This window comes from Bacteroides sp. DH3716P (assembly GCF_025914115.1).
GTDB classification, from domain to species: domain Bacteria; phylum Bacteroidota; class Bacteroidia; order Bacteroidales; family Bacteroidaceae; genus Bacteroides; species Bacteroides ovatus.
Window position 1 is genome coordinate 5,480,774 of sequence record NZ_CP083673.1, and the last position, 57,671, is coordinate 5,538,444.

At 40.8% G+C, this 57,671-nt stretch carries 55 protein-coding genes and 1 pseudogene (1 of these 56 cut by a window edge); 11 read left to right on the forward strand and 45 right to left on the reverse strand.

What is annotated here, in order from left to right:
- Positions 1 to 99: 99 nt before the first annotated feature.
- A complete protein-coding gene (ispE, locus tag KQP79_RS20855) occupies positions 100 to 930 on the forward strand; it encodes a 4-(cytidine 5'-diphospho)-2-C-methyl-D-erythritol kinase (RefSeq protein WP_234120815.1) in 831 nt (276 codons plus the stop codon).
- 32 nt (positions 931 to 962) lie between these two features.
- On the opposite strand, the gene KQP79_RS20860 is transcribed toward ispE, so the two are convergent.
- The 13 genes and pseudogenes from KQP79_RS20860 to KQP79_RS20920 all read right to left on the reverse strand — a co-directional run bounded on the left by KQP79_RS20860 (position 963) and on the right by KQP79_RS20920 (position 10,752).
- Complete coding sequence (locus KQP79_RS20860) at positions 963 to 1,325, reverse strand: helix-turn-helix domain-containing protein (RefSeq protein ID WP_004295590.1); 363 nt, start codon at positions 1,323 to 1,325, stop codon at positions 963 to 965.
- A 10-nt stretch (positions 1,326 to 1,335) separates the two neighbouring features.
- Complete coding sequence (locus tag KQP79_RS20865) at positions 1,336 to 1,635, reverse strand: type II toxin-antitoxin system HigB family toxin (protein ID WP_004295589.1); 300 nt, start codon at positions 1,633 to 1,635, stop codon at positions 1,336 to 1,338.
- Between the two features lie 324 nt (positions 1,636 to 1,959).
- Positions 1,960 to 2,994 (reverse strand): UDP-glucose 4-epimerase GalE, encoded by a 1,035-nt coding sequence (gene galE, locus KQP79_RS20870; RefSeq protein ID WP_074909197.1) that lies wholly within the window; start codon positions 2,992 to 2,994, stop codon positions 1,960 to 1,962.
- 223 nt (positions 2,995 to 3,217) lie between these two features.
- A complete protein-coding gene (gene rsxA / locus KQP79_RS20875; RefSeq protein WP_004303570.1) occupies positions 3,218 to 3,790 on the reverse strand; it encodes an electron transport complex subunit RsxA in 573 nt (190 codons plus the stop codon).
- Positions 3,791 to 3,812: 22 nt separating this feature from the next.
- A complete protein-coding gene (gene rsxE / locus KQP79_RS20880) occupies positions 3,813 to 4,397 on the reverse strand; it encodes an electron transport complex subunit RsxE (RefSeq protein ID WP_004295586.1) in 585 nt (194 codons plus the stop codon).
- A gap of 14 nt (positions 4,398 to 4,411) precedes the next feature.
- Positions 4,412 to 5,149, reverse strand: a complete 738-nt coding sequence (locus KQP79_RS20885) for an RnfABCDGE type electron transport complex subunit G (protein WP_009039486.1) — start codon at positions 5,147 to 5,149, stop codon at positions 4,412 to 4,414.
- The gene (locus KQP79_RS20890) at positions 5,146 to 6,153 is read right to left on the reverse strand and encodes an RnfABCDGE type electron transport complex subunit D (protein ID WP_008022713.1); all 1,008 of its coding nucleotides are present in this window, start codon (positions 6,151 to 6,153) and stop codon (positions 5,146 to 5,148) included. Before KQP79_RS20890 ends, KQP79_RS20885 begins: the two co-directional genes overlap by 4 nt.
- A gap of 5 nt (positions 6,154 to 6,158) precedes the next feature.
- Positions 6,159 to 7,496 (reverse strand): electron transport complex subunit RsxC, encoded by a 1,338-nt coding sequence (gene rsxC / locus KQP79_RS20895; RefSeq protein WP_004309220.1) that lies wholly within the window; start codon positions 7,494 to 7,496, stop codon positions 6,159 to 6,161.
- A 24-nt stretch (positions 7,497 to 7,520) separates the two neighbouring features.
- Positions 7,521 to 8,435, reverse strand: a complete 915-nt coding sequence (locus KQP79_RS20900) for a Fe-S cluster domain-containing protein (RefSeq protein ID WP_234120818.1) — start codon at positions 8,433 to 8,435, stop codon at positions 7,521 to 7,523.
- Positions 8,436 to 8,442: 7 nt separating this feature from the next.
- The gene (locus tag KQP79_RS20905) at positions 8,443 to 8,868 is read right to left on the reverse strand and encodes a SoxR reducing system RseC family protein (protein ID WP_061448273.1); all 426 of its coding nucleotides are present in this window, start codon (positions 8,866 to 8,868) and stop codon (positions 8,443 to 8,445) included.
- 287 nt (positions 8,869 to 9,155) lie between these two features.
- Positions 9,156 to 10,319 (reverse strand): annotated as a pseudogene (locus KQP79_RS20910) (AAA family ATPase); the annotation flags it as partial.
- A gap of 61 nt (positions 10,320 to 10,380) precedes the next feature.
- A complete protein-coding gene (locus KQP79_RS20915) occupies positions 10,381 to 10,566 on the reverse strand; it encodes a hypothetical protein (RefSeq protein WP_138343718.1) in 186 nt (61 codons plus the stop codon).
- A gap of 33 nt (positions 10,567 to 10,599) precedes the next feature.
- A complete protein-coding gene (locus KQP79_RS20920; RefSeq protein WP_004317950.1) occupies positions 10,600 to 10,752 on the reverse strand; it encodes a hypothetical protein in 153 nt (50 codons plus the stop codon).
- A 166-nt stretch (positions 10,753 to 10,918) separates the two neighbouring features.
- Between KQP79_RS20920 and KQP79_RS20925 the strand changes: the two genes are divergently transcribed.
- Complete coding sequence (locus KQP79_RS20925; protein WP_004303574.1) at positions 10,919 to 11,542, forward strand: BT4734/BF3469 family protein; 624 nt, start codon at positions 10,919 to 10,921, stop codon at positions 11,540 to 11,542.
- Positions 11,543 to 11,580: 38 nt separating this feature from the next.
- Positions 11,581 to 13,422 (forward strand): DUF3987 domain-containing protein, encoded by a 1,842-nt coding sequence (locus tag KQP79_RS20930; RefSeq protein WP_118299446.1) that lies wholly within the window; start codon positions 11,581 to 11,583, stop codon positions 13,420 to 13,422.
- Between the two features lie 181 nt (positions 13,423 to 13,603).
- On the opposite strand, the gene KQP79_RS20935 is transcribed toward KQP79_RS20930, so the two are convergent.
- Positions 13,604 to 13,822, reverse strand: a complete 219-nt coding sequence (locus KQP79_RS20935; RefSeq protein WP_004295574.1) for a DUF4248 domain-containing protein — start codon at positions 13,820 to 13,822, stop codon at positions 13,604 to 13,606.
- A gap of 219 nt (positions 13,823 to 14,041) precedes the next feature.
- Between KQP79_RS20935 and KQP79_RS20940 the strand changes: the two genes are divergently transcribed.
- The 3 genes from KQP79_RS20940 to KQP79_RS20950 all read left to right on the forward strand — a co-directional run bounded on the left by KQP79_RS20940 (position 14,042) and on the right by KQP79_RS20950 (position 15,247).
- Positions 14,042 to 14,530, forward strand: coding sequence for a DNA-binding protein (locus tag KQP79_RS20940; protein WP_074705283.1), 489 nt, complete (start codon positions 14,042 to 14,044; stop codon positions 14,528 to 14,530).
- Positions 14,531 to 14,706: 176 nt separating this feature from the next.
- Entirely contained in the window at positions 14,707 to 14,814 is a 108-nt protein-coding gene (locus tag KQP79_RS20945) for a smalltalk protein (protein WP_004303578.1), read from the forward strand.
- A 4-nt stretch (positions 14,815 to 14,818) separates the two neighbouring features.
- Positions 14,819 to 15,247, forward strand: a complete 429-nt coding sequence (locus KQP79_RS20950; RefSeq protein ID WP_138343716.1) for an N-acetylmuramoyl-L-alanine amidase — start codon at positions 14,819 to 14,821, stop codon at positions 15,245 to 15,247.
- A 284-nt stretch (positions 15,248 to 15,531) separates the two neighbouring features.
- On the opposite strand, the gene KQP79_RS20955 is transcribed toward KQP79_RS20950, so the two are convergent.
- From KQP79_RS20955 to KQP79_RS21070, 24 genes are all read right to left on the reverse strand, one after another.
- Positions 15,532 to 15,969 (reverse strand): WbuC family cupin fold metalloprotein, encoded by a 438-nt coding sequence (locus tag KQP79_RS20955; protein WP_117809192.1) that lies wholly within the window; start codon positions 15,967 to 15,969, stop codon positions 15,532 to 15,534.
- 5 nt (positions 15,970 to 15,974) lie between these two features.
- Positions 15,975 to 16,973, reverse strand: a complete 999-nt coding sequence (locus KQP79_RS20960) for an MraY family glycosyltransferase (protein ID WP_117809205.1) — start codon at positions 16,971 to 16,973, stop codon at positions 15,975 to 15,977.
- 7 nt (positions 16,974 to 16,980) lie between these two features.
- Positions 16,981 to 17,970 (reverse strand): NAD-dependent epimerase/dehydratase family protein, encoded by a 990-nt coding sequence (locus tag KQP79_RS20965; protein WP_117809191.1) that lies wholly within the window; start codon positions 17,968 to 17,970, stop codon positions 16,981 to 16,983.
- 121 nt (positions 17,971 to 18,091) lie between these two features.
- Positions 18,092 to 18,595, reverse strand: coding sequence for a glycosyltransferase (locus tag KQP79_RS20970; protein WP_007752474.1), 504 nt, complete (start codon positions 18,593 to 18,595; stop codon positions 18,092 to 18,094).
- Between the two features lie 13 nt (positions 18,596 to 18,608).
- Positions 18,609 to 19,133, reverse strand: a complete 525-nt coding sequence (pssD, locus tag KQP79_RS20975) for a PssD/Cps14F family polysaccharide biosynthesis glycosyltransferase (RefSeq protein WP_004303584.1) — start codon at positions 19,131 to 19,133, stop codon at positions 18,609 to 18,611.
- Between the two features lie 14 nt (positions 19,134 to 19,147).
- A complete protein-coding gene (locus KQP79_RS20980; RefSeq protein WP_225483511.1) occupies positions 19,148 to 20,689 on the reverse strand; it encodes a hypothetical protein in 1,542 nt (513 codons plus the stop codon).
- 93 nt (positions 20,690 to 20,782) lie between these two features.
- Positions 20,783 to 21,706: an ATP-grasp fold amidoligase family protein gene (locus KQP79_RS20985; RefSeq protein WP_117809189.1), complete on the reverse strand. Its 924-nt coding sequence runs from the start codon at positions 21,704 to 21,706 to the stop codon at positions 20,783 to 20,785.
- 113 nt (positions 21,707 to 21,819) lie between these two features.
- The gene (locus KQP79_RS20990) at positions 21,820 to 22,890 is read right to left on the reverse strand and encodes a glycosyltransferase (protein ID WP_117809188.1); all 1,071 of its coding nucleotides are present in this window, start codon (positions 22,888 to 22,890) and stop codon (positions 21,820 to 21,822) included.
- A 5-nt stretch (positions 22,891 to 22,895) separates the two neighbouring features.
- Positions 22,896 to 23,999 (reverse strand): glycosyltransferase, encoded by a 1,104-nt coding sequence (locus tag KQP79_RS20995; RefSeq protein WP_117809187.1) that lies wholly within the window; start codon positions 23,997 to 23,999, stop codon positions 22,896 to 22,898.
- Positions 23,999 to 24,232 carry an acyltransferase gene (locus KQP79_RS21000; protein ID WP_117809186.1) on the reverse strand — a complete coding sequence of 78 codons (234 nt, stop codon included), beginning with the start codon at positions 24,230 to 24,232 and terminating at the stop codon, positions 23,999 to 24,001. The genes KQP79_RS20995 and KQP79_RS21000 overlap by 1 nt, the downstream gene beginning before the upstream one ends.
- A gap of 66 nt (positions 24,233 to 24,298) precedes the next feature.
- Positions 24,299 to 24,910 carry a transferase gene (locus KQP79_RS21005; protein ID WP_117809185.1) on the reverse strand — a complete coding sequence of 204 codons (612 nt, stop codon included), beginning with the start codon at positions 24,908 to 24,910 and terminating at the stop codon, positions 24,299 to 24,301.
- A gap of 6 nt (positions 24,911 to 24,916) precedes the next feature.
- Positions 24,917 to 25,816, reverse strand: a complete 900-nt coding sequence (locus KQP79_RS21010; protein WP_117809184.1) for a hypothetical protein — start codon at positions 25,814 to 25,816, stop codon at positions 24,917 to 24,919.
- Positions 25,817 to 25,828: 12 nt separating this feature from the next.
- Positions 25,829 to 26,971: an ATP-grasp domain-containing protein gene (locus KQP79_RS21015; RefSeq protein ID WP_138343714.1), complete on the reverse strand. Its 1,143-nt coding sequence runs from the start codon at positions 26,969 to 26,971 to the stop codon at positions 25,829 to 25,831.
- Between the two features lie 6 nt (positions 26,972 to 26,977).
- A complete protein-coding gene (locus KQP79_RS21020; RefSeq protein WP_117809182.1) occupies positions 26,978 to 28,123 on the reverse strand; it encodes a glycosyltransferase family 4 protein in 1,146 nt (381 codons plus the stop codon).
- A gap of 2 nt (positions 28,124 to 28,125) precedes the next feature.
- Entirely contained in the window at positions 28,126 to 29,361 is a 1,236-nt protein-coding gene (locus KQP79_RS21025) for a hypothetical protein (protein ID WP_117809181.1), read from the reverse strand.
- Positions 29,362 to 29,363: 2 nt separating this feature from the next.
- Positions 29,364 to 30,587, reverse strand: a complete 1,224-nt coding sequence (locus KQP79_RS21030; protein WP_117809180.1) for a polysaccharide pyruvyl transferase family protein — start codon at positions 30,585 to 30,587, stop codon at positions 29,364 to 29,366.
- 1 nt (position 30,588) lies between these two features.
- A complete protein-coding gene (locus tag KQP79_RS21035) occupies positions 30,589 to 32,109 on the reverse strand; it encodes a lipopolysaccharide biosynthesis protein (RefSeq protein ID WP_004303595.1) in 1,521 nt (506 codons plus the stop codon).
- A gap of 5 nt (positions 32,110 to 32,114) precedes the next feature.
- Positions 32,115 to 32,690, reverse strand: coding sequence for an acyltransferase (locus KQP79_RS21040; RefSeq protein ID WP_117809179.1), 576 nt, complete (start codon positions 32,688 to 32,690; stop codon positions 32,115 to 32,117).
- Positions 32,691 to 32,988: 298 nt separating this feature from the next.
- A complete protein-coding gene (locus KQP79_RS21045) occupies positions 32,989 to 34,311 on the reverse strand; it encodes a UDP binding domain-containing protein (RefSeq protein ID WP_117809178.1) in 1,323 nt (440 codons plus the stop codon).
- Positions 34,312 to 34,343: 32 nt separating this feature from the next.
- Entirely contained in the window at positions 34,344 to 36,770 is a 2,427-nt protein-coding gene (locus tag KQP79_RS21050) for a GumC family protein (RefSeq protein WP_138343713.1), read from the reverse strand.
- A 10-nt stretch (positions 36,771 to 36,780) separates the two neighbouring features.
- On the reverse strand, positions 36,781 to 37,614 hold the full coding sequence (locus tag KQP79_RS21055; RefSeq protein WP_117809176.1) for a polysaccharide biosynthesis/export family protein: 834 nt from the start codon (positions 37,612 to 37,614) through the stop codon (positions 36,781 to 36,783).
- A 47-nt stretch (positions 37,615 to 37,661) separates the two neighbouring features.
- Entirely contained in the window at positions 37,662 to 39,677 is a 2,016-nt protein-coding gene (locus tag KQP79_RS21060; protein ID WP_264386646.1) for a polysaccharide biosynthesis protein, read from the reverse strand.
- A 493-nt stretch (positions 39,678 to 40,170) separates the two neighbouring features.
- Positions 40,171 to 40,761, reverse strand: coding sequence for a UpxY family transcription antiterminator (locus tag KQP79_RS21065; RefSeq protein WP_138343882.1), 591 nt, complete (start codon positions 40,759 to 40,761; stop codon positions 40,171 to 40,173).
- A gap of 259 nt (positions 40,762 to 41,020) precedes the next feature.
- Positions 41,021 to 42,529: a DUF3078 domain-containing protein gene (locus KQP79_RS21070; RefSeq protein ID WP_004299972.1), complete on the reverse strand. Its 1,509-nt coding sequence runs from the start codon at positions 42,527 to 42,529 to the stop codon at positions 41,021 to 41,023.
- Positions 42,530 to 42,718: 189 nt separating this feature from the next.
- Here KQP79_RS21070 and KQP79_RS21075 point away from each other — a divergent pair, with 189 nt between their 5' ends.
- From KQP79_RS21075 to KQP79_RS21090, 4 genes are all read left to right on the forward strand, one after another.
- Positions 42,719 to 44,344, forward strand: coding sequence for a CTP synthase (locus tag KQP79_RS21075; RefSeq protein ID WP_004299973.1), 1,626 nt, complete (start codon positions 42,719 to 42,721; stop codon positions 44,342 to 44,344).
- 58 nt (positions 44,345 to 44,402) lie between these two features.
- Entirely contained in the window at positions 44,403 to 46,256 is a 1,854-nt protein-coding gene (gene yidC / locus KQP79_RS21080) for a membrane protein insertase YidC (RefSeq protein ID WP_009040517.1), read from the forward strand.
- Positions 46,257 to 46,340: 84 nt separating this feature from the next.
- On the forward strand, positions 46,341 to 47,672 hold the full coding sequence (gene bexA / locus KQP79_RS21085) for a multidrug efflux MATE transporter BexA (RefSeq protein ID WP_008022784.1): 1,332 nt from the start codon (positions 46,341 to 46,343) through the stop codon (positions 47,670 to 47,672).
- Between the two features lie 48 nt (positions 47,673 to 47,720).
- Entirely contained in the window at positions 47,721 to 49,823 is a 2,103-nt protein-coding gene (locus tag KQP79_RS21090; protein WP_138343880.1) for an alpha/beta hydrolase family protein, read from the forward strand.
- A 133-nt stretch (positions 49,824 to 49,956) separates the two neighbouring features.
- Here the strand turns inward: KQP79_RS21090 and KQP79_RS21095 are convergent, their stop codons facing one another.
- The 4 genes from KQP79_RS21095 to KQP79_RS21110 form a co-directional block, all read right to left on the reverse strand.
- Positions 49,957 to 50,463, reverse strand: coding sequence for a flavin reductase family protein (locus KQP79_RS21095; RefSeq protein ID WP_117513136.1), 507 nt, complete (start codon positions 50,461 to 50,463; stop codon positions 49,957 to 49,959).
- Between the two features lie 159 nt (positions 50,464 to 50,622).
- The gene (locus tag KQP79_RS21100; protein ID WP_004309258.1) at positions 50,623 to 51,621 is read right to left on the reverse strand and encodes an MBL fold metallo-hydrolase; all 999 of its coding nucleotides are present in this window, start codon (positions 51,619 to 51,621) and stop codon (positions 50,623 to 50,625) included.
- A gap of 154 nt (positions 51,622 to 51,775) precedes the next feature.
- A complete protein-coding gene (locus KQP79_RS21105) occupies positions 51,776 to 52,873 on the reverse strand; it encodes a PspC domain-containing protein (protein ID WP_004299979.1) in 1,098 nt (365 codons plus the stop codon).
- A gap of 21 nt (positions 52,874 to 52,894) precedes the next feature.
- Entirely contained in the window at positions 52,895 to 53,221 is a 327-nt protein-coding gene (locus KQP79_RS21110; RefSeq protein WP_004299980.1) for a PadR family transcriptional regulator, read from the reverse strand.
- 164 nt (positions 53,222 to 53,385) lie between these two features.
- On the opposite strand from KQP79_RS21110, the gene KQP79_RS21115 reads away from it, so the two are divergent.
- Positions 53,386 to 53,883: a GNAT family N-acetyltransferase gene (locus tag KQP79_RS21115; RefSeq protein WP_004309259.1), complete on the forward strand. Its 498-nt coding sequence runs from the start codon at positions 53,386 to 53,388 to the stop codon at positions 53,881 to 53,883.
- 76 nt (positions 53,884 to 53,959) lie between these two features.
- Here KQP79_RS21115 and KQP79_RS21120 read toward each other — a convergent pair whose 3' ends face one another.
- From KQP79_RS21120 to uvrA, 3 genes are all read right to left on the reverse strand, one after another.
- Positions 53,960 to 55,474 (reverse strand): peptide MFS transporter, encoded by a 1,515-nt coding sequence (locus KQP79_RS21120; protein WP_004299982.1) that lies wholly within the window; start codon positions 55,472 to 55,474, stop codon positions 53,960 to 53,962.
- A 98-nt stretch (positions 55,475 to 55,572) separates the two neighbouring features.
- Positions 55,573 to 56,052, reverse strand: a complete 480-nt coding sequence (ybaK, locus tag KQP79_RS21125) for a Cys-tRNA(Pro) deacylase (RefSeq protein ID WP_004309260.1) — start codon at positions 56,050 to 56,052, stop codon at positions 55,573 to 55,575.
- Positions 56,053 to 56,156: 104 nt separating this feature from the next.
- A protein-coding gene (uvrA, locus tag KQP79_RS21130) for an excinuclease ABC subunit UvrA (RefSeq protein ID WP_004303626.1) crosses the window boundary here: on the reverse strand, positions 56,157 to 57,671 show its 3' portion. It continues 1,311 nt past the right edge of the window; only the last 1,515 of its 2,826 coding nucleotides appear in the window; its start codon lies beyond the right edge, outside the window; the stop codon is at positions 56,157 to 56,159.

Here is a 57,671-nt window from a genome sequence, read left to right on the forward strand (position 1 = left end):
TGCTAACTCGTTACCACTGTTTCTCAAATACTCAGTTAAATGTTTATTCTTCAAACGGTTATATTAAACCGTTGAAAATCTAAAATAGTAAATAACCTTATGCTCGCTTTTCCTAATATCAAAATAAACCTGGGACTTTCCATCACGGAAAAACGCCCGGACGGATATCACAATCTGGAAACCGTTTTCTATCCGGTAGCCCTCGAAGACGCTCTCGAAATCCGTACTTCTTCTGAAACAGAAAAGAAGATTATCCTCCACCAGTATGGCATGGAGATAGCCGGCAATCCGGAAGACAACCTGGTGGCAAAGGCCTATTCATTGCTGGATAAGGAGTTTCATCTTCCCCCTGTCGAAATTCATTTATATAAGCATATTCCCTCGGGAGCCGGACTGGGGGGCGGTTCATCCGATGCCGCTTTTATGCTAAAGTTGCTCAACGATCATTATCAGCTGGGAGTATCCGAAGAACAATTGGAAGTATACGCTGCCACTTTGGGAGCAGACTGCGCTTTCTTTATCAAAAACAGACCGATATTTGCCGAGGGAATTGGAAACATCTTCTCCCCGGTCGAACTTTCATTAAACGGCTACCAAATCATGATTATAAAACCGAATGTTTTTGTTTCCACCCGGGAAGCCTTTTCAAACATTCATCCCCATCGTCCGAAATATCCGGTTAGGGAGGCAATCCAGCGTCCTGTACAAGAATGGAAGGATACGTTAATCAATGATTTTGAAGCAAGTGTATTCCCGCAACATCCCGTTATCGAAGAAATCAAAGAAGAGCTCTATCATCAAGGAGCAATCTACGCATCCATGAGCGGCTCCGGCTCATCCGTATTCGGGCTGTTTACTCCCGGATTCGTCTTACCAGAAATTGATTGGGGAACTGACGTATTCTGCTTCAAAGGTACATTAAACAAATAAATCTCACTAACAATTATGTTTTGACTATTTTTTCAAAATCCCAACATGGCAGCGGGGTGTATATTGAGTACCCGGCAAAGCAAGCGAGCTATTTTTAAAGTAGGTTCCGAGCGACCCGAAATATAATCATTCACGCGTGAAGGGCTAACCCCTATTTCACTGGCAAGCTGTTTTTGTGTCATCCCCTTTTCTTCAAGGGACAATTCTATCAATTCTGCTACGGTTGGTTTTTCTATAGGAAAATGTTCCTTCTCATACGCAATCACTATATCAGACATAACAGAAAGCTCCACCATGCTCTTGTCATTTGCAGGAGTGCTGTCGTCCACCAAAGGCAGAAGTTCTTCGACTCTTGCCAATGCAAATTCGTATTGTTCTTTCGTTATTTTAGTCATATCTATTATATTATATAGTTGAACAATCTATTTTATCATACTCTTTATGAGTTCCCACCCAACGGACAAAAATGTATCCCACCGTAAATTTAACAACCACTACCAGCCGATAGTTGTTCCCTCTGATATTAAAAACATAGTGTTGATTGCCCACATAATCAGTCGATAGAAAATCCGCTTTTATATCAGACAAATTCCGCCATTCTGCTTTTTCCGCTATATCATACCAACGTTCTAAAGCAACACGTGAATCTTCACACCCTTTCGTCTCGTAGAAATCTTTCAATTTCTTATGTGATACTACTCTCATATCTTATTCATTTGATACAAAATTACAAAATAATTTTGGATAACAAAAGAATTAGTGCTAAATATTTTATAAAACAGAACATCCATGCTGGGCGTACCAAAAAAACGGTACCACGACTCACGTCGTAGTACCGTCACAACACAAACACAAAATAAAACACGACAAAACTACTATGCAATCTTTCCTGTCTATGCCGGGGAGACATAAGTACTATTTACGAATATTCGCATACTCATAAATAGCTTCAGGTCGATTAGCATCAATTAAACAAATCGCATGCACGATTTGTTTAAACTTTTATGTTATTTAAAACAAGTTTCTCTTTTATTGAATCCCTCTTTCACGGAGTTTCAGCTGCCAGTTCCATGCAGAGCGTAAAGTATCTTCTAAAGTTTCTACGGCTTTCCAACCCAGCTCTTTATTAGCAAAATCCGGGTTAGCCCAAACTTTTTCAATGTCACCTGCACGACGTCCGACAATCTGATAATTCAATTTTACGCCAGTGGCTTTTTCAAAGCCATTTATTAATTCCAATACAGAAACACCACGTCCTGTACCAATATTAAATACTTCTACTTTTTCTTTTTGTTTCTTTTCCAAGATACGACGGATAGCAATCACGTGTGCTTTAGCCAAGTCAACGACATTGATAAAGTCACGGATACAAGAACCGTCCGGTGTATCATAATCGTCACCAAACACGCTAAGTTTCTCACGGATGCCGATGGCGGTTTGGGTCAGATATGGAATCAGGTTTTGAGGAACCCCATTAGGCAGTTCACCCAGCAATGCCGTAGGATGCGCACCAATCGGATTGAAATAGCGCAGCATAATCGCATTGATCGGAGCACCTGAAGCTACCGTATCACGAATAATCTCTTCATTAATCTGTTTCGTATTTCCGTATGGCGATTCCGCTTTCTTAATCGGAGCCTTTTCTGTTACCGGCAATTCATCCGGCTGGCCGTATACTGTACAGGAAGAAGAGAACACAATACCTTCTACTCCATGTTTTGGCATCAGTTCGAGAAGGTTAATCAAAGAAACCAGGTTATTACGGTAGTAAAGCAACGGTTTCTGTACCGATTCTCCTACTGCTTTGCTCGCTGCAAAGTGAATGATCGCCTTAATTCCTTTATATTTTGTAAATACTGCATCAAGACCAGCAAAGTCCAGACAATCCAGCTTTTCAAAAACTGGGCGAATACCGGAAACTTTCTCTATATTGTCAACAACATCAGCACTTGAATTTGATAAATTATCGATGATGATTACTTCATATCCACTGTTTTGTAGTTCTACAACAGTATGAGACCCTATGTATCCTGTCCCGCCTGTTACTAAAATTCTTTCTTTCATATACTTTATAAAAATGGTTAGTTTCTCGGCTTATCATTGTTTGAGTTACAAATGTATGGAAATAAAATGGAATAGCAATAATTTGCCACAATTTTATTTGCTGAAAAGTAATTTAGGTACGATTGGGTGGCAATCAGGTATAAAAAAGAATTGGAAACTCAAAGCTGTATGACGCCATACAGCAGAGCTTCCAATCCCCTATTTAATTATCAACTGTAAATCCTTACACCACGCCGGAGAATCCCATGAATGCCATAGCAAGCAAACCGGCGGTAATCAAGGCAATCGGAGTGCCTTGCATTCCTTTAGGTACTTTCACGAGGCTCATCTGTTCGCGCAATCCGGCAAAAAGCACCAGTGCCAGACCGAAACCGATGGCCGTAGAAAACGCGTACACAACACCTGTCAGCAGGTCGTAGTCTTTCTGAATCACCAGGATAGCCACACCAAGAATACAACAGTTGGTTGTAATCAAAGGCAAGAACACGCCCAAAGCCTGATACAGAGCAGGCGATACTTTTTTCAGAATGATTTCCACCATCTGCACCAATCCGGCAATGACCAGAATGAACGTAATCGTCTGCAAATATCCCAGCCCGAAAACATCCAATACAAACTTCTGAATCAGGAAGGTAACGATGGTAGCGATGGTCAACACGAAAGCAACCGCAGCGCTCATACCCATCGCAGTCTCTACTTTCTTAGATACGCCTAGGAACGGACAGATACCCAAGAACTGCGACAACACGATGTTGTTTACAAAGATTGCCGAAATAAATATCAATATATATTCCATATTCTTTTCTTATTTAATTGAATTAGGCTTTCTTGAAACTGTTAATCAGCGCAATGAGGTATCCCAAAGCGATGAAAGCACCCGGAGCCAATACAAATACCAACATTCCATATTCTTCCGGCATGATGGTCAGATCGAAAATCTTACCGGTTCCCAGAAATTCACGGACAGCCCCCAGCAATGTCAGGGCAATGGTGAAACCAAGTCCCATGCCGATACCGTCGAACATAGAAGCAACTGCGTTATTCTTGGCGGCGAATGCTTCGGCACGTCCCAACACAATACAGTTCACTACAATCAACGGGATGAAAAGTCCGAGCGTAGCGTACAGTCCAGGCACGTATGCCTGCATCACCATTTGAAGCAAGGTTACGAAAGACGCGATCACCACGATAAACGACGGGATACGCACCATATCCGGAATCAGGTTCTTGATTAAAGAGATCACCACATTCGAGCAGATCAATACGAACATGGTAGCCAGTCCCATACCCATACCATTGATGGCCGACGAAGTCGTACCCAATGTAGGACACATACCGAGCAGGAGTACAAACGTAGGATTCTCTTTGATAATCCCGTTCATCATTACTTTAAAGTTATTCATATCTGTCTCCTTTCTTATTTAGCACTGACCGAATCAGTAAGTTCAACTTTTATCGTAGCTCCCGTAGCAGTGTCAGAGTCTGCGCCTGTAGCCTTTTGAGAAGCACCGCTGACACCATTCACTTTACCACCTTCTGCCTTATAAGCCTGATAAGCAGCATTTACAGCATTCAAAAACGCACGTGAAGTAATGGTAGAAGCTGTAATGGCATCCACCGCTCCCCCATCTTTGCTGACGGTCAACGGAGCTTCACCCGGATTCATCCCCAAAATAGACTTTTTACTCTCTTCATGAGACACAGCCTGTTCTCCCTTGGCCGGGTCGTATGCTCCGAACCATTTGTCGGCTTTAGAACCCAGTCCCGGAGTTTCCGCGTGAGCGAGTAACGAGTAATTATAGATTTTACCTTCGGCGTTAAAGCCTACCAACACTTTCAGTTCGCCACCAAATCCCATTGATTTAGCTTCGACGGCCGTTCCTACCAATTCTTCGCCGTTCTTAGCCGGATAAACGATAAAGTCAACATTCTTCTTTCCGTCTTTCTCGCTGAAGATCGTATCGCTTTCCGCTACCGGATTATTGGTAAATTCGGGAAGAACCTTTTTCAAAGCCTCGTTCAGTGTCTTCGCATTCGCTTCGGCAATGGGGCCTTTTGTCAGTTCATTTACATAAGCCAGCAACGCTACGGAGACAGCAGTCACGCCCGTAAGTACCAGCAACATATTCTTTAAAGATGATTCTAACTTTTTCATTTCTTCTTCGCTACCTCCCCAAAGCGTTTTGGTTTACAATAGGTGTTAATCAGCGGAGTGAACGCATTCATAATCAGGATGGCGAACGACATACCTTCGGGATAAGCACCGAACAGACGGATGACAACCGTCAGCAGACCGATACATACACCATAAATCAACATTCCTTTCTTACTCATCGGAGAAGTCACATAGTCGGTTGCCATAAAGACAGCACCCAGCATCAGACCACCGGAGAGCAACTGCAATATCGGAGAAACATATTTTTCCGGATCTGCCAAGTGCATGATACCTGCAAAGATAAACACGGTAGCCAGGATAGACACAGGAATATGCCAGGTAATGATCTTCTTCCAGAGCATATAAACCAGTCCGATCAATAGAGCCAATGCACTCACTTCACCCAAGCATCCGCCATTCTGTCCGATCAGCAAACTCAATGCATCCGGAATCTGGTTTAAAGCATCCATAGCCGCACTTTTATCTGCAGCATGAATCGCTTGTTTCATCAATGCCAGCGGAGTGGCACCGGTGGTAGCATCCGTATAGGCGGTCAACTGTCCGACTACCGGCCAGCTGGTCATCTGTACCGGGAAAGAAAGCAACAGGAACACACGTCCTGCCAGTGCCGGATTAAAAGGATTGCAACCTAATCCGCCGAAAGACATTTTGCCTACACCGATAGCAAACAGTGCACCCAGAATGATAATCCAGATAGGGAGATTAGACGGTAAGTTGAATGCCAGCAACACACCTGTGATGATGGCAGAGCCGTCGCAGATGGTGGTGGTAGGTTTCTTCATTAAATATTTCCCGATCGCCCATTCGAAAAACAAACAAGCTGCAACGGAAGTAGCCGTGACAATCAGGGCACCCAGTCCGAAGAAATAGAGAGACACCAGAAAAGCCGGAATCAGTGCGATCAGCACGCCATACATATTTTTCTGTACGCTGTCTCCGCCATGAACGTGGGGTGATAGTGATACGATTAATTTATTTTCCATATTCGTTATTTTTTAGCTTGACGTGCACGAATCATAGCACCTACTTTGCCTTTGCCCAGACGACAGTAGTCGAGCAACGGACGGTTGGCAGGACAAGTGAACTGGCAAGAGCCGCACTCGATACAATCCATGATTCTTTCTTTTTCCATTGTTTCAAAATCTCCGTTTTCGGACAAGGCTCCGAGCAAGTACGGTTCCAGTCCCATCGGACAGGCACTCACGCACTTCGCGCAACGGATACAAGTCTGCGCCTCACCACGTTTGGCTTCCTTCTGATTCATAATCAGGATACCGGAACTGCCCTTCGCAGTAGGAACCTCGATATTTACGAGCGCCTTACCCATCATCGGACCGCCACCGATCACCTTACCCGTATCTTCGGGCAGACCACCGCAAGCGTCAATCAACTGTTTCATCGGTGTACCGATACGAGCCAGGAAGTTGGAAGGTTTCGCAACCGACTTTCCTGTCACGGTAATCACACGTTCGAACAACGGCTTATTTTTCTGTACAGCTTCATAAACGGCAAATGCTGTTCCCACGTTCTGCACGACTGCTCCCGTAGAGATAGGCAATGCACCGCTCGCCACCTGACGTTTGGTAATCGCGTCGATCAGCTGCTTTTCACCTCCTTGCGGATATTTCACCTTCAAGGGCACTACTTCGATACCTGCATAGCTGGAAGCCACTTTGGTCATCAGTTCGATAGCATCCGGCTTATTATTTTCGATTCCGATAAATGCCTTGTTCACTTTCACCGCTTTCATCAGGATAGAAACACCCACCATGATTTCTTCCGCGTGTTCCAGCATCAGCTGATGGTCGGCAGTCAGGTAAGGTTCACACTCTACGGCATTGATAATCACACATTCAGCCTTGAAAGAAGGAGGAGGACAAAGTTTCACCTGCGTAGGGAAACAAGCACCGCCCAGACCTACGATTCCAGCATCGGCAATCTTCTTCACGATCTCTTCTGCGGAAAGTTCACACTCTTTCACCAGTGTGGTGCTACGGTCGATTGTTTCTTCCCATTCGTCGCCTTCCACATCAATGAAGATGGCAGGTTTCGCATAACCGCTGGCATCGACTATGGTATCAATCTTCGCCACTTTACCACTGACCGAAGAGTGAATTGCTGCCGAAACAAAGCCGGCAGGTTCGGCAATCCGTGTGCCTACCTTTACCACATCCCCTTTCGCTACAACCGGTTTTGCAGGCGCACCGATATGCTGCCCCAGCAAAATAACAGCCTTTGCAGGAACTTCCGCTGTGATAATAGGTTGATGTGCCGACAATTTATTTTCGTGTGGATGAACTCCACCAATTGAAAATGTCTTTAACATACAGTTCTGTATTTTTTTCTGTTATTATTCTGTTACTTTCGGAGCTTCTGTAGCCTTTGCAGCAGGAGTTTCCACTTTTGTAGCCGGTTTCGGAGCAGCCGGAGCTTCTTCTTTCGGTTTCCGCGGCGGGAAATTCAATTCGATAATGGTATTCTGCGGACAGACTTCCACACATTTCCGGCAAGATTTACACTTGTGCGGATCGATGTAAGCCAAGTTGTTCTCCAACGTGATAGCTTCGAACGGACAAGTCTTCACGCATTTGCCACAGCCGATACAACTCACCGTACAAGCCTTGCGTGCCACAGCTCCCTTGTCTTTATTCACACAAGAGATATACACACGGCGTGATTTCTTTCCTTGCGGACGGATTTCGATAATCGCCTTCGGACAAGCCTTCACACAGGCACCGCAAGCGGTACATTTCGCTTCATCCACTTCCGGAAGTCCTGTTTCAGGATTCATGTGGATGGCATCGAACTGGCAGGCAGCCACACAGTCACCACACCCCAGACATCCGTAACTACAACCCGTTTCCCCACCATAGAGCGAAGCGGCAATAGCGCAACTCTTCGCACCGTCGTACTGATTAATACGCGGACGATTCATACACGTTCCGTTACATCTTACCACTGCTACCATCGGTTCAGCTTCTCCGGCTGCAAGCCCTAGGATATCAGCAATTTGTGCCATGACAGGCTGTCCGCCTACGGGGCAGAATTTACCATCCAGCGAACCGGCTTTGACGCAAGCGTCGGCAAAGCCGCTACAACCGGGATAGCCACATCCACCACAATTAGCCTGGGGAAGCACTTCTCCCACCTGGGCAATCCGCGGGTCTTCATACACGGCAAATTTCTTGGAAGCCACATAAAGAATAGCGGCCAACACGAGCGCTATAGCTCCCAATGAAATCACTGCAATCAGAATCAAATTCATAATGTTTTTAGTTATTTATTGGTTTTATAGTAAATGAAAATTGTTGTTTGAGTCGCGTTTTGTTAAGCCATAAAACGAAATAATAAGGTATAAGGACAGCCAGAGAAAGAAGAGCCGCATACAGTTCATTCTCTACCAATGCCATCAAAAGAAACAACGAAAATATAAGAAGTACGAAAGGAAGTACGAAAGCCAACACTACCGCCATCATGCCCATCGACGTTTCGCCGACCACCATCACCTTCTCTCCCACCTGATAGGAAGAAGCCGCGGTATCTATAATATCTATGATTTTGTCCTTACTATCCGCCGAGGAACAATGCCCCTTTGCGCTACAAGCCGCGCAAGCCGATGTCTGGACAATCCTCACCGACAGATGAGAACCTTGGATGTTTTCCACAATACCTAGATGCTTTATAGTATTATTCGTCATTTTGCAAACTCCGCATTACAAATCGCGGCAAATTTAATCATTATTTGTGAACTACGAAGCATTCCCCCAACTTTTTCTACATAATAAATTGTTATTTTTTGCGTTTTCGTTATCGCACACGGAAAAGATATAGCTACCATTTGATATTTTTCAAGAATGGCAAATAGACATCCTAAACAAAAAATCCCAGCCGTTTTATTTCTTCAGCCGGGATTTTCCATCAATTATTTCACAGATTACTCCACTATCCATTTCTCAATATTACGCATTTTCGCGTTAAAGTTCTATATTTCAAACTCCGACTCTACCGCATTGGTGTTCGCATAAAAGGGAAGCAAAAATTTAATAAATCCTTCCTCTACTTCGCGATTAGGGAAGCCTAAACTATAAATTCCAAATTCTTCGTCATACCCTTTTATAGTGAGATAACCGCTCTGATAAATGACCGGAATGGGATTGTCCGATGTTGAATCAATACTGTTCAATACAGCGACACTCGTTTCCTCATGCGCCATACGTTCCAAGTCATAATGATGTTTTTTCAGCAACTCCACTAGATAAGTAGGAGTTCCCGTTTCAAACCAATAACTACCGAACTCTCTATATTTAAAAGTATTAAGCAAGCTGAACGGATTATATATTCCGATAGAATTGTATGTAAAATGATAGCCATCATAGTACTCCCTCAATCTATTGCACAGTTCACCATAAGTCAGCTCCTTTGCATCCGCCAGTTCATGCAGTTCAATTTCCAAATTATCATGCAATTCTTTTTCAGAAACTCCGCAAAGATCCACGTATTGCTTCCGCATTGAGATGTCATCGAGATTATTTAAATCGCTGAACACGCTTACCTTACCAAATTTCGTCACTCCCGTCAAAAATGCAAACTGAATACAACCGTCCATGGTCTTCAGCACACTATAAAAAGCTTTCATGGTATTACGGAATTCCTTCTGAAGCTCCTCGTTACCTATTGCTTGTAACATGGGCTTATCATATTCATCTATCAGAATGACCACACGCTGCCCGGTTTGCTCATAAGCCCGTTCAATAAGGCCGCGAAAACGCAATGCAAAAGTTGTTTCCGACGGAGCGGTGCCATATTGCTGTTCCCATTTCTCCAATGTGAAATTCAATATACTGTCCAGGCTCTCCCGCGTATCATACTTCTCCGTATTAAGATCGATATGAAAAATGGGATATGTAGTCCAATCCTTTTCCAGCTTTTCCATGGCCAAGCCCTCAAAAAGTTCTTTCTTGCCCAAGAAATACGCTTCAAGCGTAGATATCAACAGACTTTTTCCAAAACGACGGGGACGGCTCAAGAAATAATAACTGCCTGTCTTCACCATCTGATAAATCAAAGCAGTCTTATCAATATAGAAATAACCGTCTTTCCGGATTTTTTCAAAGTTCTGTATGCCAATGGGGTATATCTTGCTACTCATACGCTTCTTTTTCTTAAATTATAAAAATTACCAGACAAATCTTCCATATCAATCTTATTTTTCACAAAGCTACAAAAAAAATCCATTCATAAAGACCGCAGGCGGGAAACTTTTTCCCGCCTGCCGCTTTTACCTTATCTGTTTTTTCACCGTTCTCCTCTCTCCTCCTCTTTTCTTCTCCTGTATCGAAAATACATTCTCCTCCATTCATCCCAGATAACTCCGGCTTCCTCTTCATTGAAGGCATCCAGACAGCACTCCACCACTTTTACGTAATCACTCAATGGGCGTTTTGCCCCTTTTTTAAATCATTAAAAGTAGAGTGGCCGATGTGTACGCTCTTCCGTATTTCGTCATTTTTCAAATCCGCACGCTTTTGCAACTCTCCTATGTAAACTCCTAAAGCTACATATAAACCTTTTTCATTTTCCATTCTTTTTTATTGTTAAAATTACACCGTAACGGTTAATTATTTTCACTTTCATCCCAACATGTCGGGACGATGTCTATTTTGCATTTACTAATTTTACGCCGTGTTTTGAAACACACTCATATTTTTTGCAAAAATAAACATTTTAACTTGAAACAAAAAGAAAATGATGTCAAACAACTACAGAATGTCCTATTTTATGCCACCTATCGCTCCCATCAAAGACAAACAAGGCCGACTGATGACTCCTCCCACGCTTATCCCCTTCTGCGAAGTCTCCATCGAACAAGTTTTCCAAATGATTACTTGCAATGAGAATCTCAAAACCCTGACCGCACAAGTACGGAATGCCACAGATATACGAGCCGCCAAAGCATCATTGCTTCCCTATGTGACCCCTTGCGGCACATTCACCCGCCGTAGCTGTAAGGATTTCGTCTCCCCGTCTCATCTGGTGATAGTAGATGTGGACGGTCTCCACTCTTATCAGGAAGCAGTAGAAATGCGACGTATGCTCTATGACGACCCTCTCCTACAACCTGTACTCACCTTTATCAGCCCCAGCGGACTGGGTGTAAAGGCATTTGTTCCTTGCCATTATTCCTCCACGACAAATGATACAAAAAATATCACAGAAAACATGAGTTGGGCGATGCGGTACGTAGAGACGGCATACAATACGGTAACAGCGGTTTCTTCCGAAACGAAATCCAAAGTAGATTTCTCCGGCAAAGACCTCGTGAGATCCTGTTTCCTTAGTTACGACCCGGAAGCATTGTTCAGAACCAAGTAAACGAGAATAATTAAACATTATTTTATAAAAATCAAAACATGACCGATATTGAATCTTTATGCCGTCTCACCGAAGCAGTCGAAGCGGCAGGAGCGGACATTGCTCCCACTTATCTTGAATACGTACAATTGTCATTCGCCATCGCAACGGATTGCGGTGAAGCAGGACGTGACTTTTTTCATCGCCTGTGCCGGGTGTCTCCCAAGTATCAGCGCGAACATGCCGAACGGGTATTCTCCAACGCACTCCACACCCAACGTGGAGAAGTGCACTTGGGCACCGCTTTCCACCTGGCCGAAGCGACGGGAGTAAGCATCTGCATAGAAGAAATGCCCAAACATCCCACAGGTACAAAAGGTACAGCAGGTACAGCACGCAAATTTCCCCCACACACGGGCGCGTATAATAAGGTAGGGAATGACAATATCTCCGAAGAAAGAGAAGGGGAAGAAGAACTATTGCCGGGCAGTGAACCGCAACATCAATTGCCCACTTTTCCGAAAAACAACTGGCCGGAATTCTTGCAACGTATCATAAAAGCCGGGAGCAGCCCAATACAACACGACATCATGTTATTGGGAGCGCTCACTGCCCTGGGTGCTTGTATGTCGCGCCACGTGCGATGCCTATATGGCGGCAAATACCATCACCCCAGCCTCCAATGTTTCGTAGTGGCTCCTTCGGCTTCCGGCAAAGGTATCCTTTCCTACATCCGCTTACTCGTGGAACCTATCCACGACGAGATCCGCAAAGAAGTGACCATACAGATGAAAGCATACAAAAAAGAGAAAGCCGAGTACGATGCAATGGGAAAAGAACGAACCAAAAAGGAGGCTCCACAAATGCCCCCTAACAGGATGTTCCTCATTTCGGGCAACAACACCGGTACGGGTATCCTACAAAACATCATGGACTCCGACGGAACCGGACTTATCTGCGAAGCGGAAGCGGACACCCTTTCCACCGCCATCGGATCGGACCACGGTCATTGGAGCGATACCCTGCGCAAAGCGTTCGACCACGACCGCTTGTCCTACAACCGCCGCACCGACCAGGAATACCGGGAAGTGAAGAAAAGCTATCTTTCTGTCCTGATTTCGGGTACGCCGTCGCAGGTGCAAACTTTCATTCCGACGGCAGAAGACGGATCATACTCCCGCCAATTATATTATTACATGTGCGGAATCAGTAAATGGATCAGCCAATTTATGGACAACGAGATAGATTGGGAGGAGATATTCACCGCTATGGGACTGGAATGGAAAGAAAAGTTGAGCGTGATAAAAACACACGGCATTCATACCCTGCAACTTACGGATGAACAAAAAGAAGAAATCGACGCCGTCTTTTCCGACTTGTTTGAACGCTCCAGTGTAGCTAATGGAAGGGAAATGTATAGTTTTGTGGCACGTCTGGCCGTCAATCTATGCAGAATCATGTCGGAAGTAGCTGTATTGCGTGCCCTCGAAAGCCCGCAACCCTACGACTTCAAGACCTCTCCCACCTCTCCTTTCACACCGGACAAGGAGATTCCTGCGGACAACCGCAAAGATGACATCATCACTCGTTGGGATGTATCCATTTCACAGGAAGACTTTCATGCTGTGCTTAGTCTTGCGGAACCTCTCTACTGTCATGCCACGCATATTCTATCGTTCCTCCCCAATACAGAAATCAGCCACCGTCCTAATGCCGATCGTGATTATCTTTTCCAGAAACTGGGTGATGAATTTACTCGTACCCAGTTACTGGAAGAAGCAGTTGCCATGGGAATTAAAGAAAACACAGCCCTCACTTGGCTGAAACGACTCACCAAACACGGAAAATTAATCAGTATGGACGGTAAAGGGTTGTATGCGCGTGCGTGTGTGTATGAGTGAACCGGAAAAAGTGTACCTACTGTACCCGTTTTACTTACGGATGCAGTAGTCATTTCAATTACCGCATCCGTTTTGACTGATACAATCGTTTGTCCTGCATAAAGCATCGCTTTAGGAGGTGTAAAGCTAAGCTTTAGACATCGTAAAGCGGTGCTTTAGACACCATAAAGCAACGCTTTATTTAAGGCTCTCCCAGGGCATCCACAATGACTCTCACCTCCAATGGTGTGAATGAGCGTCGCTTTGATTCGTAGCCTAAGTCGTACAAGCGTTGCAGAAGTCCGGGACACAAAGAGATCCATTTCTTCATTTTTCGATAGGCAGCAATGTCAGTTAGTTGCGGAGAATAAAGTTGCGCCAGTTCCATGCGTCCGTAAGCACGTATCTTAAATTCGCTCATGATGGTTATGTTTCTGATTTACTGTTACAAAAATACGAAAAAACGACTATATAACCAACGTTTTTCCATTGAATAACCGACTATAATGACAAATAACCGACCGCTACCAGACACAACCGTATACTGCTGATTTCCGGGAGATCCGGAGTAGTATTTTTGTATCGTCGAAAGGGAAAAGAATCCCCGGACAATATGTTTAACCCTTTAATTTATTGTTTTATGATTCGTTACAAAATTTATCAGAACCAGCAGAAGAAAGGCTTGAATGCGGGTAAGTGGTTCGCCCGTGCAGTAAGCGACGAGACGTTTGATTTGGCAAAGCTTGCCGAACATATGTCGAAGCACAATTCACCGTATTCCGGTGGTGTCATCAAAGGTGTGCTTTCGGATATGGTAGATTGCATCAAGGAATTGTTGCTAGACGGCAAGTGTGTGAAAATTGATGATCTTGCCATTTTTGGTGTGGGTATTCGCAGTAAGGCAGCCGATACGCTGGAAGAGTTCTCGTTAGAGAAGAATATTAGCGGCATGCGTCTGAAAGCCCGTGCCACAGGTAATCTGTCTACCACGAACCTGAAGCTCGACAGCCAGTTGAAGCAGCAGACGGAGTATCAGAAACCGACAACTGCCGGCGGAGGTTCTGATTCGGGCGACAACCCTGATCCGAAACCGGATGGAGGTGGCGAAGCGCCTGACCCGGCTGCTTAAAAGGTTCACCACAGAGGACACAGATTTCCACAGATTATATTGAATTGGTAGTTGCTAAAGTAGTCGATTATTTATCTGTGTGAGTCTGTGTAGATCTGTGGTAAACCTATGGCAAACCTACAGTAAATCTGTGGTAAAAGAAAACTATTATTAATTTATTTAAAACCTGTTATTGTATGAGTAAATCATCATCTCCCCGCTCTGTATGGAGCTTAGTCCTCAAAATCGTTATCACTGTAGCCACCGCCATCGGAGGTGTGTTCGGAATACAAAGTTGCATGTAATCCCATGCGGATTATTACATTAATTATCATTCATTGCAGTGCCACGCCGGAAGGAAAGTCCCTTTCGGCGGAGGCTTGCCGACAGGATCATATCTTGCACCGTGGTTTCCGTGATATTGGCTATCATTTTTACATTACTCGTGATGGGGAGATTCACCGGGGACGTGCTTTAGAAAAGATTGGAGCACACTGTCGTAATCATAATGCCCATTCGATAGGTGTTTGTTATGAGGGAGGACTGGATGCGAACGGGAAACCGAAAGATACACGTACATTGGAGCAAAAAGGAGCTTTGCTTGCTTTGTTGAGGGAGTTGAAAAGACAGTTTCCGAAAGCACTGGTCGTGGGACACCGGGACTTGAATCCAATGAAAGGATGTCCGTGTTTTGATGCGGTGAAAGAGTATTCCCAAATAATTTCTTATCAAAAATAGCTCCTTTTAGATTTCCACCACAGCTTATTGTATAAAAAAATATCAACGATCTTCACAGACAGTTGGTATTTTTGGAAATCATATTAGTGTTAACACTAATATGAAGAGCGAGATTAGGACAATACCACTATATTGCTCCTAATCTACTAAATGTAGGGATTCATGTTTGTCACATGAATCTAGGGACCTACATTTTTCCATCTCATTGTAAATATTCAATTATAACATAACGTATTAAAAAGCACTTTCAGTACTTCCTATTCATTCCATCTGTTTTTCATCGTTTAACGAGCATAAGCTCCATCTTTAGCCTCAAAGATGACAGATGGTTCAATCACTTCCACAGTATGCCATGCACCCTTAGGTATCTGACAACCATACTTGGCTTCTATAGGATTGAGATGGATACGCTGTACTTCTCGATACTCAACCTTACGAGCTACATCTTGTACACTCATCCCCTTCTGAAAATCATCCGTATCCTTCTCATACGAAACGACTTCCTCATAAATTACTTCGTCCAACTTACCACACAGGCAGATTACTGTTTCGGTAGTATCTTCATGTCGATGAATGGGCACAACTGTACCCGGAAGTAGCGCGTTAAGCATTCGCTGGCTGGTATCGGCAGGTGAGGTACGCAAATCGAAGTTCTGACGCAAACGTGGATTCTCCATAGCTTGCTCAAATAACTTATCTAAAAATTCTTTATCAAATTCCATAATCGTTATTGTTTCAATGATATGAGATATTCTTCATGTAAACGATAGTATTTTTTCATGAACAATATGTAAGCAATAGCTAATACAGCTGATACACCCACCAGATATAACCAATGAGCAAACACCGTATCGGAACAAAGATAGATAAATCCTAGAGAAATCACTAATTGCATAACCGTATACAACAATGCAACTTTTACATGCCCCACTTTCAACTCATTAGCCATAATCTGATAAGCATGTTTACGATGTGCCTCGCCCAAGTTCTCGTGCAACATAATACGATGTACAATAGTCAGACAGCCATCCACACCATATACCAACAGGAATATCAGCCAAGTAATATCCGTTGTCTTGATCATCACATTACCTAACAGAAACAGTATGATAAAAGCAATGCCGATAGAGCCGACATCTCCTGCAAAGCATTTCGCTTTCCCTTTCGGACGGAAATTGAAAATACAAAACACCAATGAAGCAAGAACCGTAGATATGATCAAACTCTGTTCTACAAAAACGCCATTTATATTCACCAGTGCCAACGGTATCAATACAGCCAAAGAGTATCCTGCTGTGATACCATTGATTCCATCCATGAAGTTTATTACATTCGTGGCACCGACATAGACTATTAGTGCCAGTAATATTATCCACCACATTGACCAATGTAATATGCCAAGCTGATAGAATGCCATTGCGGCAGCTGCAAACTGAGCAACCAATCTTACAGAGTCCGGTAATGAATGGATGTCATCTACAAAGCTAATGCTTGCTACTAATGTCAAGCCGACTAGAAACCAAGGATATTGAAAGCCAAAGAAAGCGCCCCAAATCCATACACTAATCAAGAATATTATACCTCCACCACGCAATACAATCGTAGAGTGTGATGAGCGTTCGTTGGGTTTGTCAATAATATTAAAGTGGTCAGCCACCTTGAAATAGCATAACTCTAATGCCAATAGAATCACAAAAATAATTCCGTAAGTCAAGTATGCATTCATAATCATTCTACTGCTTAAAACTTCTAATAGTGTCCATCAATCCATCCTTCGCTCTTACCGGCATCCGCGTAATGCCAAGAGCAGCCTTGATCTTGGCATTACTCACTACATAATTTTCTGTGAGTTTCTGCATCCGAAAAGGGTTAAGCGGAAGATGAAACCACCCACCCACTTTTGCAACTCCGTTCATCAGACCTTTCGGAATGCACCATATATGAGTTTTCTTACCAAGAGCCTCACAAATAACCTGAATGAGTTCATTAGTTGAAAGAGCTTCATCGTCTCCCATATGGTAAATGCCCGAAGATACATTCTTAGTTAAAAATCCGTCAATTACTACACAAAGATTTCCAATACTGGTAAACGAACGGCGATTCTCAAAAGCACCAAGAGGCCATGGAATCCCCTTATTCACTACTCCATAAAGAAGATTGAGGTTACCCTTGTTTCCAGGACCGTGAATCATACAAGGGCGTATAATGTACACATTCTTCCCTTTTACAAGAGAGTCGCCATCATCAAAATTGTGATAAGGACGTTTGAGAGCTTCAGGTGCGAAATGCCCGATTATATAATCCTCCGCTTTAATTTTACTCTCTCCATAAGGACCTACGGGAGTGGGAACGCATTCTTCTGTAAGGCATTTGCCTTCCACTTTGTCAGAAGCACTCTTTACGGTAGAGAAAAATATAAACTTCTTTGCAGATTCATTGGCAAGAAACCAATCAAAAATACGCTGAGTAAGACCTGTATTTACCTTGAAATACACATCCGCCGCACTCTTGTTCCGAGTGTCATGTGCCTTACCAGCAAGATGGATAACAGCATCAATCTGCGGCAAATCAATGCCACCCAGATCATTCCATGAGAAAGTCTTTACTATACCGTCCTTCTCTGGAGCCACAATGTCCAGACCATATATTGTATTCTCAGGCGAAAGCGCTTTCACTAAATTTGAGCCGACGAAACCGTGGACTCCAGTAATGAGGATATTCATTTGATAAATTATTTTATGTTATTCTATTATTTCTTCCAGTACTGATATCCTATACTCCTAAATAGAACTGAATTAAATTCTTATTCTTATGCAAAAAATAACCACCTCATTGGTTTCCTCGCTATAAATTACTTATCCGTCGTCCTTCTTGCTCCATCCACGCAGAAATCCACCTGTCCAATACTGGCACTATCTCGCATTTGAAGTCATTATTTCTGGGAACAAAACCCTCAAGTTTTGGCCATGCTTCTACAAGAGAATAAGTTCCGTCAATAATATATCCGCCATCGCTAAGTTTCTTAACGAGTTCTATTTGATGATTATCGGCCATTTCATTGAATTCATGCAGACGAGCCATGGCTATCACTTTTTTGCCTGCTTTAATACTGTTAAAAAGAGCACCACTACCTGCATGAGAAATCACAACAGAAGCATTCTTGATATATTTCTTGAACTCATTTTCACCGGTAAAGCGTATGGTCGTAAACTTATTGGTCTCGAAGTCGGTATTTCCGATCTGCGCTACAATTTCTTCCGTAATTCCATATTTCCCAATAAGCATCTCTACTTCCTGTAAACAACGAAGAAAACCATTAGGCTGTGTTCCTACTGTTACAAAAATCATATTCTTGTCCTCCTTATACTAAGGTTCCATAATACTCTGCATGTCCCTTATAAACATCAACCATTTCGGGCCACTGGACTATAACCTTGTCTGCAAAGCGTTCTACGATCTTACCTGAAATAGTTTTGTTATACACTTTGGCGCGAGTCTCAATGTACACAAAATGGGAACCATGAAACTTCGCAATAAAACAAAGTGGCACTGCAATATTACTTCCTGTAGAGATAATCACTTTCGGACGATACTTCTTCCATATCGCATGACACTGCTTGAAGAGCTTCCAATAGGCAGACAGATAACTCGCATGAGTCAATTTACGATCTTTATCCTTAGTAAGTTCATCACGTTTATCCGCAAACGCCATCGCAAACTCAATCGCTTTTACATCTTTAAGTGACGGTATTCCTTTATTTGCGCGTTTATTATCGGTGAGTATAACAGAATCGTACTTGCTAAAGAGCTCCTTCAAAGCCATCAGCTGAGCAAAATGCCCTCCTTCATTACAGGCAAAAATCACTATATTATTCAATTTTACCATATGTCACCATTTATCTATTCTTTATTTAATGCATTCACATTCTCAGCCTCTATCAATTCATAATCCTTATAATATAAATAACAGCTCCCTATCATATCAATGCAATATTGTGCCAATTCTTTACTCGTATATAATTTACAAATAAAAGGAAAGCAGACGTTGTACGGATTTGTTCCTGCGTATCTGTCTGCATAACGTTCCGGCTCATTCTCAGGATCACATACACTATTATATGCATTTACATAAAACTCATGCCTACCTTCGGAATCAATAATAGTATGATTACATATTCCCGGATTACCCACTTTCCACTCTCGTTCAATTGTAATCCATTCACCGGCCTTCACTAGAAAAGATGAAAGTTCGTCATTCAAGTCATCATAGTTCTCAAGACCAATATTGACATCACAGTGTCTCCTCCGACAAAGTAAATGGAAATAGAGTTCTTTTGAATCAGGGGCAGGTTTTGATATCCCGAAAGAATTGGCAGAACCAGAATACATATCTGTTTTCTGACCTGTAGATGAGCCAAAATTACACCATGACCCTTGAATACTAAACCATGTAATAGCTTTTGGGTATGACAACATAGCTTCTTTCATATCTTCGGGTAGAAAGAACTTGATTCTATCTTTGAAATAAGTTAACGGATACTTTGCCAAAGAAAACTGCTGTCTCATATTTGAGGCTTCTTTGAGTAAACTTTTGCAGTTTATCATCAACACATTGCGTTTTTCTCCTGTTGGGTCTGGTACAAACGAATACATCATCCCTTCAGAACCATTATGGACATCTTGAAATTCCGAAACGTCACAAGACAAGTCATTGGAATATGGCTTATAATGCTTTACATTACGGTCATACTCAAAAAACACTTGTCCTTGTACTACTTTTTCGCAATCATTAAATTGCACTTTCCCTTGTTTGAAAAGAGTATAATTCTCGGGCTTCACTCTTCTACCATTCCGATATATAACCACTTCTGACAAATCCGCAAACTGATCTTCACACTGATATGTATTTTTACCATTGATAGCTTTCTTCAAAGCCTTAGTTTTAACTTTTGTCGTCTCAATCAGCATTCTATTCTTCCGCATATATTGCTTTATATCAGGAGAATTATCAATATTTGTGATATCATAATAATTACAAACAAACGACTTTGAATAAGCGTCAGGTACTTGAGAAAAATCACACTTTAACAGTCCAACCTTGCTTTCAATAATACCTTTATAAGTTTTGGAAGCCGATATTGCCTCCTGATAAGTATCGTAAAGATGAGATAAAATTTCCACATAGCCTGAAGGTCCCTTGCTTTCATCACCTATTCTGATATAATTATAATAACGTCTAGTTTTCTTAGACTTTAGGCCAAAACAAATTGTTATTTTTTGCGAATCAAAATTTTCCGGAACATTCCTTACGTAGACCTCCTTAATATACCTATTTACTTCTTTATTATCTGAATATGGCTTTACCCCCTTTTGTATAGCATACAAAGGAAACAGACACAACAACACTATTGCAAAAAACAAAAACGTAAATACCTGTTGCATCAATAAACTATTTCGTCTGATTTTTTTCCCTATAAAAAACATATCTATATATCTACCTAAAAACATTGTGTATGTTTGATTTTCAATACACTCTCAACACTTAACATGTACATATTCTTCTGATATCTCATTTATTCTGACTTTGCTTCCCATATCCAAAAGAATTTCTGAAGTAAGATAATCCATAAATCCGCCGAGTGAAGTAAAAGTAAGTTCTCCAAAATATATTTTTTCATTTACTTCGTATAGGTCAACACGAAGTATAGGGAACTCTTCAGATAACTTAGATGCAACTTCAAGCATACGTTCAAAACACTTTGGTTTAGGAAGAATTTCTTTACCTTGTCTGTAATGCTCCGTAAATACGGACCACTCCGGATGATAATTCCAATCCAAATCATAGACTCCGGTATCAGCCCCTTCCTTTCCTCTGTTCCAAGCACACCATATACAATATGGTTTACCATTGAGACACCAAACCTTATAATCAATTAGCGAAGAGGTATTGATAGACTGTTTATTAATATCAAGAAGCTCCTCCGCTATGACACAAGGCTGAATTCTGGCATAATGAGGTTCACCCGTAACATCACCATATTTAATTGATACAAGTCTATCATAAGTATCTATAACAGTAGCTTTATCAAGCTTATCTTTATCACGACATATAAGAATATCACCACAACCGTTATTCACTTTTAAGACGAACTGATTGGGAAGCCTGTCCCAATCTATATCACTTGCCTTGTCCCATCGACCATAAAGTTTTACCAGTGTATCTCCAAGTCCTAAAGACTGCACATATTCTCTAACCTTATATTTATCAGCTAAGTCAGCCCATCGGCTAGTATCACCATAAAACTTGTTCCAATTAATCTTTTCGTTAATATCGGTAGGATGCTCATAATTCGGCATCTTATGAAACTTGTAGAAGTACTTCAACCGAGCCACTTGTATAGGCTTCAACAAATGAAGTTTACAAAACAAAGCTACAACTGCAAGAATGACTTTCTTCATAACAGTATATTATAAAATATTGATATCTTTCAATAAGTCTTTTGTAATGACAGTCTTTATACTATAATCGTAAATCTGTTGTACATCCAATCAAGAGATTAGCGCAACTCATCCTATCTTATATTACTCGTTTTTAAAATTTTATCATAGCACCCTATTAATTCTTTTTTTATAGCCTCAGGCTGATAGTCCCGACTTATTCTGTAACTAGCTTCACCATACTTCTGCCTAAGCTCTTCACTTTCAGCCATCATTTTCATAGCCAGATATATCTCTTTATCATTTCCGGGAGTGACAAACACCCCACTCACACGATCTTGCACAATAGAAGGAATCCCTCCTACATTAGTGGTTATGACAGGTTTATGATATGATTCAGCCTCAAGAATGGAAATAGGCACACCTTCAATAAATGAAGGAAGAATGTAAACATCCGCCAAATTCAATAAATATTGTTTCTTCTCTTTATCAACCCACCCCTCAAATCTTACTAATGTTTCTATTCCCAACTCTTTGATAATTGAAAGAAGTCTATCTGTCTCCCCGTTCCCCCCTATATGCAAAACTATCCTATTTTGAAGTTCCTGCTTATGATCTCCTATCGCCTTCAAAACATTGAAAATACCTTTGCTATCACAAATTAGTCCAAGGAATAGAAAATGTACAACTCCATTCTTTTCAACATTCTCAATATTTGGTTCTCTTATCACATTTTTGATAGTCACAATATGCTTACATCCGATACTCTGGAAATAATTATTCCATTCACCGGAAAGGCACACGACACAATCTACTTTTGCTAAAATAACATCCACTTTTTTAATATTCGAGAGTCTGAATTCTTTAAAGCCACCTCCGTGACAATGAAAAACTACTTTTTTCCCCATCATCTTTGCAATCTTTATTGCACAGGTCTTTCGCCAAAAGCTAGTACCAGAAGCAGAATGAATATGTACAATCTCAATTTTTCGATCAGTGAAAAGTTTCCAAATGAGCAACAAATATCCACTGACAGCATACCATACTTTCTGCACATTGTTCAATTCACTTGCAGCAGTCCTGACAAACTTGAAAGGATGAATAAAAATAGAATAAGTATTGAGTACACTAGCAATGCCCCCTTTGGGAATCTTGTAATCCATTCCCACAAACAGAACTTTCTCAAATATACTTGATTCAGACATGAAGTTTATTCATTAAAGTATTCCACATATTTTCTTGCACACCCAGCAATTGTATAAGGACTGTTGTCCTTCATGCTCATTGCATTTTCCTTAATTGAATCATAATTATCAATGGCTTTTATTAAAGCATTCTTGTAATCCTCCAAACTATGAGATTTACTGAGAAAGCCATTTACACCATCTTTAATCAAATCCACAGCTCCGCACACCGGAGTACTCACAGCTGGAAGTCCCGCAAGACTTGCTTCAAGAAGTGTGATTGGCATTCCTTCAAAATTTGAGGATAGACAAAAAATACCGGCATTTAGCATATAATCAGCCACATTTTTTCGAGGTCCGACAAAGTGAATCCTATTACACGCCATTGATACTATCGACTGTCCTTCCGGAGTATTAAATCCTGCACCCACGACAATCAAATCAATGTTGTAACCCTCTTGTACCAGTATGTTCACTGATTCAATCAGAAGCTTCTGATTTTTTACCGGATGACACCTCGCAACATGAATCAGTAAGAGGGAGGAAGCGTTGTTTTTAAGCAGATTCATCTCATTGCTTACCGCTCCAAATAAATCTGTAGAAACTATTGGAGCTCGTCCATTAGTTATACAACGTATAGGGGTGCGCGAATAAAATGCCTTAAAATCAGCATAGTTTTTTTCTGAGAGACAAGACAATTTAAAACGGCCCCATCTTCCCAAAATATTGCAATACAACCTCAGCAGTCCCTTATCGTAACCATTATGCAAATCACTATGTACGGAAAAATACACTTTCTTCGAAAAAGAAAGCAATCCTATAGCCAATGCACTATATTTAAGGGTAGGAATCATATGTACATGAATTACATCAGGATTGAGTGCTTTGAGAGCAGTATATACCCTCCACTGACTAGACAACTTGAGGCCATTCGGAAGCCCTAAATTCACATAATGTACACTATCGGAAATCTCCGATCTAAAAAAATTCCTAACTTCCGTTTCCTTCTTATCATCTAAAATAGTGACAAGATATGTTTCGTTTTCTTTAGCTAACTGATTACTTAAATCGACAACAAAGCGTTCTGCACCTCCACCGGCTAAGAATGTTATGAGTTCTACTATTTTCATTATTCCTTTGTTTCTATTTTCTTTGCAGGACTACCTCCGACAATCACAAAAGGCTCAATATCTTTGGTAGCCACAGATCCTGCCATAATCACCGCATCAGTTCCGATATTTATTGTCCCTACAATACACACACGAGAATTTATGGTTGCATAATCTCCAATGATTGCTGATTTGCCGTTGTTTGTTCCAATATTCACATACTCATAAATAGTGACATCACCTATATATATCACAGCAATAACAGTTAAAATATTTCAACAATCAAAAAAAAGATAAATGCGTCTTTATACCCCCATTTTTTATCTTTTAATCAACCATCGATTTTGAATGTACTCAGGATGTTTATTCTCTCCAATTACTCTACAAGGATTTCCTACAGCAGTACTATTCGAATAAACATCTTTCGTTACTATTGAACCTGCACCAATCAATGAGTTCTCGCCAATATGTACACCTTCTATCAAACAAGTCATAGGACCTATATATACATTATTGCCAATAATTGCTTGATTACCCTCATTTGTACCTATATTACTCATCTGAGACAAATTAACATTATTTCCAATAATACACCTAATACTAACACACATGCTCATTGCATGCCCTAAATACAAACCATAGCCGATCTTAGATCCAGCATGAACTCGACAATCATACTTAAGTTTATAATGTTCATGACGCAATTTACATATAGGATAGAGACAGCCACGATAACTTGCAAATCTCAACCAAAACAAATGTTTAAGTGCCCTATCACGAAATGACTTTAACCATATCACCCCAAGACTATCGACTCGTCCATAAATCCTAAAGTAATCACTTTTCAGGAGTTCAAGACAGTCTCTGTAACTTGTGGGAATAGGAATATCTATTTCGCTCCCGTTTCTAGTTTTGTAGTGTTCAAATTTCATAGTAATTTATTTTTTTAAAATCCTCTTCGCTAAAGCAGCAGCCACATTCACCATTTTACTCGCTAACGGATAACGTTTACCAAGTACGTCAACAACAATCACTCCTTTGTAAGAATTCAAAGTATGAAATGACTGACTCAATTCAAGATGAGGTGATGCCATTCTTCTAACTTCCCTAAAGACCCATTTTCCATCAACAAAAGAGGTTTCTTGCAAAGAGATAGCATGACCATAATTGGTATTACTCTCTTGTGCAGGACGATACACCTTTCCATTAACTTTGAAAAAATACCCAGCCATTCGAGCAATACGCTCTGGAAAAATGCTACTCGTCACATATACAAACTGTTGCTTCGTGTCACTCCACTCATATTGGTCAAGCTGAAAGCCATTTGCATACTCGGCTTGTGTTGTAAATAATTGAGGTTTCCCAAACAAATCTGTAAATACAGCATCTGTTAATGGTTTGTCAGACAATTCATGAATCAATGTCATGTCGTCATTTATAGGATTATACTCGTAGATATTAAGTACACCATCTTCACTGTTTTCTGGATAAACATATATTTTATCATCTTTACGATATATAATAGGAAAACTCAGATGTCCTGGACGTTCCAATATCACTTTCTTCTCTATAACGTAATTGTTCCTCCTGTCAATCACTAACTTCGAGATTCTTCCCTTAGAAATCTTCTTCGTCACTTCCTCCACCAATACTATGATAGTATCATCAGTTACATCAAGAATAAACGGATCAGCAAACCAAGAATTGGGGAAATTATGAGTTACAAGAGTTAGTTTAAGTTTATCACCTCTAACAATACCTTCAAAAGTATTATCCAAGAAACCGATTTCCCAATGAAGAGAAGTCAGCTCTTTATACAATTTCCGCAATGCATTCATAAATAATAGAATTTACAATCGATTCCTAAGTGTTGTTTTGAGTTCTCTAAATAAACTATGCCAAAATGGCTTTTGGTCTTCTTTAAAGTAGGTAATAAAGCATGTTGTACGTCGATAATTTCGCCACCACTCTTTCAATGAGAACTCACGTTTCAGCATGCACTTAAAATAATATATTTCCGGCATTAAATAAGTAGTGCTAACAGTGGACACCGACAACTCTTTTTGCCAATCACCTCCAGAATAATACAAATAGTAAATATATGGAATATTCATACCAGCCGATGTTTGGCAAATTGCATTTCCATCATTTCTGAAATTTGTTTCTGTAAAATAGTTCTTACCCGTTGACTTTTCTTTCAAAAACTCAATGCTGAAGGTTCCTGAATAACCAACCCTTTTAATAAACTCTTTAGCCTTACTAAGTGTATCTAAGAACTCCGGTTCAACCTGATCAAATTTCAAAAAGAAAGTATTATCTATTCCGTTAGGACGATCAATATGTGTACGCCCTGAGATAATTATATGTTTTCCATTATCCATTGAGCAACCTAAAAACTGAAATTCAAAATCCTTTATTATAAACTTTTGAATCTGTATAATCGGACAATGCTCAGAATTCGCTAAAAATTCCTCCAATTCTTCTCTTTTCTTACAAATTTTAATATTTTTTTTGCTTCCCTCCACACTTGAAATAGCCTTGGTTATACATGGAAACTCAATATCTGTAGGCACTTCCCTATCAGATACCATCCACGTACGAGGAACATCAAGCCCAACCTCTCTTGCAAGATCAGACATATATTCTTTACTCATTTTACGTTCCAAACTTCCTGGCATATTTGTTACTGGAAGTATAAAAAAGGGACTTAGCCGTTGAACAGAAGAATCAAGCACAGAAGATATGTTATCATACGATGAATACACTATCACCTTGTTTTTTGTATCAGAAAAATGTTTTAGCATTTCATCAACCACTTGTTCTGGTGATGAGCATACCCAACCTTCTATTACGTACCTACTTTTAAGTACAAAGCTGTTTATATTTTCGCCAACTATAAGCACATAAGAATTGAGCCCTTTTTGGCCGAGACTCTCAACTATACCAAGAGTATTATGGTGGTCTGCACCAATTACCAAAACTTTATTCTTCATCTGACTCTATTTATTATATATTTCAACATATTCTTTAGCAATTACATTCCATGAACCTTTTCCTAATCTTGCACTCTCAGCTATATTCTCACTCATCTGCTGAAGAAAAACAGGATTATCAAGATATGATTGTATTGCATTGGCAAGAACATCTACATCCTTAGGAGGAACAATTATTCCTGTCTTACCATCATCAATCATCTCAGATAACCCACCTACATTGGTAGCAATTACAGGAGTATTCAGAGCAAATGATGAATATACTACTCCACTCTGTGTTGCATCAGTATAAGGACACACTGTAAATAATGCACCACGAATTAGATCAGCAAGTTCATTAAGTTCTATAAATCGATTAAAAATCTTTATATAATCATATTTCTCATACTCTGAAGCATCGAAATACATTTCTCCACTACCTGCAACAATGACTTTTACATTAGGATGGACTTTATGCACCCTTTCCATCGCCCGAAAAAGATATTCTATCCCCTTATATGGAGAAATACGTCCAAAGAAAAGTATATAATTCTCTTTTTTCTTGTTTACATCTCCAAACATACGAAGCATATCATAATATCCTAAATGCGATGTGAATATTCTATCTTTAGGCACATTGTATCCTTTTGAGAATACATCCACTTCGGCTTTATTGAGAACAATAAACTTCTTGACATACCACTTTATAATCGAACGACGAATATCCTCTTTCCTATCATCTTCCCCTGTATGAGGCTTTCCGTCATGAATTGTAACGACTAATTTATTTCTAAAGAACCACAATGGCACAAAATGGAATAATGATGGTGTTTCAATATATTGAATTATATCATAGTTACCCTTTTTAAAAAAGGACAAAACATTCATCGCTAGCATAAAACTACTCCAACCAAAGCGGCCCACTGGTTCGTTTGCTATGTAAATATTCTCAATAGGGACATAAGAAGAAAATATTTTCAGCTCAGAATAAGCTGTTAACGGGAATATGCCTCTTTTAGGAATAATCTGATTAATATTGAACACTGTAGATTTTAAAGAGCGGGGGGTCATAGAATATAACACAGTCACATCATGACCTTGTGCTATAAGTGCTTTTATCAGTGGAAAATCACAATCACCAAAGCACGTACGAGAATAATAAAGTATTTTCATATTTAGACTCTTAGCCTATTTCTAGTGAAATGATAATCTGCACAAGGAATAATCGTCAATAGCATCATATACGGATTAAGATAGTTTGACTCTAAAAGTCCCATTACGAACAAGATAATTATACACATCCTCGATACAAGATTCGTATTACGAAAAAGTATTATATAAAAAAGACCGTATAGCAAAGCACCAATATAACCAAGAGATAGTAGAATAGTTTGTACACCATTAGCGTAAAAAATAAAATTTCCGTCATACATCTCTATTCCAAATCTGTTTCGTGCATCAGGAATACCAATAATCTGTTCATCAAAAGTTAGCTGATCAAACATTAAATAACCTCCGACGACTCGAGTAAAACCACTCGCTCCTTCAGTAGAGAATTCTTCAGTTCGTAAAAGCATCTCTTGTCCCATTTCACTTCCAACATACATGTATATTAAAGCAATAATTAATGGAACGAACAGCATAATCATTATAAAACGTCTAATAATATTCGCATTCCAAAATATGCTGAACATTTTCACAGCAAAGAGAATCACCAGTCCGACCATTCCGGAACCAGACTTCAAAGCTACGAGAGAGAAGATGATAAGAATACCCTCCTTATTCAACCACTTTTCCTGTTTATTAGTTTCAAACCATATCAAAGCCAGATAGCTCACATAGTAATAAGCCATATATGATGGTTCAAGGAATATCGAACATGGACGCGGACCTGACATCTGATGGGCAACAAGTTCTGCATACGACATCCCCTCATAAGTAAATGCACCTGTGAGATTTGGTACAAAACAAAATACATGAGAACCTGTGGCTAATTTCAAAGAAAACTGCACCCAAAACAAAGCAGCCGAAATTAGAACCACCCATCGCATATATCTCTTAATCAACTGAAAATCAAAAGATAACACACCTCCTATAAGAGCAAGAAAGAATAAAAAGAAAAGCCATCCACCCGGAGGAATCAGAGTCCATAATTCAAAATGGTGATGATATATCCATATCAGACAAATATACACAAACAAAAGCCAGAATATAATAGGAACCACATTAATTTTAAAATTGTTTCTAACTATAATATATGTTGACAAAAACAATATTAAAGTGTACCCCAAACCAACTGGAAATGGAATCTTATACCAAGCCAGTATCGGCAACAACGCAAGAATCATCATAGATGCTTTGCGAAGCCATGGCTTACAGTTGCTTTGTATATTTATACAAGCAGAAATCATCGTTATTTTTTTAATTGATTGAGAACCTGAATCATCATATTTGAATAACTTTGGTAATACCTTACAGCAAAAGCCTTCTCCTTAACAGCATCAAAAGACAAAATAGCATCCATGACAGTAGATGCTGATGTAGGAGAATAATCCTGACCAGATATAAAAACTCGATACTTCAATAAATCAGCTGCACTCAGAATATGATAAATCTTACTTGATTCTCCATTAGTCCATTGACCGTCAAGCTTCGGAATTCCGTAATTGTCAAAACAATAGAACGGGACACCATTAGCTATAGATGTCACAATCGGATGCATATTGTTTCCTACATACCCTTTCGAATACTTAATCAAAGCATACCATTCTAAAGGTGATATAGTATCACCTGCTGTGTATTGAATATCGCCAAAGGCAGACGCATCAGCATAAGGCAGTTTTACACATACAAGACCATTTTTATTAGCCAATTCTTGGAATTCATTAATCCAAGCCTGATTCACAGATTTCTCTCCCTTAAAACTGAGTAGAATATAGTTTTCAGGAATATTGAATTTCTTAATTATTTCTTCTTTAAAAGGTACCAAATGAGATGCATTGTGATTAAAGGCAAAGACAGGATCAGGTGTAACTTCTGGAATCATTTCTCCATCAGTAAGATATGCCACCATCTTTTGGGTCCAATCATCACGAACAGACATATAGCGAAATCCCAAAATAGACTGCTTCATCCGAGACTTAGTTCTACCCTTTATGAAAGGGTACATTGAATCCTGAGATGAACCGGATATTACCGCAATCGGAACCGGATGATCCAAATATCTATTGAATGCCCCCCAAAAACTGTTTGGATACATTCTGTCACTAGTAGGATGCCCAATATATATGATTCTCTTACAAGGGAAATGAATACGTTCACGCAAAGGATGATGCTGAATAACAGCATCGCTACCAATAATTACAGCCTCAATTCTTTCCTTTTCAATTACTTTTGCTACTTGCTTATCTGTTTCGCAAAGTTCTGTCATTGGATAGTATTGTTTTCTTATACGTACATATAAATCTCTAACCTTTAGCAGAGACCGTTTCTCGTAATCTTTACTGAAATCCTTAGGAATCCAATTTATCACTATAGGCTCATCACCCTGTTTCTTGATATATTCGACAGTAGAAAGGAGCTGCAAAAATGCGCCAAAGTTACAAGCTGCATGATATGCTAATAATCCTATTTTCATTTTATCGCTTTAGAAGATGCTGAATTTTTGATTTAATATGCTCTCGTTGACCCTCATCAAATGCAAATCTGAACATTAATACAGCAAAGAGCAAACAGTATATTGAACATACAATTACAAGCTTCAAGAAAGAATTAGACATCACAAAGTGAGGAATCATCGCAACAATAACAGGAATAACTATGATTATCATAGTTGGTTGGATAACATTCTGAATATATTCTTTGACACTCATACCTGTCAATTTATTCGCCATAAACAATCTTACACACAAAGAAATGAGTTCCAGTATCACAAAAGCTATAGTTGTATAATATACAGAATACCCCATCTTTAAAATGAAATAAGCTATAGGAACATTCATTAGTAGAAGACTTCCCATAATTATCTGATAATTACGAATTTTTCCTGTTGCCTGAATAGCAGCCATAATTCCCACTGAGTATTGATATGTTATAGATAAAAGAAGGATGTACTGAGCCAACTTCAATGTAAATGGTGGGATATCATCTTTTAGCCAAAGAGTCAAAACTTCGTTCATCTCCATGATGAAAGGAACGGCAAAGAACGCAAGAGCAAGTACAGAGAACTTTGATGAGATAAATGATATACGAAAAAGTCTATTTCTATCATTCATTCCTTCACTTTTCATTAACTGAGGATTAATAGCCTTTTGAAATGTAGCAGAAAAATGTCCAAGAGCACCATTTATCTGATTCGCAACCCCATATGCTGCATTTGCTATTGTACCTAAAAAAATATTTATAATAACTGCAACACCTTGATTCCTTCCAATCATTGCAAGACCTGCAAAAAGATTCCATCCAGTAAAGCCTACCATCTCCTTGATTATGAATTTTCCTCGATATGTATTTAATTGTATACAATAGTCTTTGTAAGCATACCGGCACCACCCATATTTCATAAAAAAAGTCAAAACAGAAATAAAGGCGACACAAGCACCATAGTAAATCAGCTTATCCCCAGAAATGTACGCAATAGAAAGCGCAACAGCAAGCATCAGTGCAGAATCAATTAACTCTATGACAGAAAAAGGCAACATATCCTCTTTCGCATTGACCAAAGCATCAAATGGAACTGATACAATCTTTGCAAAGGTGCTAAAAATAAGGAGTTGATAAATAATCTTTGCACACCACACTCGCTCTGGAATAATATTGAGTCTATCAATCGCAAATAACCCAATAGTCTCAAAAGCAACAACAACCAGCAAGCCTAGGAGTAAATGTAAAAGAAAACTTGTGTTATAAATAGAATTAATTTTTTCTTCATTTTTCTCTCCCATCGCAACAGACATAAATCGTTGGGTAGAGACAGTCATTGAGTTATTCAAAAATGAAAGCATCGCCACAACTCCTGCCACAAGATTGTATAAACCATAGTCACTCGCTCCCAAGGCATTCAACACCAACGGAATAGAAACAAAAGCAATTGCCAAGGACAGGATAACCTTAACATAAAGTACGATTGTATTAAATATTACTCTTGTTGATGTTTGCATACTTTTTAATATAAATGCGAAGTATCATCTTTAAAGTGATAGCCATACTGATAACCTTTACGTTCCCTTTTACCTATGACTTTTGCGGGGACTCCACCGACAATTGTATATGGTGGAACATCCTTCGTCACAACAGCTCCGGAAGCTACTACAGCTCCTTCGCCGACCTTAACTCCAGGAAGTATTATTGAACGACTACAAATCCAAGCATATTCTCCAATTTCGGTAAGTGCTCCTTTACCACAAAAATATTTATCGTTATAATCGTGATTAAGCGACCAGATAACAGCCTCATATGCAATAACAGCATTTTTACGAATTATAAGACCTTTTCTTGCATCCAAAAGACATTTAGGACCGATATTAACCCCATCCTCAATTATTAAACCTTTAGGATTCCTCACTGTGAATCCAAAGTAAAAATGAACATTCTTTGAAGCCTTTACGCCACTCCATCGAATGAAAAGATTTCTGAGAGTTTTACTTGGAAGACTTGGTATAAATCTCTCAATTAATGTGCTTTTAAGTCCATTTATTCCTCCTCGAATATTATTGTATATATTCCTAGCTAACTGTTTCATATATAGTATTTCTTATATTCTCTATATTTAGAATTGTCATGTTTGTATAGCAACTATCTTACAAAGTTCTATATAGTATTGAGTCCCAAAATATTTGGAGAGATTCTTCACAAAATCTAACTTCAATTTTGTACTTGAAATAAAATCTTGCACAATCCATTGCTATACATATTTTTAAGCTTTCAACGAAGATATTTCTTTTAATCTAGAGCCTGATTTGAGTACTTACAAAATATATAAAAACAAATGGAATATACAGAGGAGTAACCCAATTTATTGATTGCAGAAAAAGGCTATTTTAATCTCTACCGAAGATATCGCGTGTATACACTTTCTTTTCTACATCACTTAAACACTCATCAAAACGATTAGCAATAATGGCCTTGCATAATTCTTTAAAACGAGTAAGATCGTTAACAACTTTGGAACCAAAGAAGTTTTCTCCATTGCTAAGTGTAGGTTCGTAAATAATCATTTCTGCTCCTTTTGCTTTAATACGCTTCATAATCCCCTGAATAGCGCTCTGCCGGAAATTATCCGAATTAGACTTCATAGTCAAACGATACACTCCTATGGTGACAGGCTCCTTCTGGCCGTCATAAAGCTGGTTAGTACTATAGTCGTACCAACCAGCTTTACGGAGGACAGCATCTGCAATATAGTCTTTACGAGTACGGTTAGACTCAACGATAGCGGACATCATATTCTGGGGGACATCAGCATAATTGGCAAGGAGCTGCTTGGTATCTTTCGGCAAGCAATAGCCACCATAGCCGAATGAAGGATTGTTATAATGTGTACCGATGCGTGGGTCAAGACCTACACCTTCAATGATAGCTTTAGAGTCAAGACCTTTCACCTCAGCATAGGTGTCGAGTTCGTTAAAATAGCTTACTCGGAGAGCAAGATAGGTATTGGCGAATAGCTTCACTGCTTCGGCTTCTTTCATACCCATAAAAAGCGTGTCGATGTTTTCCTTGACAGCCCCTTCCTGCAAAAGGGCGGCAAATGTCCTAGCTGCTTCCTGTAACATAGTGACATCCGTGACAGACCGGATCGCCTTGTTTTCTTCAGCAAACTCCGGACGGTCAATGATTTTCGGATAGCCTACGATGATACGACTCGGATAGAGGTTGTCATAAAGAGCCTTGCTTTCACGAAGGAACTCCGGTGAGAACAATAGGTTAAACTTCCTTACTCCTTTCCGGGCGTACTTCACATAAAGGTTACGGGTATAGCCTACCGGAATCGTAGATTTTATCACCATTATGGCATCGGGATTCACTTCAAGTACAAGGTCAATAACCTCCTCCACACGGCTCGTATCGAAATAATTCTTCACCGGGTCATAGTTTGTAGGAGCGGCTATTACCACAAAGTCGGCGTCAGCGTAGGCTGATCTCCCGTCCAAAGTGGCAACAAGGTCAAGCGGCTTTTCAGCCAGATACTTCTCAATATAATCATCCTGAATAGGGGAAACCTTGTTGTTCAGTTTCTCCACCTTTTCCGGGATTACATCCACGGCAGTTACATGATGATGTTGTGATAGCAGTGTCGCTATGCTCAGTCCCACATAACCGGTTCCGGCTACTGCGACCCGAATCTCTTTGAAATCACGCATATTATGTTTGATTTGGTTTTATCAATAGCAGTTTATTTACCCTCCCGACTTGTATGCTTCTCTCCATAACCATAGCCATAACCATAACGCTTACCATAGCCATAATACTTGCCGTATTTACCATAACCATAATAATAGCCGTACTTCTTTTTCTGAAGATCCAAGCCGTTAATGGCGATACAGAGGTTAGGCAGTTTGTTGTTTTCCATAAGTTCATTGATCAAAGTAAACTCTGCCTTACGGGTATAATCGGCACGGCATACGTATACCGATAAATCAGCAGTACGACCTATCAGCAAGGTATCAGTTACCATACCCACGGGAGCCGTATCCAGAATCACATAATCAAAATTAGCCTTCAATGTTTCGATGGCTTTTTCCAAGCCGTCACGGGCCAATAATTCCGTCGGATTGGGAGGAACTGCTCCACCGGGAAGAATAAACAGATTCTTGTTGATATCAGAAGGTTGTACCAAATCCATCAGATTAACAGCCGGATTAGTCAAAAATTGGGTGATACCTTGTTCTTTTCTCGAAAGATTGAAAACTTTATTCAATCCCGGTTTGCGAATGTCAAGACCTACTATCACAACCTTTTTCCCTAACAAAGAAAGACTAATAGCCAAATTAGATGATACAAAAGACTTACCTTCACCACTGATGGTAGATGTCACCAGAATCACATTCTTGCCATTTTCAAGCATAAACTGAAGATTAGTACGTACATTACGGAATGTCTCGCTCATCAGGTTATTCTGATTCTCAAATACAGCTATAGAACCGGACTCTTCATCCGCCAACGGGATATCGCCAATAACAGGAAGAGAAGTTAGTTTTTCAACATCAGCACGGCCCTCAATCTTGAATTTGGTCAATCCAATCAGATAAATAATACCTACCGGAAATCCTACTCCTAATACCAAGGCGGCAAGATAGACCATCATCCTTTTAGGAGAAACCGGATTGTCGTCCGCTAACGCTTCATCAATAATCTTGGCATTATTTGCTGTAGCTGCCAAAGTGATGGCATTCTCTTCACGTTTTTGAAGTAACATCAAATAAAGACCAGCCTTAATTTCCTGCTGCCGGGCGATACTTACGAACTGACGTTCCTGGGTCGGAGCGTCATTAATGCGACGGGAATAGCGGTTCGCCTCACGGGCAAGGTCTTCTTTGGTTATCTGCAATCCTTTCAATGTAGCATCCAGCGTAGCCTGTACATTGCTCCGCATCGCACGGATACTAGTATCCAAATTTATGATCGTCGGATTATTCTCGGTTGATGTACGGAGCAAACGCTTTCTTTCAACCAACATTTCATTATATCTGTCTATTGCACCAGCTGATGCCGCATCCTGTAATCCAATATTACTTGGCAAGACCTCATATTCATTACCTTGCATATAGCGTTGCAAATCCATCACCAAATTGATTTGAGTCTGGTTTTCCACACGCTTCTTTTCATATTCAGCATTACCGGTTAAGGCTATTTGCGCCTCACTGCTCAAATCTGTAATTCCGGCGCTACGCTTGAAGTTCTCCAAGTCTTGTTCTGTACTTCCAAGTTCCTTGGAAATAATGCCGATACGTTCGTCGATGAATTCTGCGGTTTTTTGGGCTACCTCATTCTTGTCATTATTGGCATTGATATTGTACATTTCAAGGAGCTTGTTGATGAAGTCCTTGCCACGCCAGGTATTTGAGTTCTTTAACGAAAGAACAGCCACAGAAGTGGTTTTTGATGTAGGGGCTATCGACAAGGACTGGATATATCCTTTGGCCACAGACATCGGCCGGTTTATAAAAGCTTTTATATGACGCTCTTTACTTTCCTCCTTAGCCTGATTGGTCGTCAATGTATCCTTGCTTTCAAAAAAGGCGACCGTTCCCTCATCGGTCGGGAAAACAGCAGGTAATTTATCAAATTGCTTCCGATACTCTTTGTCTTTCACTGTTATCAACGCATCCATCCCACCATTGGGAAATAAAGTCATCTCCACTTCCATTGGTGCAGACAATTTTTCCGCCTCTTGTGGAGTCAAGCTCACCACTACGGGCGAGGTACGGTAAAGTTCCCTACTAGGAAACTCATCTTCATCCTTATAAGTCACAAACAGTCCCAGATTGTTAACCACTTCACGGGCAAGAGACTTTGATTTCAGCACCTCGATTTCATTGTCTACATTGTTCGACGAGGAAACGAAGCCGTCCAGCCCCATCTTTTCCAGTTCGGAGGACATGCTCGCACCACCGCCTTTCTTGTCATCCTTGATCAAGACTGTAGCAGATATATTATAGACAGGAGTAACCAGACGCAGGTAGCCCCATGCGCAGGCGATACAGATTATTACAGAAACCACAAACCAAGGCCAATGGATCAGGTAACGGAAAAGGATTTCCTGAATATTCACCTGCTCTTCCGGTTGCTCCCCCCGATTCTCTCTTTTTTCCTCAATCATATCTATATTACTATTTGAAGATTGTTACTAATAAACTTGCCAATGATACCAGAATAGAAGTAGCGGAGAACCACAAGCTGGTACTGTTACCTATATCGGAGTTACGGGCTTTTGCTTTATTAGGAGTCACATAAACTATATCATTCTGCTGTAACCAATAATAAGGAGAAAGAATTGTCTCCGCCTTGTTTAAATCCAATGTCACAATTTCCTGTTTGCCATCAGCACCCTCACGAATCAGTTTCACATTATCACGAACTCCCCAAACCGTCATGTCACCGGCCATGGCTAGAGCTTCCAACAAGTTGACTTTCTCGTTACTGATGGTAAACGTACCCGGACGGGCAACCTCACCTAATACAGATATTTTATAGTTTACCATACGAACAGTAACTATCGGAGTCTCCTTTATGTAAGGTTTCAGTTTTTCTATTATCAGTTGTTCAGCTTCTCTTTTCGTCAATCCACCCACTTTCAATTCACCCAAAACAGGAAAATTAATCTTGCCTTCATTATCTACCAGATAAGGTTGTAAAACAGGCTGAGTAGTCAATTGGGTGCTGGCAGTAGCCGCATTGGCGGGAGTAGCCACCGTCAAGTTGAACGGAACTGCAAGTTCCGGACTAGTACACGACACCACGATAGTAAGTAAGTCTTTAGGCATTATCTTTGCATCATACAAATTTTCCTGTTGATTGATGTCCTTTACAACTCCCGCATCCTGCAAATAAGGTACTTTCTTATAAGACTGGCAGGAAGCAAGCAGAAATACCGCTATCAAGCAAGAAAACAGACTTTCATACAAGCTTCGTACATTCAAATGCGTGCGCAATGATTTATTCATATTAAATGATAATTTATTTATAGAATCTTTTGTTAATTATTTCCTATTTATTCTTTATCTAATACTTCAAATCGCGGAGAATTTTTTGATTTGAACTCCGGAACTATTTTTTTCATCAACCGCACGGTATCCATGATCTTTACCGCACGCGACAACTTTTCAAATTCTGCATAAGTATCAAGAATATCAGCATATTCATACCGACGAACTTTAGCTATCATGATTTTCTTATTCTCTGTCGGAATCGTATTTTCTTTATCGCTCAACACCTCTTCATACAATTTTTCACCCGGACGTAATCCCGTAAATTCGATCTTTATGTCTTCACCCGGACGATAACCAGCCAATTCGATCATACGAGTCGCCAGATCAACAATCTTCACAGCTTTTCCCATCTCAAAGACAAAGATCTCATTACCCTCACCCATGGTAGCAGCCTCCATTACCAAACGGCAAGCTTCGGGAATGGTCATGAAGAAACGGATAATATCAGGATGAGTAACAGTGACAGGACCACCATTCTCTATCTGTTCTTTAAAACGAGGAATGACAGAACCGTTACTACCCAATACATTACCAAAGCGGGTGGTGATAAATTTGGTATGACCTTTCACTTTTCCTTCACGGATAGCACATCCCAGACTTTGAACATAGATTTCAGCTAAACGCTTGGAACAGCCCATTACATTAGTAGGATTTACAGCTTTATCCGTAGANTCCGTAGACACCATAATCATCTTTTCAGCACCATATTCCACAGCCATATCAGCCACCTGACGAGAACCGGTCACATTGACAAGTACAGCTTCACAAGGATTTTCTTCCATCAAAGGCACATGTTTATAAGCGGCGGCATGAAAAACAATTTGAGGATGATACAATTCGAATACCATACGAACGCGTTCCTTCACACGCACATCACCAATCACCGGAACAAAATCTATATTTGGATATTTTTTCTCAAACTCAAGACGGACATTATGCAGAGGTGTTTCTGCAGAGTCGAACATGATAAGTTTCTGAATTCCCATCTGCACTAATTGACGGCAAAGTTCACTACCAATACTGCCTGCCGCACCAGTNTCTGCAGAGTCGAACATGATAAGTTTCTGAATTCCCATCTGCACTAATTGACGGCAAAGTTCACTACCAATACTGCCTGCCGCACCAGTCACCAACACCACTTTTCCCCTGAATTCTTCTGCAACCTGACGAAGGTTGATATTAATTTCGGCACGACCCAACAAATCCTCAATCTTAATAGGACGTACCCACTGATGAAAGTTTCCATCAGAATCCGCTTCACTGATAGTAGGAGCTATCAATGTTTTAAGTTCATTGTTTTTACAATATTCCAGAAGGCGTTTTTCTTCCAGACGGGTATCTTCATAACGGGCAAACAGAATCCCCTTAATTCCGCGCTTCCGCATGATATAATCAACATCCGATTCATTTTCAAAGTAATAAACGGGAAGATCTGCCAATCGGCGTCGGCTGTTATTTTTGCCATATACATAAAAACCGGCTACCTTATAATGGGCACTATCCCTAAGACGTAACTTCAAGGCTACACTCTCTTCATTAGTACCATAAATAAGAATACGTGTGTTCTTTTTATTCACCCAATCCAATAAAAAATCATAGACGATTATCAATGATACACGGAAGGTTGTCAAGATCACTAAAGTCAATAAACCATCAAATAGAAGATAGGATATTTTATAATTATATGGCAATTGGGTCTCATATACAACTCCAAAAGAAATAATGACCAAACAGGCAATTTTAAATAAAACGGCACACATGATACGCCAAAGTTCACGTGCCTGTGAGAAACGAATTGTATTACGATAAGTATGGAATAATAAAGAGCCCGCAACACTTGCCACCAAAGAAACGCAAGCAAATTTACAGAGCATCCAGTCGGTCATTGGAACATGCGCCATATAATGAATTACCGCATAAGCGACCAACGAACATAATACAGAAATTGCCGTGTCAATACCTAAAATAACCCAATAACTGAAATAATTTTTGCGGNCACCAAAGAAACGCAAGCAAATTTACAGAGCATCCAGTCGGTCATTGGAACATGCGCCATATAATGAATTACCGCATAAGCGACCAACGAACATAATACAGAAATTGCCGTGTCAATACCTAAAATAACCCAATAACTGAAATAATTTTTGCGGACATATTGCACTATGTCCTTCAATGTTTTTTCCATTATAGTATAAATGAATAAAATAATATTTCGAAATTTGATTTATCTGATTGATTATGATCAGTACAAGGACTATGACTACGATTTCCATGTTGGTGTAGCCCAACAAAGAATCCCTTCATCTTTCGATACGTACATACATTTCTACACTATATCTTTTGTAAAGATATAATTCATAATACTTTATGGATTTTTATTTTTGAGAGAGGTCATCGATAAATATATCCACTGTTTGGTTACCGATGTCAGATAGACTGCCTGCTATTTTACAGACTTTCATTACATTTTTGCAGTAAAATCCCCATACCCCTATAAAATAGATTGATTACTCAATCACGTAAATCCCCATTTTCAGATACCGGCTCTACACACCCAGCCGGTATATCTACACATGCACACCCTAACATTGTCAATCGAACAGCAACTTTCGATTTCCCATTCACATGTACTAATTCCCCTTCCAATCCTGCCAATGGTCCCTTGATTACCCGTATTTTCTCTCCCGGAGCCAATGGCGATGTACTCATGCTAATCGTCTCATCCGAGTAATCGAGCATAAACTTAAATCGCAACATTTGTTGATCAGGAATAACAGCCGGAGTACTCTCCCCACGTAATACCATGTAACGGCTGATAGAAGATAAAGTCAGGACTTCTTTTTGTTCTTGCAGATCAACGTGAACGAAAATCATCATCGGAAGCAGTACCCGGTCGACAATTTTACGGCGGTCGCTCCATTGATGGACTTCTTGTTGAATTGGAAGGAAATTTTCGATCCCCATTTTCGTAAGCCGCTCACCCGTTTTTTTCTCGTGACAAATACGTACGATTGCCACCAACCAACGTTTTGAGCGCGCTACGCCGCTGCCAATCACATCTGTTGGCAGAAGATTTCGATCGTCATTTTTCTTAATGATCATGTATTTTTACCCCTCATTTTTCCATACCCCTTAGGCAATGGATTGAATTCGGTGACAAAGATAGATAAAATTATAAATAGTAAACAAGAAAAAACGCTTTCTTTTTTTACATACAAATAGAAATATACAGTTAAGACTATCTTGGACGTGAAAAATCCGCTATCACATTGGTTCTATTTTACCACCCATATTTTGTACAACATCCCTAAACAAATCAGGCGCGGAATTTCCGCGCCTGATTTCTATTCTTTCGATTTACTTACCACTTATAATTGATACCGAAGCTAAGCAATTCTTTCAACTGGAAGAAGCTGTCTCCTTCAGTCGGTTTCGAGCTATCGTCAAAACGGGTATGTATATAGAGCTTGGTAGAAAGATAACGGTTCAAAACGAAGTTGAATGTATTTTCCCATTCTACACGTGCCCAATGATAGTTGGTCAGATAATTGAGACGAGACTCTAAAGTTACTGCAGAGATGATGGTCCAGTTCAATGTGGATTGCAACTGGGAACCAAAGTCGTTTTTAGAGCATTTTCCTTTGTCTAAGCCAAACTTTGTTTCGTCTACTTCAGAATTACCGATATAACGCAAGTTATAAGTCAACGGCGCCATAAACACAGAAAGATTAAATTTCTTCTTACTCAATTTATAATCCATACCGACACTGACCGCCAAATCTGCCGGAGACATGAAAGATGAAACCAATTCTTCGCTGTTAGCTTTATATCCGTTGAAAAACTGTGTCTTAAACTCGGACGAAATGGTATAATACCAATTCTTGAAAGCTCTCAAACCTAATTTATTATACAAACGAAATTGGTCTGTATTGAACAGATATTTATGGTATTCATCTGACGGAGTGGAAGTCATACCTACTTTAGCTTCCAGCTGGTTCTCAAACAGCACCTTTTCATTGTCATTATAGTTGGCGAAAATCTGAAAAGTGGCTAATCCGGAGAAGTTACTTTCACCTCCCTTATACCAGTTATCCGAAAGGTGGTTCTGGCTAATCTGCAACGATCCGTTACCTCCGGTCACCCACCAGTTCGGCCGACTAATCTTCATATTGGCTTTCCCTACATTATCATCCATATTTTCCGGTTGAAACAGATGAATAACGTTTGCTTTGGGAGATATTTTCGGCTTCACATCGTGACGGAATACATCACGACTCATGATGCGGTCTTCTGTAGTGACAACCAAGTTCGGACGTTCCAAATAAAGATCCATCAATGCACTGTTCACTATTTTCTCGGCACGCTGGGTTTTGGTAAATGCCAGGGTATCATAAGGCAGAAGTTCCGCTGTCAGTTGAGGAGTGGTGTCCCATTGCATAGGCTTCCATTCCAATTTCGAATATTGTGCCATCGGAGCATAATAATATGCCAATGGTGTGAACAGACGAAAATAATCGGGATCAGACGGAATATAACGTGGCGGCACAGACAGATCGTTCAAATAATCTAATTGCGCGACATACTTATTATATAAATAAGAAACGGTATCCAGTTTCGGAGTCGGCCCCGACATATTCAGTTTGAGCATCAAATATTTCTGAAGCTCCGCCGAAAGCGTATCTGCTTTCACGACTCTGGCTTTTGCCACAACTGTTGAAGATTTAACCGTTTTGGCAGGTTTAATCGCTTCAGGAGCAGGCTGCAGAGAGTCAGTCGGAAGTGGAGAGGGATCGACAGATTCCTGTGCAAAAAGCGATAACGATAAGATTGACAGAATAAACGCTGAACATAAAGTAGTAATTCTCATCATATTTGTCTATGGTTTAGAGTGCAAAGCTACATTATTTTGTTCAGAAATCATAGGATTCTTTTAAAATTGCATTTTTTAATAAAATTGTGGAGACGAAAGACTGTAATCTTCCTCTTTTTTTTATAATTTTGCGGTTTTTAAGTTCGTAAGAATACTACTAAGTAAACAATTATTAAAACAGTTATAGCTGTGGGAGAAACAAAGTATATTTTCGTCACCGGTGGTGTTGCCTCTTCTTTAGGAAAAGGGATCATCTCATCATCCATCGGTAAGTTGCTGCAAGCAAGAGGTTATAATGTAACCATCCAGAAGTTTGACCCGTATATCAACATCGACCCGGGAACATTGAATCCTTATGAGCACGGAGAGTGCTATGTAACCGTAGACGGACACGAAGCCGACCTCGACTTGGGACACTATGAGCGATTCCTGGGTATACAAACGACAAAGGCGAACAACATTACTACGGGACGTATCTACAAGAGCGTCATTGACAAGGAACGTCGTGGAGATTATCTGGGTAAAACGATCCAGGTGATTCCTCACATCACAGACGAGATCAAACGGAATGTAAAACTGCTTGGTAATAAATACAAGTTTGATTTTGTGATTACTGAAATCGGTGGTACGGTAGGTGACATCGAATCACTCCCCTACCTCGAAAGTATCCGTCAGTTGAAATGGGAACTCGGTAAGAACGCTCTTTGCGTACACTTGACCTATGTTCCTTATCTTGCTGCTGCCGGAGAATTGAAAACAAAACCGACGCAACATTCTGTAAAGGAACTCCAAAGTGTGGGTATTCAGCCGGATGTACTGGTACTGCGTGCCGAGCATCCGCTAAGTGACGGACTGCGTAAGAAAGTGGCACAATTCTGTAATGTAGACGATAAAGCCGTCGTGCAGTCTATCGACGCGGAAACAATTTACGAAGTACCTATCCTGATGCAGGCGCAAGGGCTGGACAGCACTATCCTCGAAAAGATGGGACTGCCGGTAGGAGAAACTCCGGGACTCGGCCCATGGCGTAAATTCCTGGAACGTCGTCACGCTGCAGAGACTAAAGAACCGATCAATATTGCACTGGTTGGAAAATACGATTTGCAGGACGCTTACAAGTCTATCCGTGAAGCTTTATCGCAAGCGGGTACTTACAATGACCGCAAAGTGGAAGTTCATTTCGTAAACAGCGAGAAACTGACAGATGAGAATGTAGCTGAAGCTTTGAAAGGTATGGCGGGCGTAATGATTGGTCCGGGATTCGGTCAACGGGGTATCGACGGCAAGTTTGTCGCTATCAAATATACACGTACACATGACATTCCGACTTTCGGTATTTGTCTGGGTATGCAATGTATTGCTATTGAGTTTGCACGCAACGTACTAGGATACGCAGATGCCAACTCACGTGAAATGGATGAAAAGACTCCGCACAACGTGATTGATATCATGGAAGAGCAGAAAGCAATCACCAATATGGGTGGTACGATGCGTCTGGGTGCTTACGAATGTGTATTGCAGAAAGGTTCGAAAGCATATCAGGCTTACGGACAGGAACATATTCAGGAACGTCACCGCCATCGCTATGAGTTCAACAATGATTATAAAGACCGATATGAAGCTGCCGGCATGAAATGTGTAGGTATCAACCCGGAATCGGATCTGGTAGAAATCGTTGAGATCCCAACTTTGAAATGGTTTGTCGGTACACAGTTCCATCCGGAATATGGTAGTACGGTACTGAACCCTCATCCGTTGTTCGTTGCATTTGTGAAAGCTGCCATCGAAAACGAAAAAGCAACGGTGAACGGCTAACGATACGTGGTAAACAACCGGTAGTTTGTAATTTATATAATTTGTAATTAAAATAAGAATGGATAAAAACACCATCACAGGTCTCGTTCTGATAGGTATATTATTGGTAGGATTCAGTTTTTTGAGCCGTCCAAGCGAGGAACAGATAGCTGCGCAAAAGAAATACTACGATTCTATTGCCGTGGTACAGCAGCAGGAGGAAGCGTTGAAGGCTAAAACGGAAGCTGCACTGGCTAACAGTCAAAAAGAGGTGGCATCGGCTGCCGATTCTTCTGCTTTGTTTTTCAATGCCTTGCATGGAACCGACTCTAAAATCAGCATCCAGAATAATGTAGCGGAAATCACTTTCACAACCAAAGGCGGACGTGTCTATTCAGCCATGCTGAAAGATTATATGGCACAAGACAAAAAGACGCCGGTCATGTTGTTCGACGGTGACGATGCTTCGATGAACTTCAACTTTTACAACAAGGCAGGAGCCATCCAGACCAAAGATTATTTCTTTGAAGCTGTGAACAAGACGGACAGTAGTGTTACAATGCGCCTGGCTGCGGATAGCGCAAGCTATATCGATTTCATCTATACGCTGAAACCGGATAGCTACCTGATGAACTTTGAAATCAAAGCGACAGGCATGGAAGACAAGTTGGCTAGTACTAAGTATGTGGACATCGACTGGTCACAACGTGCCCGCCAACTGGAAAAAGGATTCACTTATGAGAATCGTCTGTCGGAACTGACTTATAAAGTAACAGGTGACAATGTAGACAACTTGTCTGCTGCCAAAGATGACAGTCAGGATTTGCCGGGACGCATTGATTGGGTAGCTTTCAAGAATCAGTTCTTCTCGTCTGTATTTATCGCTGAACAGGATTTCGACAAGGTTTCCGTTAAGTCAAAAATGGAACAACAGGGAAGCGGATATATCAAAGATTATTCTGCTGAAATGAATACTTTCTTTGATCCGTCAGGCAAGGAACCGACAGAGATGTACTTCTACTTCGGTCCGAACCACTTTAAGACGCTGAAAGCGCTGGATAAAGGCCGCGACGAGAAATGGGAACTTCACAGACTGGTTTATCTGGGCTGGCCGTTGATTCGCTGGATTAACCAGTTTATCACAATCAACGTATTCGACTGGTTATCCGGTTGGGGATTGAGCATGGGTATCGTACTGTTGATTCTGACCATCATGGTGAAAGTCGTGGTTTATCCGGCTACCTGGAAAACGTACATGTCTTCTGCCAAGATGCGTGTATTGAAACCGAAAATTGACGAAATCAGCAAGAAATATCCGAAGCAGGAAGATGCAATGAAGAAACAGCAGGAGGTGATGGGTCTTTACAGCCAGTACGGGGTAAGCCCGATGGGCGGCTGTCTGCCGATGTTATTGCAGTTCCCTATCCTGATGGCTTTGTTTATGTTCGTGCCGAGTGCTATCGAGCTGCGTCAACAGAGTTTCTTATGGGCAGACGACCTTTCTACTTATGACGCTATCATCACATTCCCATTCCATATTCCGTTCCTGGGCAACCACCTTAGCTTGTTCTGCTTGCTGATGACGGTGACAAACATCTTGAACACGAAGTACACGATGTCTATGCAGGATACCGGAGCGCAACCACAAATGGCGGCAATGAAATGGATGATGTATCTGATGCCGATTATGTTCTTGTTTGTCTTGAACGACTATCCGTCAGGTTTGAACTATTACTACTTCGTGTCAACGCTGATTAGCGTGGGTACTATGATTCTGCTTCGTAAAACGACCGACGAAACTAAATTGTTGGCTATTCTTGAAGCGAAAAAGAAGGACCCGAAACAAATGAAAAAGACCGGATTTGCTGCTCGCCTGGAAGCGATGCAAAAGCAACAAGAGCTACTGCAACAGCAAAGACAGAATAAAAAATAAGGAATTATTCCTGAATCATATTCTAAGAAAGCCGGACACCCTATTTTGGTTGCCCAGCTTTCTTTCTCTAAACAATATAATAAGATGAAAACTAAATATTCGTATAAACAAATCTGGACGATCACCTTCCCTATCCTGATCAGTCTGATTATGGAGCAAATGATCGGCATGACGGACACGGCCTTCCTGGGACGTGTGGGAGAAATCGAGCTGGGTGCTTCTGCTATCGCAGGGGTATATTATCTCGCCATCTTTATGATGGCATTCGGCTTCAGCATCGGCGCACAGATCTTAATCGCCCGCCGCAACGGAGAAGGAAACTACAAGGAAATCGGACCGATTTTCTATCAGGGCATTTATTTCCTGCTTGCCATGGCAGTGATTTTATTCACATTCTCCATCGTATTTTCACCATATATCTTAAAGAATATCATTTCGTCTCCTCACATTTACGATGCAGCCGAAAGTTATATTCACTGGCGTGTGTACGGGTTCTTCTTTTCTTTTGTCATGGTCATGTTCCGCGCCTTCTTTGTAGGTACGACACAAACCAAAACACTGACGCTGAACTCTATCGTAATGGTGCTTTCGAACGTGGTATTCAACTATATCCTGATCTTCGGTAAATTCGGTTTCCCGCAACTGGGAATTGCCGGTGCTGCCATCGGTTCGTCACTGGCCGAAATGGTATCGGTGATTTTCTTTATCATCTATACATGGAAACGAATTGACTGCAAGAAATATGCGTTGAACATATTGCCCAAATTCCATGGAAAAACACTGAAACGCATACTGAATGTTTCTGTGTGGACAATGATTCAGAATTTCGTTTCTTTGTCTACCTGGTTCATGTTCTTCTTGTTTGTGGAACATTTGGGAGAGCGGTCATTGGCGATTGCCAACATCATCCGCAACGTGTCGGGGATACCGTTTATGATTGCAATGGCATTTGCTTCCACCTGCGGTTCATTGGTAAGTAACCTGATCGGTGCAGGCGAACAGGATTGTGTACGGGGAACTATCAAACAGCATATCCGTATCGGATATATCTTTGTATTGCCGATCCTGGTATTCTTCTGTTTATTCCCGGATCTGATTCTGCGCATTTATACAGACATCCCGGATTTAAGGGCGGCATCCGTTCCTTCACTGTGGGTACTATGTTCTGCCTATCTGGTGCTGGTGCCTGCCAATGTGTATTTCCAATCGGTATCAGGAACAGGAAATACGCGGACTGCATTGGCTATGGAACTTTGTGTACTGGCTATCTATGTCACCTACTCGGCATATTTCATTATGTACCTGCAGATGGACGTCGCTTTTGCCTGGACAACGGAATGTGTGTACGGTACTTTTATACTGTTGTTCTGCTACTGGTATATGAAGAAAGGAAACTGGCAGAAAAAGAAGATTTAAATCCTTTTTTCACTATCTTCGCAAGAAAATAAACATTTTATAAAATATATGAGACAAGCTAATTTATTTATGATGTCGGCAGCAATGTTGTTAGCTGCCTGCGGAGGAACGAAAGACGCAGGCAAAACAGATCAGGTGCTTATCGAGAAATCGGATATTAAGATCGAAGGGAAGCGCATGACTCCCGAAGCACTTTGGGCTATGGGACGTATCGGCGGATTCGCCGTATCGCCCGACGGAAAGAAAATTGCGTATACGGTAACGTATTACAGTGTACCGGAAAACAAGAGTAACCGCGAAGTTTTCGTGATGAACGCAGATGGAAGCGAAAACCAGCAAATCACTCATACCCCGTATCAGGAAAATGAAGTGACATGGATTAAAGGAGGCACCAAACTTGCATTCTTAAGTAATGACAACGGAAGCAGCCAGCTCTATCAAATGAACCCGGATGGTAGCGGACGCAAGCAATTGACCCACTACGACGGAGACATCGAAGGTTATTCCATTTCGCCAGATGGCAAAAAGCTACTGTTTATCTCACAAGTAAAGACGAAAGAAAGCACTGCTGATAAATATCCGGACCTGCCGAAAGCCACAGGTATCATCGTGACCGATCTGATGTACAAACATTGGGATGAATGGGTAACGACAGCTCCACATCCTTTTATTGCCGACTTCGACGGTAACGGTATTTCCAATATCGTGGATATCCTGAACGGAGAACCGTATGAAAGTCCGATGAAACCCTGGGGTGGCATTGAGCAACTTGCCTGGAATACAACTTCGGACAAAGTGGCTTACACTTGCCGTAAAAAGACAGGACTGGAATATGCGATTTCTACCAATTCGGATATTTATGTCTATGACCTGAATACCCAAAAAACGGAAAATATCACGGAAGAAAACAAAGGGTACGATACCAATCCGCAATACTCTCCAGACGGCAAATATATCGCCTGGCAGAGTATGGAACGTGACGGTTACGAAGCCGACTTAAACCGTCTGTTCATCATGAATTTGGAAACCGGAGAGAAACGTTTTGTGAGCAAAGCATTCGAATCGAATGTAGACGCTTTTGTATGGGGAGCAGATGCAAAGATGATTTATTTCACAGGTGTATGGCATGGAGAGTCACAGATTTATGCGCTTGACCTGGCAAATGATTCGGTAAAGGCCATTACTTCAGGAATGTACGATTATGAAGGTGTAGCTCTTTTCGGGGATAAACTGATCGCCAAACGTCATTCAATGAGCATGGGTGATGAAATTTATACTGTGGCACTGGATGGCTCTACTACTCAACTGACGCAGGAAAACAAGCAGATCTACGACCAGTTGGAAATGGGTAAAGTGGAAGGTCGCTGGATGAAAACAACAGATGGCAAACAGATGTTGACATGGGTAATCTATCCTCCGCAGTTTGATCCGAACAAGAAATATCCGACTTTGCTGTTCTGTGAAGGAGGTCCGCAAAGTCCGGTAAGCCAGTTCTGGTCTTATCGCTGGAATTTCCAGATTATGGCAGCCAATGATTATATCATTGTTGCTCCGAATCGTCGCGGCTTGCCGGGATTTGGCGTGGAATGGAACGAACAGATCAGTGGTGACTACGGTGGCCAGTGTATGAAAGATTATTTCACTGCTATCGATGAAATGGCAAAAGAGCCGTATGTAGACAAAGATCGCTTGGGATGTGTAGGTGCCAGCTTCGGAGGATTCTCTGTATACTGGTTGGCGGGACATCATGACAAACGATTCAAAGCCTTCATCGCCCACGACGGTATCTTCAATATGGAAATGCAATATCTGGAAACTGAAGAAAAATGGTTTGCCAACTGGGATATGGGAGGCGCATACTGGGAAAAACAGAATCCGGTGGCACAGCGTACGTTTGCCAACTCTCCTCACCTATTCGTAGAGAAATGGGATACTCCTATTCTCTGTATCCATGGAGAAAAAGACTACCGTATCCTGGCTAATCAGGCTATGGCTGCTTTTGATGCTGCCGTGATGCGTGGTGTTCCTGCAGAGCTGCTGATTTATCCGGATGAAAACCACTGGGTATTGAAGCCACAGAATGGAGTGTTATGGCAGCGCACATTCTTTGAATGGTTGGACAAATGGGTGAAGAAAGCTCCGTCTAAATAAAATTTTACGTTAATTACATAGTAGAATAAACATAGTAAACTAAAAGAAGCCCCTGTTCTCAATCTTTTGAGTTCAGGGGCTTCTCCATTGCATTCATCAAAATCGGCTAAAATTATAAAAAAGTTCGCTAAATTTACTCCGAATAAATATTTTCAATTTCTACAATATACATCTTATGGAAACCTCCATGAGCACCACCGTACCACTTTTCTATTGATTCTTTATCCAGAAAACATTCCGGTTTGATAGTGTCAGCATAAAGTTTCTTACATTCCAGACTCAAACGTGCCTGCTCGAACAGGACATTTCCTTTTTCTGTAAATACAGGTTTCAATCCGGTTTCTTTTACTTTATCCATATTACGTCCCGACTTGGAACCACAAACAGCGTGAATTTTCTTATTTTCTTCTCCTAAGAAAGAAAGTGTCAGGTAATCGTTCTTCTCTACAAACTCGTATGTATACCGTTCGGGACGGATAAAAACGAAAGCAACCGGTTTATTCCACAACCAGCCGATGCCACCCCAACTTGCTGTCATCGTGTTAAACTTCTCTTTTGTTCCGGCTGTAACCAGCATCCACTCTTTTCCAATCGCTTCGAAAAAATTTTCTTTCAAATCTTTTACTTCTAATTTCTTCATCTCTTTATTCGTAAATATGTATTCATAATTAGTTTATATAATAATTTAGGCACGGATTACACAGATTAACACGGTTACTTTGCAACAATAACAACACTAAAAACCGTGAAATCCGTACCTAGAAAAATAACGATTAATTCATGGCAGGTACTTATCTAATTATTTCTGTTTATTCAATTTCACAATCTCTCCCAAATAGGGAATCTTCACCGGAATCTTCCGTTTCTTAGCCTCTGTTGCGAAGACTTTCGGGGGATCATGCAAAGGCTCGTCAGACAAATCAAATGTGCCATAATGCATGGGAATGGTAAGCCCAGCATGCATTTCCTCGGCGGCAGTCAATGATTCGTAAGGCGATATATGATTGGGACGCATAAACCAGCGAGGTTTGTATGCCCCGATGCCTAACAAAGCATAATCCGGTGCTCCGAACAGATCGGGAATCTCACGGAAGTGACTGGAATAACCTGTATCACCGCTATAATAAAGAGAAATTCCATTTCCTTGCAGCATGAAAGCTCCCCACAGTCGCTGGCCACCATCACGTACGGAACGTTTGCTCCAGTGTTGTGCCGGTAGAAAAGTAATCTTCAATCCCTCATCTTCCATTTGTTGATACCATCCGGCTTCAATCACTTTCATTTCGGGAAACCATCCCTGAATCAGCTCACCGGTTCCCAAGCCGCAAAAGAGTTTCATTTGCGGGTTATTCTTCAGTAAACGGGCTATACTCTGTTTATCCAAATGATCGAAATGGTCATGGCTGACAAGTAGATAATCAATCCCTGTAAATATGTCAGGATTAGCGGGAAACTCGCTCTGTCTCTTCACAAAAGGAATACTGCCGAACACAGGATCGAACATGATTCGTTTACCTGCTAACTGGAGAAAGAAAGAATTATGTCCGAGCCATATCAGGGAATCTCCCACCACCGCATCCAATGAACGGAGATAACAAACTTTCGGATCCCATTTCACCGTTTTCTTCTCTTTGCGTTGGGGATTGGGCGAAAGACGCCATTTCAGTACACTCCCCATCCCCGGACGGAAGCGATGCTGCCGATTAAAAAAACGCCCGCGCACCATCGGATTTCCTCTCCAATAAGGGTTGACTGTCGCTAAACGTTCGTTTCTCCTAAAACATATATGTTCACCCATTTTTATTTCCTGAATACGTATTTACAAACTTACTAAAAATTTCTCGATTTACGATGAATTAGAGTAAACAAAAAATGTACCCCGGACACACTATCGGGGTACATTTACTTATAAAGGAATAAATATTATCCTTTTTTAATAGAATGAGACTTCGTTAAGAGCAGTGCAAGCCATACAAAGGCAGTTGCCAGCCAAGAGCTGAAAGATTAATAATCATTATGACTGCACCCAATATCCATAGAATCAATAGCGACCATTTCAAACCCGTTCCCATCGGTGACCAATGGAATAATTGCCGCAAGATAGTATACAAGAAAGCTCCTAACGGAATGCCGATGAGGGCAACTCCGGCAATCGTACCTAGCAGTGTCATCATTGGAGATACGGAAGCAACCGGCATCCAGTCGATGGCAGGCAGCATCTCGTAAAGCAGTGCTCCTCCGCTAACTGCCACGGCAATTGCTGCAAACACCAGTGCTACCAGTACAACGGCCAGTACGAACAAGACAGGGCAGCAGAGAATGACAAGAGCTACCAGAAATATTTTAAAGAGAACAGCAGCAATGGAAACAAATACATCGCCTATCTTTTGAAGAAAGGTACGAGGTTTGCCGGAGTTCATATAGTTGTTAACTCCGTCCGCTACACGTTCGAAACCGTCTGTCACTGTTTTGCCAATATTCTCAATGGTCACTGCTTCTCCACGCATACTCAATTTTTCCGCGGCAGTACGGGCTTCCGGAATAACGATCCATCCGATAATATAAAGTATAATCATCGGGCAATAAGGTACAAATACCAGGATAATCATCAATATACGCACTAATGTGATATCCCAACCGAAGTAAGCTGCCAACCCTGCCGCTACGCCTCCCAACAATTTATTATCCGGATCACGAAACCAGCGGCGTTGAGCAGCGGTTTGCGTACTGCCTTGATTAGCGGACGATGTTTGTTCCGTTCTTTTCTGTGAGTCCATATCCTCATCAGCAATTCCAAAGTCTTCCGGTTTGCCGACACGAGCGATAATTTCTTCTACATCCGAAACTGTGATGACCTGTTTTCCTTCAGTTACTTTCTCTGCAAACAGTTCGGCAATACGCATCTCAATATCGTTTACGATCTCTTCCGCACCCTCCTGTTTACGAAAGTAATGCTTCAAATTAGACAGATAATTATCTAACAATCGGTAGGCATCGTCATCTATATGATAGACAATTCCTCCTAAATTTATGGTCAATGTCTTTTTCATTTTTATTTCTTCTTTTTCGGATTATCTATTGGCTATATGATTCACTGTATCGTTAAGTTCTTTCCAGGAAATTTCCAGCTCTCCCAAAAAGACTTCTCCTTGTTCAGTGAGTTTATAGTATTTGCGGGGAGGTCCCTGGGTAGATTCCACCCACTCATAACTTAACAGGTCATCATTTTTCAGACGGGTAAGCAATGGATACAAGGTGCCTTCCACTACAATCAGTTGGGCTTCTTTCAATTTCTGAATAATATCAGAAGCATAAGCGGGCTCCTTGTGCAACAAAAGCATGATACAATATTCAAGCATGCCTTTCCTCATCTGTGATTTTACATTGTCTACTTTCATTATTCACTTCTTTTAGATGCACAAATATATGCATTACTTTAGTACCTTGCATTGCAAAGTACTATAAATTAATAATAATTAAAACATTAGAGACTCTCCACCTTATTATAAAAAGAAATAATGGCTATATTTGTGCCCGTTAAACCAAGAAATAGAAAATACGTATGTTTACAATTCGAAAAGCAACGGTAGCCGATTGCGAGCTTATTCATAAGATGGCAAAGGAGGTATTCCCCGCCACCTACAAGGAAATTTTATCTCCCGAACAACTGGATTATATGATGGACTGGATGTATGCTCCTTCCAATGTGCGCAAACAAATGGAGGAAGAGGGACATGTGTACTCCATTGCTTATAAGGAGAATGAACCATGCGGATACGTTTCCATTCAACAACAGGAAAAGGATGTATTCCATCTTCAGAAGATATATGTCCTCCCCCGTTTTCAGGGTACGCATTGCGGCAGTTTTTTATTCAAGGAAGCAATCAAGTGTATCAAGGAGATACACCCGGGATCTTGTTTGATGGAGCTCAACGTAAATCGTAATAATAAGGCTTTGCAGTTTTACGAGCACATGGGAATGAGAAAGTTGCGGGAAGGTGATTTCCCGATTGGTAACGGGTATTATATGAATGATTATATTATGGGACTGGATATTTGATATACAAACAAAATGCCCCGGAACATTTATGATACTTGTTCCGGGGCATTTTGTTTATTTAGTTAATGGCAAGATTTTATTTCGCTACACGTTCCAGCCATTTTAACATGAAAATCATTGTAAACATTGAAATCGTACAAGCTACAACAAACACAGTCCATGTCATCCAAATAGGAATTGATTCGTACAGGATAGCACCAATCACTAGCAACTGATTACCCAGTGCTGTTGCTCCCAGCCATCCTCCTTGCATAATACCTTGATATTTAGGAGGAGCAACCTTAGATACAAATGAAATTCCCAATGGAGAGATATACAGTTCAGCTACTGTTAAGATCAGATAGGTCAGCATCAATAAAAATGGAGTAACTTTCACTGGTGAAGTTCCAACAGCTACAATATCCTCATGCAACGGCAAATTAGCAAAATAAGATCCGACTGCCATTACAATAAATGCCAATGCAGCAATTCCCATACCGATGGCAATCTTTTTAGGAGTCGAAGGCTCTTTACCACGTCTACGCTGACTTGCAAAAATAGCCATAATCACCGGAGTCAGGAACACTACAAAAAATGGATTTAACGATTGGAAGAGCTCTGCTGAAATAGGCATACCAAACAGATTCAAGTCAGTATATTCTTTCGCAAAATAAGTCAAAGTCAGACCATTTTGATGGAATGAAAACCAAAAGAAAATAACAACACCAAATACAGCAAACAGAGCATACATACGTTGTTTTACTTCCTGTGCACTCATTTCTACAACTGTAGAAGATGCTGAAGAAGCAACGGTCTTTTTACTGGGATCCGGGAAGTTTTTCTTATTCAACCAATAAATGGTTAAAGAAATAGCCATAGCAATAATAGCTACCCCGAATGCGTAATGGAATCCAGTAGTAAAGACATTCAAATAATCTGAAGCGAAAGCCGTATAGTCTTGTACAGGAGCAGTAGAAGCTTTGGTAACTAAGGTATGATAAGTTTCAGTAGCTTCAGGCGACAAAGTACCTGCTAATTGACCATGGCACAAAGCAGGAAGATCAGCATCATAATTATAACCGAAAGTAGATAACCACCAGTTACGCACGCCTACAGCTGCAAACGGAGCAAAAATAGCACCGATATTAATAAACATATAAAATAAAGAGAAACCGGAGTCACGCATGTTGGCATATTGAGGATTATCGTACATCTGTCCTACCAATGCCTGCAAATTTCCTTTAAATAATCCGTTTCCAAATGCAATAACAAACAAACTAGCACAAGTAATAACCAGATAGAGCATCTTGTTATCTACCGGAGTCTTAGATGGAATAGCCAATAATAAATAACCAACTGCCATTAACACAATTCCTGTGAAAATAGTTCCTTTGTAGTTCCTCGTCTTATCGGCAATAATACCTCCGACCAACGCCAAAATGTAAATAGAAAAATAAAAAGTTGAGTAAATAAATCCTGCTTCTTTTCCATTCATTCCAAACTTGGCTTGCAAGAAAAGCACAAGGATAGCCATCATAGTATAAAAGCCAAAACGCTCACCTAGATTGGCTAAAGCGGCTGCTATCAGTCCTTTAGGGTGTTTGTTAAACATAGAATATAAATTATTAAATTAATGATTTAATGGTCGATACCACATATATTTTGCAAATATATACTTTTTCTCGAGTTTTTGCACAATGATTTGTTAAACTACTCCTCAAATAAACGACAAATTTCCGCCCTGGATTCACGAATCAAATCTTCCGGAGCTATTTTTATCTGAAGTCCCCGTACACCGGCACTTACATAAATATACGGAAATTGCTGGCTGGTTTCATGAATATAAGTAGGAAAATGCTTTTTCATACCGATCGGCGAACAACCTCCCCGGATATATCCGGTAAGTGGCAGAAGTTCTTTTACGGGAATCAACTCGCACTTCTTGTTACCCGAAGCTTTAGCTGCCAGTTTCAAATCAACTTCATGTTCTCCCGGAATGACACAGACAAAATATCCGCTTTTATCGCCGTGCAGAACAAGCGTTTTAAAGACCTGCTCGATGTTCTCTCCTAAACTTGCTGCCACATGAACAGCACTCAAGTCGTTTTCATCTACTTCGTAGGGAATTAATTCATAGGCTATCTTAGCCTTATCTAACAGCCGTGCGGCATTTGTTTTATTGATTTTCATTTTCGTTGTATTTATAAGTTCTGTATCTGATAAATAAAGAATATGATATGATAAGTGCCAACTCATCGAAGATTGTCCGATAAGTTGGCACTCTATGATTTAAATTAGAGACCCAGCTCTTCGCGAAGAAACTTAGGTGTATATCCTTTAGGGCTCTTCGCAACTTCTTCCGGTGTTCCGTAACTAAGGAGTTCTCCCCCGCCCTTACCACCTTCAGGGCCCATATCGATAATATAATCCGCCATTTTAATCACATCCAGATTGTGCTCGATGACGATAACAGTATTACCTTTATCTACAAGCTTATTCAATACTCCCATCAATACACGGATATCTTCAAAATGAAGTCCGGTAGTCGGTTCGTCAAGGATATAAAGAGTTTTGCCCGTATCTCTTTTTGATAGCTCCGTTGCCAGTTTCACACGCTGGCTTTCTCCGCCGGAAAGAGTGGTAGAAGATTGTCCCAGTTTTATATATCCGAGTCCGACATCCTGCAAGACTTTAATCTTATTCAAGATTTGCGGCACATTTTCAAAGAATTCCACAGCACGGTTGATCGTCATGTCAAGTACATCGGCAATTGATTTTCCCTTGAAACGTACTTCCAGTGTTTCCCGGTTATAACGTTTACCGTGACAAACCTCACAAGGCACATATACATCAGGAAGGAAATTCATTTCAATCGTCTTATAACCATTTCCCGTACATGCTTCACAACGCCCACCTGCAACATTAAAGGAGAAACGTCCCGGTTTATAACCGCGAATCTTAGCTTCCGGCAGACCCACAAACAGGTTACGGATATCAGAAAACACACCGGTATAAGTCGCAGGATTGGAGCGTGGCGTACGTCCCAAAGGTGATTGATCCACATCTACTACCTTATCTATATTTTCCAACCCTTCAATCGAATCGTATTCCAAAGGATCTTGTAAAGAACGATAGAATTTCTGTGAAAGAATCGGCTGCAAAGTTTCATTAATCAAGGTGGATTTTCCACTTCCTGATACACCAGTTACGCAAATCAGTTTACCCAACGGAAATTCAACATCTACATTCTTCAGGTTATTCCCCTTCGCTCCTTTCAGCCAGATAGATTTCCCATTTCCTTTTCTACGCTTGGCAGGGATTTCTATCTTCATCTTGCCATTCAGATATTGCGAAGTCATTGTATCTGTATTCAGCATCTCCTGCGGGGTTCCGGCGAAAACGACTTCGCCTCCGAGACGTCCGGCTTTCGGACCCATATCGATGACATAATCGGCAGCCAGCATCATATCCTTATCATGTTCCACTACAATCACGGAGTTCCCCATGTCGCGGAGTTCTTTCAACGAGTTGATAAGACGCAGATTATCACGCTGATGCAGACCGATACTCGGCTCGTCGAGAATATAAAGTACATTCACTAATTGCGAACCAATCTGTGTAGCCAAGCGGATACGCTGACTCTCACCACCGGAAAGACTAACAGAGCTACGATTCAATGCCAGATAATCCAGACCCACGTCCAGCAAGAACTTCAAACGTGTGCGAATCTCTTTCAGAATCTCCACCGATATTTTCTTCTGCTTATCGGACAGGAACTCATCCACCTTCATCAACCAGTCGTACAACTC

Bases quoted from the DNA above. Each gene is read 5' to 3' on its own strand.
- ispE (WP_234120815.1), top strand. From the start codon at position 100: ATGCTCGCTTTTCCTAATATCAAAATAAACCTGGGACTTTCCATCACG.
- KQP79_RS20860 (WP_004295590.1), bottom strand. From the start codon at position 1,325: ATGACTAAAATAACGAAAGAACAATACGAATTTGCATTGGCAAGAGTC.
- KQP79_RS20865 (WP_004295589.1), bottom strand. From the start codon at position 1,635: ATGAGAGTAGTATCACATAAGAAATTGAAAGATTTCTACGAGACGAAA.
- galE (WP_074909197.1), bottom strand. From the start codon at position 2,994: ATGAAAGAAAGAATTTTAGTAACAGGCGGGACAGGATACATAGGGTCT.
- rsxA (WP_004303570.1), bottom strand. From the start codon at position 3,790: ATGGAATATATATTGATATTTATTTCGGCAATCTTTGTAAACAACATC.
- rsxE (WP_004295586.1), bottom strand. From the start codon at position 4,397: ATGAATAACTTTAAAGTAATGATGAACGGGATTATCAAAGAGAATCCT.
- KQP79_RS20885 (WP_009039486.1), bottom strand. From the start codon at position 5,149: ATGAAAAAGTTAGAATCATCTTTAAAGAATATGTTGCTGGTACTTACG.
- KQP79_RS20890 (WP_008022713.1), bottom strand. From the start codon at position 6,153: ATGGAAAATAAATTAATCGTATCACTATCACCCCACGTTCATGGCGGA.
- rsxC (WP_004309220.1), bottom strand. From the start codon at position 7,496: ATGTTAAAGACATTTTCAATTGGTGGAGTTCATCCACACGAAAATAAA.
- KQP79_RS20900 (WP_234120818.1), bottom strand. From the start codon at position 8,435: ATGAATTTGATTCTGATTGCAGTGATTTCATTGGGAGCTATAGCGCTC.
- KQP79_RS20905 (WP_061448273.1), bottom strand. From the start codon at position 8,868: ATGACGAATAATACTATAAAGCATCTAGGTATTGTGGAAAACATCCAA.
- KQP79_RS20915 (WP_138343718.1), bottom strand. From the start codon at position 10,566: ATGCCTTCAATGAAGAGGAAGCCGGAGTTATCTGGGATGAATGGAGGA.
- KQP79_RS20920 (WP_004317950.1), bottom strand. From the start codon at position 10,752: ATGGAAAATGAAAAAGGTTTATATGTAGCTTTAGGAGTTTACATAGGA.
- KQP79_RS20925 (WP_004303574.1), top strand. From the start codon at position 10,919: ATGTCAAACAACTACAGAATGTCCTATTTTATGCCACCTATCGCTCCC.
- KQP79_RS20930 (WP_118299446.1), top strand. From the start codon at position 11,581: ATGACCGATATTGAATCTTTATGCCGTCTCACCGAAGCAGTCGAAGCG.
- KQP79_RS20935 (WP_004295574.1), bottom strand. From the start codon at position 13,822: ATGAGCGAATTTAAGATACGTGCTTACGGACGCATGGAACTGGCGCAA.
- KQP79_RS20940 (WP_074705283.1), top strand. From the start codon at position 14,042: ATGATTCGTTACAAAATTTATCAGAACCAGCAGAAGAAAGGCTTGAAT.
- KQP79_RS20945 (WP_004303578.1), top strand. From the start codon at position 14,707: ATGAGTAAATCATCATCTCCCCGCTCTGTATGGAGCTTAGTCCTCAAA.
- KQP79_RS20950 (WP_138343716.1), top strand. From the start codon at position 14,819: ATGCGGATTATTACATTAATTATCATTCATTGCAGTGCCACGCCGGAA.
- KQP79_RS20955 (WP_117809192.1), bottom strand. From the start codon at position 15,969: ATGGAATTTGATAAAGAATTTTTAGATAAGTTATTTGAGCAAGCTATG.
- KQP79_RS20960 (WP_117809205.1), bottom strand. From the start codon at position 16,973: ATGAATGCATACTTGACTTACGGAATTATTTTTGTGATTCTATTGGCA.
- KQP79_RS20965 (WP_117809191.1), bottom strand. From the start codon at position 17,970: ATGAATATCCTCATTACTGGAGTCCACGGTTTCGTCGGCTCAAATTTA.
- KQP79_RS20970 (WP_007752474.1), bottom strand. From the start codon at position 18,595: ATGATTTTTGTAACAGTAGGAACACAGCCTAATGGTTTTCTTCGTTGT.
- pssD (WP_004303584.1), bottom strand. From the start codon at position 19,133: ATGGTAAAATTGAATAATATAGTGATTTTTGCCTGTAATGAAGGAGGG.
- KQP79_RS20980 (WP_225483511.1), bottom strand. From the start codon at position 20,689: ATGCAACAGGTATTTACGTTTTTGTTTTTTGCAATAGTGTTGTTGTGT.
- KQP79_RS20985 (WP_117809189.1), bottom strand. From the start codon at position 21,706: ATGAAGAAAGTCATTCTTGCAGTTGTAGCTTTGTTTTGTAAACTTCAT.
- KQP79_RS20990 (WP_117809188.1), bottom strand. From the start codon at position 22,890: ATGTCTGAATCAAGTATATTTGAGAAAGTTCTGTTTGTGGGAATGGAT.
- KQP79_RS20995 (WP_117809187.1), bottom strand. From the start codon at position 23,999: ATGAAAATAGTAGAACTCATAACATTCTTAGCCGGTGGAGGTGCAGAA.
- KQP79_RS21005 (WP_117809185.1), bottom strand. From the start codon at position 24,910: ATGAAATTTGAACACTACAAAACTAGAAACGGGAGCGAAATAGATATT.
- KQP79_RS21010 (WP_117809184.1), bottom strand. From the start codon at position 25,816: ATGAATGCATTGCGGAAATTGTATAAAGAGCTGACTTCTCTTCATTGG.
- KQP79_RS21015 (WP_138343714.1), bottom strand. From the start codon at position 26,971: ATGAAGAATAAAGTTTTGGTAATTGGTGCAGACCACCATAATACTCTT.
- KQP79_RS21020 (WP_117809182.1), bottom strand. From the start codon at position 28,123: ATGAAAATACTTTATTATTCTCGTACGTGCTTTGGTGATTGTGATTTT.
- KQP79_RS21025 (WP_117809181.1), bottom strand. From the start codon at position 29,361: ATGATTTCTGCTTGTATAAATATACAAAGCAACTGTAAGCCATGGCTT.
- KQP79_RS21030 (WP_117809180.1), bottom strand. From the start codon at position 30,587: ATGAAAATAGGATTATTAGCATATCATGCAGCTTGTAACTTTGGCGCA.
- KQP79_RS21035 (WP_004303595.1), bottom strand. From the start codon at position 32,109: ATGCAAACATCAACAAGAGTAATATTTAATACAATCGTACTTTATGTT.
- KQP79_RS21040 (WP_117809179.1), bottom strand. From the start codon at position 32,690: ATGAAACAGTTAGCTAGGAATATATACAATAATATTCGAGGAGGAATA.
- KQP79_RS21045 (WP_117809178.1), bottom strand. From the start codon at position 34,311: ATGCGTGATTTCAAAGAGATTCGGGTCGCAGTAGCCGGAACCGGTTAT.
- KQP79_RS21050 (WP_138343713.1), bottom strand. From the start codon at position 36,770: ATGATTGAGGAAAAAAGAGAGAATCGGGGGGAGCAACCGGAAGAGCAG.
- KQP79_RS21055 (WP_117809176.1), bottom strand. From the start codon at position 37,614: ATGAATAAATCATTGCGCACGCATTTGAATGTACGAAGCTTGTATGAA.
- KQP79_RS21065 (WP_138343882.1), bottom strand. From the start codon at position 40,761: ATGATCATTAAGAAAAATGACGATCGAAATCTTCTGCCAACAGATGTG.
- KQP79_RS21070 (WP_004299972.1), bottom strand. From the start codon at position 42,529: ATGATGAGAATTACTACTTTATGTTCAGCGTTTATTCTGTCAATCTTA.
- yidC (WP_009040517.1), top strand. From the start codon at position 44,403: ATGGATAAAAACACCATCACAGGTCTCGTTCTGATAGGTATATTATTG.
- bexA (WP_008022784.1), top strand. From the start codon at position 46,341: ATGAAAACTAAATATTCGTATAAACAAATCTGGACGATCACCTTCCCT.
- KQP79_RS21090 (WP_138343880.1), top strand. From the start codon at position 47,721: ATGAGACAAGCTAATTTATTTATGATGTCGGCAGCAATGTTGTTAGCT.
- KQP79_RS21095 (WP_117513136.1), bottom strand. From the start codon at position 50,463: ATGAAGAAATTAGAAGTAAAAGATTTGAAAGAAAATTTTTTCGAAGCG.
- KQP79_RS21100 (WP_004309258.1), bottom strand. From the start codon at position 51,621: ATGGGTGAACATATATGTTTTAGGAGAAACGAACGTTTAGCGACAGTC.
- KQP79_RS21105 (WP_004299979.1), bottom strand. From the start codon at position 52,873: ATGAAAAAGACATTGACCATAAATTTAGGAGGAATTGTCTATCATATA.
- KQP79_RS21110 (WP_004299980.1), bottom strand. From the start codon at position 53,221: ATGAAAGTAGACAATGTAAAATCACAGATGAGGAAAGGCATGCTTGAA.
- KQP79_RS21115 (WP_004309259.1), top strand. From the start codon at position 53,386: ATGTTTACAATTCGAAAAGCAACGGTAGCCGATTGCGAGCTTATTCAT.
- KQP79_RS21120 (WP_004299982.1), bottom strand. From the start codon at position 55,474: ATGTTTAACAAACACCCTAAAGGACTGATAGCAGCCGCTTTAGCCAAT.
- ybaK (WP_004309260.1), bottom strand. From the start codon at position 56,052: ATGAAAATCAATAAAACAAATGCCGCACGGCTGTTAGATAAGGCTAAG.